Source organism: Paenibacillus sp. 2TAF8 (assembly GCF_052114825.1).
Taxonomy (GTDB): domain Bacteria; phylum Bacillota; class Bacilli; order Paenibacillales; family Paenibacillaceae; genus Paenibacillus.
Genome location: NZ_JBFRFN010000002.1, coordinates 230,686 through 288,356 on the forward strand (window position 1 = coordinate 230,686; position 57,671 = coordinate 288,356).

The window sequence follows — 57,671 nt, forward strand, 5'->3', positions numbered from 1 at the left end:
CCGTGACTCAGTTCTTAGCGCATTGCTGACAGCCCATGCAAGACGATCCTTAAAGGCTAAACGATTAGGAAGACCTGTCAAAGAATCATGTAACGAAAGATGTCTACTGATCTTTTCCGAAACTTTGATTTTGGTATACTCCGTATCCAATTCCTTAATCAGGTTTTTAAGTTTGTACACGCGAGTGCTCGTGTTGGTTGTGTCGCTAATCTGCAACATTGCATAACTGTGATCATTTTCATAAAGGGGTTCGACATGCAGATTCTGCCTGTAAAAGCTTTCATCTCCTCCATCCTTAGGAAGGATAAAAGATTTATGTAGAGCGCTGGAACAGAACCTGCTCTGCCCGTGATACAGCGCATTTTGTATGATGCTCATATACATATTAGCCTTGAATCTGGGGCAAATCTCCAGAAGGTTTTTACCCAGCACGTCTCCAGCGAGCATACCTGTTAAACGTTCCAACCAACCATTCCACACGAGAATTTTCAATTGTTTGTCGACAATCATAATGCCCATTTTGGTTTTGTTCAGCGCTTGTACAATGAGATTATTCATGGTTATCCTCCCAGTAGAGCATTTATCTTATCCAGCAGACTGGAGATGGAATCCATGCTCAATGCAATAACGATAATTCCTTTTACATCTGTATCCGCAAGCAAAAAGGAGGTATGCAGTACCAATATGTAAACTTCATTCTGAAGCAAAATTTGCGGATCAGTTCGTGTAACATGAAGCAGCTCAATATCAGGCAGTACATACTCCAGCTTTATTTCGAGAAAATTCCCGAATTCGCCAATAATGGCATTGAGCAGCACATTGCTGATTTCCTGCAACACATCGAGATCCGTATCCATTAATCGAGAATCGTTTGCATCCACGTTCTCTGTCAATTCTCCGAGACACATATTCGCTAAAACTTTTGCCTGCTCGGCAGGGAACATTAGGAAAGCTTTGCCTTGAAATTGATACCCGAACTGCAACGATGAACGAAAGAGATGGCCTTCCGCAAATAAAATGTTGTACCTTCGATCCTCAGGATCTACTTCCGAAATGGAGATTAGCTCAACCTCGGGGATATTGAGTACAATATGTTTGTCTACAATTTCCGATAACATATTAGCTGCTTGTCCTACGTAAACATTGACAAGTTCAGTAAGCAGATCTTTCTGTAGCTCATTCAGCATAACGTGCCACCTGAATCATTTGGAGCAATGTTCCTGCTCTTTCTGCAGTTAACGGTTTATTCAGGAATCCTGAAATGCCCAGCTCCTCTACTTCCTCACGGGTAGCCTTTTGAATATCGGCAGATAAAATTATTATTTTGACATTCTGATCATTCTCTCGTATCAAACGCAGCATATCCTGACCATTCAGTCCTGGCATCAAAAGATCTGTCGTTATCAAATCAGGTTTGTAATCCTGATAAAGTTGGTAACCTTCTTCTCCGTTGGTGGCCGTTCGAATTTCGCAATCCGGAATATGATCGCTAATCAACTTGCTCATCAATTTCTGCACAAAAATCGAGTCTTCCACAATTAATACTTTCATGATTCTACTCAGTCTCCTTGAATAAGTTTTAAGGGCGCAAGATATCAGGCGCTGTAGACAGTTCTTGAGAAGGAGCTTCGCGCACAGGTGGAACCCCTTAAAAATGACTGACAGATGAACAGGCAAAATAATATAAATTTATAGTAACTCAAAAAATAGAATGTCAACAATACTTAAAAATAAATTAGAATGTATTCATTTGTCAATGGAAGGGAAATCCCAACGATTTATAAAGTAAAAAGGACGAGCAGAGAATCTCTGCTTCGTCACTTCTTGGACTATATTACTGATAATTGTGTTACATCCGGATAAATCTCCATTAACAATCGTTCCTCAGTTTTTACAGTAACGTTTTATTGAGTTTTACCCATATTAATCAGACTGACATCAGACAATGTAATCGTGGTGTTTGCTACTTCATCACCATTGATCTTACCCATGTCAAACACAATTCGGCTGTTCGCATAACTCGCCTCGGTCGCCTGGAACGTAAATGTGAATTCTTGTTCTTCCGTGGTCAAATCCATTCGATCACCGTAGAATCCAGTCCATTTATAATTTGCATCAACATCCACCCAGCCAATACCGACGCCCAGCTTGCGTGCATGATCCGCTTTAGCTTTGAATGTAAGCTTATACGTGTAGCCCTGTTGCATCGCAAACCCTTCCTGGATCAATTGCCGATCCCACGGGTTCTCTCCGACTTGACCAACCCGTGCCAGTAACTGCTGATTTACCGCGCTGAGGGTCAAATCCTCCGGTTTATTACTTGCCGCATATGGGAACCAGCCGTTCGTTCCTTGCGTAAAGTCACCATTTTTGATCAGATTGACATGTACAGGCTGACCTCCCTCATCTGCGCCGGGGTTGACCTCAAACAACATTACATTTTGAATAGATACAACAGGATCTCCCGTTGGCACTGCAGGATTTCCTAAACCGAAGTTTAACATTACTGCATCATCCGCAGTATCTCCCATAGTAAAGGTATAGGCATAGGGCTGTTTCGTTGTTGTCAGTTCAGCGGTCTGTTCCATATACTTCACATCATCACTGCCTGTTTTGGATACAACCACCTGCATCGATTTTGGTGCCGATGCCGAAGCATCAAAGCTCAAACGATACGACTTACCTGCTTCAAGCGAGAGCTGTCCTTGTTGTAATATAGCGTCCCACCAATTTTGGGTTTCATTAGGCACAGTCAAGCTAACGCCATGCTCAGTGCTATATGTCGCATGGGGAGGATTGGTGTTGGGTGCAAGGATCCAATCCGATGTTTCTCTACTCAGCTCGCCGTTCTTTACTTTACTTTGTGAAATGTCCAGCCAGCGTGTGTTGTATTCGTTCCCTTCCAAATTCACGTAATACGTTGTTCCTGCTTTTAAAGGTACGGAAGGAAAATATACTGTTTTGTACGTTTGCCAGCCGCCTGTATCTCCTAACGTCAGATTAGAACTTGCCACGGTATGTCCTTCTTCATCTTTGACTGTAAAACGTACCTTTGCATCGGATTTTGCGCTTGCCATCCGTGTTGAGAAGGCATATGCACCTTCATTCGCTGCAGTAATTTTGAATTGAAGTAGATCCCCTTCATCCATGTAGCTAACATGCTCGCCGCCTTCATCGGAATTCTCAAGCTGTAATCCCTGCATCACGTAAGCATCTGCGGCAGGAATATGAGTATAATTCTGAATTGCTACCGGTTTGCCGCGTTTCGTCAGCCGCACATTATCGACATAAACCTTGCCAGTAGCCCCGCCAAATAAAAGTTTTAATGCTGATGTTGCTGTCGCTTCTCCCTCTCCGATCACAATTTCACCAGTGTATGTTTTCATCTCAGACCCGATCTGAAGCTGCTGTCCTTGATTAATTTGAACGTTATGGCCCTCCTCGGTAGATAAACCGATATCCATAACGCCTGTCGTATCTGCCTTGGCATCAAACGAGAACCCGTAGCTCGTGTTACCTTCCAGCTTCACACCAGGCTGAACGACGGCAACCTGTTCCGGTTGACCATTTGTTTTCTTCACATCAACAACAAGCTGTCTCTCCATGATCGGGAATTTCAAGAAGTTATTGACGGATACCTGTGCTTCAGCACCCGACTGAATGTCAGTGTTCCAGAAGCCGAGCCGTTGTTTCCCTTGATCAAATGTGCCATTGAATACGTAATTGCCATCCGGGAGTGCTTTTCGTTCCACTGGGAGTGGATCTGCATCAGCAATTTCCTTTAGCCTTACATTGGTTACCCATACATCGCCTTCGTTCAATCCTAGATTAAATTCGAAGCGTGCATTGTTGTCTGAACCATTGCGCATGTTGAATTCGTATTCATATGGTTGCCAATCCGTAGTGACTGAAAATGATTTTTCTTCAGAATAGTTCGTCCAGCTTTTCTCATACTGAGTTACTTTGGAGCGGATAACCCGATTTGCAGAAGCTTTTGCCTCAAACTGAACTTTATACTTTTTGTCTTTCTTGATATACATCGGCATTTGAGTCAGTTGAACCGAATACGTTTCAGTCCCTGCTTTGGCAATCGTTACTTTGGCTGCTTTGCCTTTCGCTTCATCCTCTACGACTTCAACCTTGCCCTCTCCGTCAGCATTTGTAATGAACTTCCAATCGACAGGAACACCATTGGCATCTGCACCTTTAGTGAAGCGTTCATTATAAATCTGGTTATCATCCGCTTGCGGTGCGCGCTGCTGCTCAGGCTCAATCGGACTGGAAGTTACGTCAGGCCATTGATCCATATTTTTATACGAATACACTCGCACAAAATCGACATTCATCTTCTCGGAAACAAAATCATTTTCCGGTGATCCCGGCCAGTCTCCCCCAACCGCAAGGTTGAGAATGAGATAGAACGGACGATCAAATGGTGCAGGGAATGTGTAGCTTTCCGGCTGTCCAGCCGCCGTTGTCTGCCAGTTGTTAACCTGATGATGCAGTTTGCCATCCACATAGAATCGAATCATGCCAGGCAACCATTCTACCTGGAAATCATGATATTCATCGGCAAAAGATTCACCTTGTTGCAACGTGAACTTGCCTTGATCATGTCCGTGAGAGCCATCGGCTTTCTTGGAATCATAATGAATGGTGCTGTAAATCTCGTGATCTTTGTTTTTACCGCCGATCAGCTCCATGATGTCAATCTCACCGGAAGCAGGCCATCCTCCATAATGGGCTTCATCCGTAGGCATCATCCAGATTGCCGGCCACATGCCCTGTTGGATGGGAAGTTTCGCTCTCACTACCACTTTTCCGTACGTCCAGTCGCCCTTCTCTTTCGTAATCAGTTTGCCTGAAGTATAATTTTTGCTACCCTTCTGCTCCCGCTTTGCTTCTATCTGTAAAACATTGCGGTTGCCGTCCTTCACAATGCGTGTGTTATCCGGGCTGTAATATTGTAACTCATTGTTATACACAAGCTCCGTATCCTGCACGGTCCATTTGGATGCATCCACGGAAGGCGCATTGAATTCATCATTCCAGACCATTTCCCAATGCTCATCCGGAATCGTTGTTGCAGGAATCGGTTTTTCACCTGAAGGATTACCCGGTAAGGATGGTGTCGTTCCTCCTGAATTGGAAGAGCCGCCCCCACCTGTACTAGAATTATTGCCACCGTTAGAAGTACTTGGTGTAGCAGCATTTGGTTGCTCGGACTGTCCTGTCCCAGGCGTAGTGCCATCCTTGTATTGTCCTAGTGCAACCGTTTTCCCATTAAGCGATACGCTCGCGGCATCAACTTCTAGAAGCTTGATATGACCTTTACTATCAATAGCCGTATTACGGGCTTTACGGTTTACTTTTAATGAATTAATGGTACCCTCGGCAGACAAATCAACTGTAGCCTTGTTTGCGACATATAACTCTTCAACCTGTGTTGTTCCTGTGATCTTCACATGTACTGAACTTGTGTTTTTGTCTACCACAACTCGATTCAATTTGGAGTTATGAATATCGATAGAATGGCTTCCTCCGCCTTTCACGATTACACTTCCAGTGACCGTTACTCCGTCGAGCGCCACGGTACCTTCTCCAATGGCTTCTGTAAGGAGCAAGTTTCCGTTAACTGTTGTATTTTTCAGCGTCACATCGGTTGAGCGAACGATCAGATTTCCATCTACATTGGATTCATAGGTGCCGGGTTTGCTATGAATATCTGCTATCAACGTAGACATGATCGTAGCAGCTTCTGCTCTCGTAATATTGGATTCAGGTGCCAGATTTCCATTGTATCCGTTTACAATTTTGTTATTCACGAAGTAGTTCATCGCATTTCTTGCATAGTCAGCTAAATCTTTGTCGTCTTTAAATGCAGAACCGAGCGGTTGATTCTCGCTGCCTGTCGATAGTTGAAAAGCACGATCTGCCATCACGACAGCATCTTGCCTAGTAATCGGAAGCTGGGGAGACAGATGTGTTGCATCGATACCCTGAATAATGCCAGATCCACTTGCTCGTGTGATTGCATCATAATACCAGTCTTTTTCACTAACATCTGTGTATGATGCCGCTCCGGGGCCTCCTGCGAATCCGAACACCCGGTCGAGCATCACAACAAATTCGGCACGGCTAATACGTTCACTCGGTCTGAATGTGCCGTCCGCATAACCTTTAGTCAGCGCCATATCCTGCATACGCATCACTGCTTTTTCAGCCCAATGCCCTTGCAAATCTTTGTACGGCGCCCGAAGCAGGCTTGACGCCTGCTCCTGCTCCGTTACCGTTTGCTGCTTCATCTGTTCTGCACCGACTACAGCCGGAGCTGCCAGTGAAACGATCATGCTTCCTGCTACGAGACAAGCCAACCCTTTTTTCACTCATATTCCTCCCTAGAATGTGTGGTCACTTGCAGGGCAGTACTACTCTTTTACTGCCCCAATGACGATACCTTTAACGAAAAAGCGTTGTAAGAATGGATATATGACCAAAATCGGCAATGCCCCGATGAAAATCTGTGCTGCGCGAACCGTACGCTGGGAAACATTCTCCAGCATGGATGGGTCCACGTTGATTTTACTGAGGTCTTGCTGCACGATAATGGTTTGTAGCAAGGAAGCCAGTGGGTAATTTTTGACATCGGACATATAGATCATGCCGTCGAACCAAGAGTTCCACTGACCTACCATGGTAAACAAGGATAAGGTTGCTATCGCTGGCATGGACAGCGGTATATATACTAGCGCCAGCGTTTTAATGTGACCTGCTCCATCCAGATAAGCCGCTTCCTCCAGCTCTTTAGGCAGACCGCGGAAGAAGTTCATCATCAGAATGACATTCCACACGGACAGTGCACCTGGCAATACCAGCGCCCAGATCGTATCCATCAGACCCAGTTTTTGAATCAGAATATAACTCGGGATCAAACCTCCGCTGAACAAAATCGTAAATACAAAGAACCAGGTGTAGATCGAGCGGCCTTTGAAATTGAGATCTTCCTTCGACAGCGGGAATGCGGTAAGTAACATAATTACCATACCGATCACGGTAGCAATGACTGTTCGTTTAACCGAAACTAGCAAGGAATTAATGAAATTTGAATTGCCGAACGTTTTGACATATGCATCTGTCGTAAAGCCAATTGGCCAGAAGCCGACAAGATTGGCTGATGCTGGTGCCATGCTGCTGAACGAAACGGCCAAAATATGAATGATAGGCAGAATGCAAAGCAGTGATAATACGCCAAGGAAAATATAGTTAGCAACGCTGAATATTCGATAGCCTTTTGTTTTGTAATACAAGCCCTTTTCTCCTCTCTACTAGAACACGCGGTAATTCGCCAATTTGTAAGCCATGCGATATGAGATAACGATCAGAATCGTTGCCACGACCGATTTGAAAAGTCCTACAGCCGTTGCAAAGCTCATTTTGCCGTTCAGGATACCAAGACGGTATACGAAGGTATCGATGATATCACCTTTGTCATAAACTAGCGGGTTGTACAGGTTGAACACCTGATCGAAACCTGCATTCAAAATGTTTCCGATGGAAAGTGTCATAAGTACGATTGTAATTGGCATCAGGGCCGGAATTGTAATGAACAGCGTTTGTTTGAACCGGTTTGCGCCGTCCACTTCCGCAGCTTCGTACAGTGCCGGGTTAATACCGGACAGAGAAGCCAGAAATACAATCGTGCCGAAGCCAAATTCTTTCCAAACATCACTAACAATCAGTGTTATCCGAAACCATGTTCCATCCCCGAGGAAAAAGATCGGATCTCCACCGAGTGCAACCACCAGTTTGTTCACCATGCCGCCCTGCGGCGAAAGAATATCAAGCAATATTCCACCCAGGATTACCCATGATAGAAAATGCGGAAGATACACCAGTGTTTGACTTACCCTTTTAAAGGCATTTAAACGAACTTCGTTTAACAAAATCGCGAACAGGAATGGAGCAATTAAACCTGCGATTATTTTGAAAAATGCAATGACCAGTGTATTCCAGATGACCTGGCCTACATCCGGGTATAAAAATAAATACTTGAAATTATCCCAACCTACCCATTTGGATTCGGTAAATCCGAGGTATGGTTTAAAATCCTGGAAAGCAATCACAATCCCGCCCATTGGTATGTACTGAAATACAATTGCCAGCAAAACCGCTGGTACGAGCATCAAATGCAAGGACCAATTCCGTTGCATGTTCCAGCGTTGTCTTGCCTTGATGGCACGCCCCTTGCGAGGCGTTTCTAACGTATGTTCCTTCACCCCTACATCCCCCATGTTCTAAAATTTGTATTTTACAAGTGGATATGAACTTGTATATTAAAATTATAGCAACGGTTATTAGCAATCTATATCCTAATATTGCAACAACGATAACAATATTTTAATGAGTTGAGGAGGCCACGCATTGTTCGCTCGTCTAAATGTCTTTACCAAAATTACACTGTTGTTTGTAGCATTGCTTGTCCTGGTTTTGTTTCTTTACACCTATTCAAACCGGGAAAGTGTACGGGTGATCGAACACGAAATTCAGAACAATACCATGAATCATTTGTCCACTTTTGCCGACTCTGTAGAATCCAACATTTACCAACTGTCTCTATATGGAATGTCCATTGGGCAAGATTCGAGCATACAGGAATATCAGCGGCCGGATTACAAAGATGTGCCTTATGAACGTGTCAAAGTTGGAAGTGCTATTCTTGAAAAAATGAATCTGTACAATGCAGCCAGTAAATGGCATTCCACCATCACCCTTTATTTTCCGAGGTTGCAAAAAGTCATTTCCACGGATTATTATGCTTATATCCCGTATGAAGAAGATGAATTTTCCAAGCCACTTTCGAAATCATGGGCATATAAGCATAATCAATTTGAGTGGTACACGACCGATCCAACGACAGCGATCGACACTCCTGGGAAATCGAGACTGATTACCAAAATCAGCTTTCCAGTACATCATTTGATCAGTATGCTGGATCAGAACAAATTGAATAACAACGGTGATCCCTTTATGTTCCATCCCGAGTTTGGCTTAATTAGCAACACGAGTGGAAATGGCACATTGACTGCGATTCAGTCGAAGCTGAAAGAGATGCCGTTGCAGGGAAAAGGCGGATTCACTACGACGCTTGACCGCACAGAATACTATGTTTCGTACATACAGTCAGGCAGTCTGGGATGGTACTATGTAGACTACGTGCCTATGCAGCAAATTCTAGGGCCGATTACAAATAGTCGTAATCTATTCTACGCTTCCATAGCCGTTCTAATTGCCATGAGTGTTGTGGTGTTGTATGTGCTGTATCGTAGCGTGCAGCTCCCATTGCTTCAACTGGTGAAGGGAACGAACCGTTTGTCGACTGGAGATTTCTCTGTTCGATTACATCATTCTTCACGTAATGAATTCAGTTTATTGTTTGCACGATTTAACATCATGGCACAGCGAATTCAGGAGTTGATTGAGAACGTGTACGAAGAACAACTCCGAAGACGTGAGGCCACACTGAAGCAGTTACAATCACAGATTAATCCGCATTTTCTTTACAATTGCCTCTTCTACATCAAAAATATGGCGAGGATGAAAAATGAGAAAGCCGTTGTGGCGATGGCGCTTAATTTAGGTGAGTATTATCGGTACATCACAAGGTCCGAAAATGATCAGGCCACCATCAAAGAAGAGTTGACTATGGTGAAAAATTACCTGGAAATTCAGGCACTTCGGCTGGAACGCATGCATTTCACCATCAATGTGCCGGACGATATGCTGCATAAAACGTTACCCCGTTTAAGCTTACAACCTATCGTTGAGAACGCTATCATTCATGGCATTGAGCCCCGTACTGAAGACGGTCATATCAACATAACAGGTCATCATACGGAGGAATTCTGTACGATCACCGTCGAGGACAGCGGGCTGGGTATGACCGAGAATCAGATGCAAGAGTTGGTTGATAATCTTAACAAACCGCTCGATGGCAACATGGGATGCGGAACTTGGAATGTTCATCAGCGTTTGTCTTTTTTGTATGGTGAAGATGCGGGTCTAAGCTATGAACATACGCCTGGCGGAGGCGTCAAAGTAAGCATTACATGGTACAACAATATCAATGAGTAGGTGAAGTACATGTTACAAATTTTGTTGGTTGATGATGAACGTTCGGTTGTAGAAACGCTAGCGGAAACCATTCCGTGGGAGAGTTGCGGAATCGGTACTGTACACGAAGCGTTGTCAGGTGCCGTAGCACTGGAAATTATGGAGAATCATGATATTGATATCGTCATCACTGATATTCGCATGCCGGAGATGTCCGGTATTGAGTTGATCACGGCAATTCACGAAAAATGGTCACATGTGYAGACCATTTTACTCTCGGGGTTTGCCGACTTCGAATACGCGAAACAAGCGATGGCTCAGGAAAGCTTTGATTATTTGCTCAAGCCTGTAAGTGATGAGGACCTAATCGAAACCGTACAGCGGCTTGTTGACCGGATCAAACAAAAATGGGAAGCGGCTGCCTCTTATCAACGTGCCTTACATGCATTCCAGGATAACTTACCATTATTGCAATCTACGATGCTTCATGAATTGCTGACAGGCAAAACCTATTCTCCCTCAACGCTCGCAGACAAGCTGGAATTGCTAAATCTGCCTTATTCGGTTGGTGAGGAGCTGGGCATGCTAGTCATTCGAATGGAAGAACATCTATCCGAGATGGCTGACAATGATCTTTCACTAATGCAGTATGCCATTAGCAACATTATCAGCGAGGTGACGCAGCAGCATTTTCATATGTGGCATACACGGGATGTCCATGATTATTTGGTTGTACTGGTTAGTGTCAAAAAAGGCGGCACACAAAGTGTGAGCAAAGAGGAAAAACCTCAAGCGCTGCTGGAACATTACGCTGCCCAAATTCAGACAAACGTTCAGTTATATTTAAAAGGGGCTATTTCAATCGCAGTCTCTCACTGGGGCAAGTTCCCTAATGAAATTGGAGAAATTTATGAGGGTGCTGTCAGATCCATGCGGAAACGTATGGGACATGCACAGGGCTTGTTCATTACGGCTTCAGATGATAAGGATGTACACCCCCTCCCTGCCATCCGCTCTCTGTACAAGCCTCCAACCCTAATCAGTCTTTTGGAAGCTGGTCGCTTTGACGATGTGGAAAAGAAGATTGAGGTTATTTTCGAAGAATTGCTCGAATCGGCGCAGCATCATGATATCGCAGAAACGACGATTGAGGTTTATCATGCCTTGGCAGGAGCTTTTGCTTATATCATCCATAAGAACGGAAAACAAATTTCTTCTGTCCTGCCTGCCGAAACGTATAAATACTTTCAAGCTCCAAGCTATGCTACCGCCCAGCAGTTGAAAGACTGGTCGATCCGCACACTGCATTCCATCAGTGAAGACGCAGAACAAGAGCTTAAGGACAATCACAGTACCATCGTTCGCAGTGTCAAAAGCTTTGTGGACCTGCATCTGGCTTCCGATGTTTCCTTACCGGCTATTGCCGAACATGTCCACCTGCACCCTGTGTATCTTTCCAAAGTGTATAAGGCGGAGACTGGAGAAGCGTTGACAGCTTATGTCTATCGTTTACGGATGGAAAAAGCTGCTTACTATTTGCGCTCGTCAAGCGCCAAGGTATTCGAAATTGCGGAGCTTGTGGGTTACAACAACACGGCATATTTTATTCGGGTATTTAAAAAGTTTTACGATCTGACACCGCAGGAATATAGAGAGAATCTGCCGGTTTGAAGCAAAAAGGCCTCGCTGGAATGATTTCCAGCAAGGCCTTTTCTTTGTACTTTCCTACCTGCTTCAGCAGCTTGGTTAGAACGAAATAGCGGATAAGATTTAGTTGCTTAACTCGTACTTACTTTCCGCTAGTAACAGATTGGTACCACTCATTAACTTCCTTCGTATTTTGATCACCACCGGAAGAGTTCCACTTCTCTACAAACGTATCAAAAGCATCGATCGGAGCTTTACCATAGATGATTTGCGAGAACAGATCCTTCTCCATTTTGGTTAAGATGTCGTTGTTCATTTGCATTGACATCGTTGGTGCACCTGTGAACATCTGTTTTAAAGAGATATCTTTTTGATCCTGAACAATCTTGGCTGCTTCCACCATTGGTGCCGGCACGCCAGACTTGAGTTTTTTCTCGAATGGTGTTGTTGCTTCTTCACCGTTAGCAAACTTCGCAAGCGTAGTCATGTTCAGACTCGGGATACGTGCACCATCAAACGTTAAGGTGTATTTCTCAGGAGCATAACCGCCTGTCACACTAGCATCCGTTGTTGGTTTGCCGTCTTTCATTGCCCAGTCATAACCTTCAGCGAAGCCATGTTCGAATTCATCACCTGCTTTTGGATTTGCATAATGATCAAACAGGTAGTTTTGATATGTGAAAAAGACTTCTGGGTTCTTCATATCTTTGTTAATCAGAACTACACCGTTGTCGTTCGCGGTACCGCGTCTGCCAGCCTTGCCATCAGGTCCAGATGGAATCGGGTAAGCTTTGTACTCCGCTTCCGGATTGTTTTTCTTCACATCTTCGAGCGGCCATGATGGCATCCAGTGAGGTCCGACAACAATGCCTGCTTTACCTGCCGTAAACTCTTCTGCTGCTTTGGTTTCATCGTATACCCCGGCTTCTTCTGGAATGTATCCTTTTTTCATCCAGTCAGCCAGTGTTGCCAAAGCTTGTTTTGCTCCTGGATTTACAGAACCGTATTCCAGTTTACCTTCTGCGTTCAGATTCCACTGATTTGGCATCGTGCCGTAGGCTCCGAAGACCCAACCTGCATCAGACATCCATGTGCTGAGCCAGTTTTTGAAGCCGATGGTCAGACCGTAGGTGTCTTTTTTACCATTCCCATCCGGGTCTTTATTCGTAAACGTTTCCATAATCACTTCAAGATCAGCCAGCGTTTCAGGTGCTTTCAAATTAAACTTCTTCATCCAATCTTCGCGAATCCACATCACTGGATCACTATTGTAGGAGTAATCCAGAATCGGAATACCAATCCGTTTACCATCCTGCATGTAAGGATACCATACGGAAGGATCTTCATTCACGGCAGCTTTCCAAGTTTCACTTGCATATTGATCAAACAATTCACCAGCATCAACGAACTTGCCCGTTTCAATCAACTCACGTGCCAGATTGAAGTCACCGCGATACGAGATGATGTCCGGCATTTCTGCATTGGAAGCCAGCGACAAGCGCAGCTTCGTTTCAAACGCGTTGTTGGTCGATGGTGACACCCATTGATTTTTCAATTCAATACCGAGCTTGTCTTTTGCCCATTTTGTGTGCACGTTATTGTCCTGATCTTCACCAGATTTGAATTTGATTTCGGGTCCCCAAGGACGCAAATAAGTAAGTTTGACGGGTGGATCATACTTCCCGTCCTTCAATTCCAGTGCAGCACTCGGTGTGCTTGGTGCAGCCTCTTTACTTGCTCCACTGTTACATCCGCTTAGAACTGCTGTAAGCGCCAACATTCCTGCCAAAGCCAAACCGCCAATCTTTCTTTTCTTGATTGTTCTCAACTTGTGTGTCCCCCTGTATGTAGTGATGTTGTCTACAGAGTCCATCATAATGAATGAACCATATGAATGCCCATACTAATATTGCAACATTTATTGTATTTATTTAGGATATTAAAAAGTGAATACAGATGTTGTATTAGTACAACGTCTTACTTCTGTCTTTCTAGTTATTAGGGAGCAAACACTTTCGGGTAATCACTCGTCCAGGCGCCCATGCAACCAATTAAGCAATACTTAACACATGTGATTACACTGCTGTCCTCTTCCGTTTCATATTCGACTGAAATATTGATGTCAGATTTACGCCATGCCAGATAAGGACCACTGCCGCCATGCCAGTCACCTTGCTCACAGATATCCGGTTGACCATATGCTTTAATCCATTCGTCAGGTGTTGCAGTCATCGTTATCCCTTTGGGCAATTGTCCGGCAAACGGTTTTTGAATTCGATCGTCCGAACCCGGTGCAAGAAAATGAATAGCTCCAATGATCCAATCATCCGCTGGAAGATCATCACGTCCGGTTAATGTATTGATCTTGGGGGATCGATACACATCAATACGCACCGATGCTTTAACAGACCAGATGATGTCATCCTGAAAAGGACCATCAGGCTTCGCAATTCTTTTTACACCGAAGGGTTCAAGAAAGGATTGTACCTGTTTGGCATCATATGGTTGACCTAACAGCTCGATAAACTGCTCAGATGATTGGTTGTTATTGGTATCGTTGTTGTTATTCATACTCATGGTTTCCATCCTCTCGAAGTGAAATCGACTTCACCCTTTTCCTTCATCATCTTACGTTTCGTTTGTTCTGTAAAGGTTGAAAATGATCATAAAAAAACAGAGGAATTCGGAAGTAATCCGCTCCTCTGTTTCATGCAGTTTATTGCGCTGGTTGTATGTGATCGTGATCTCCTGTTAATTACTCGTATATTTCACCCAATCATATTCGGCATGCAATGGATTAGCACCATTATATGACCCAAGCCAGCTGTCGACACCAGTTCCATTCCAGATATTCATCATAATTTTACCTGGTGTTTTCGGAATATTGGTTGTAGCAGTATGTTTAAGCACACCGTCGACGTACCACTTAATGTGACCTGGCTGCCAATCAAACGCATACGTGTGGAATCCCTGGGACGCATCGAAGCCCAGATTTACGATTTTCTCATGATTTCCAACGCCGTTTGTATAATAATTGAATTGGACTTTCGTTGTGTCTTTCCCTAGGAACTCGATATCAATCTCATCCCATTGTGTACCATGAGCAGGACCGGTATAGGTGAAAAAGGAGGATACAATCCCTGTATTTTTAGCAGGTTTCATGCTTACTTCATACAGACCATACCCGTAAGTATTCGTTGACCGATATTCTCCACAATCAAACTTGTTGYTTGAAGGGCTTGTCAGACTCAACCGCAGCTTGCCGTCATTCGTAAAATTAGCATTATTCGCCCGCCACGTACAGTTGAACATGGAACCGTTGGAATACCCATCAGCCTTCTGCCAAGTGCTTGCATTGTGATACGTCAGTGGTTCCCAAAACACCCACCCTGCGAAAGCACTTACCGAAATAAATAGTGAAACCACACCCGATACCATTAATGTGAACCATGTCTTCCTCTTCATCAATACACCTCCACCTTTGATTCCAACCATGTAAACAAATCAATGCAACTCCCTTTCGCTCTTAGATTTAACAGCATGTGAGCGATTTCATCATCTTATAAAGCGCTTACATTGGTTGGTGTTTCCATTTTATATCCAGTACGAAGAATGAACTATAGCAAAGTTTAAAGAAAGCATATTCATTTTTAAAGATTGGTCTGCCTTTCCGTGACGAAATGCCAAAAGGCCCATTTTAAATGAACGGGCCTCGTTATTTATTACGCACGACTCGTAATCCCTGATCGGGACCAAGGCCATTCGCATCGAATTTTCCTGGATATGAAATCTCTGCTGTATTTACACTACTGACCCAGCCGCCTCCCTTGCTGACTCTCCAGGTGTTGTCCGGGGTTTCCGGATGGCTGTGCCATTCCCAGCACCATTCTCTAACATTACCAGACATATCATAAATGCCTAGTTCATTGGCCTTTTGCTGACCGACTGGCTTCGTTTGATTTCGATTGTTTTCGATGGCAGGCCAATTCCAGTCTCCTGTTAACGGTTTTTCACCGGCATTCATCCAGTACCATGCCACTTCATCTGGATTGTTGCTTCCGCTATAGGTATAATTCTGGCTTTTCTGGCCTCCACTCGCCGCGTATTCCCACTCTGCTGCAGTTGGCAGGCGATACCCGTTTGCTTCTTCATTTATGGTTACTGTCCATTTTATATTATCATTTCCATTTTTATTCTCGGGGTCCATAGTTTCTTTATCGACGGTGTAATACGGCTTCAGATCTTCCTTAACGCTCCGTGCGTTGCAATATTCTATTGCATCATACCAGGTCACTCGTTCAACGGGCCGCTCTTCACCTTTAAAACCAGAGGGATTGTCCCCCATAACTTCCATCCACTGCTTCTGTGTCACCTCGTATTTGCCAATATAAAAGTCAGACAGTGTAATGTCCTTATCAGTATAGCTTGATTTGCTAGTCTTGAATTTACCTCCTTCAACCAGTACAAGATCATCGCTTACAGTGGTATTACTGCTCGTTGAACAAGCACTTAGACCGGCAACTGCTGCTATGAGCAGCAATATAAACCACTTTCTCATCGATATGTCTCCTTTGACTTTGATACTGAAATAGAGAGCAAGACAGATCACAGACCTGCCTTGCCTGTGTTGTAGACTAGTCGTTTGAAAGGAGAGCGCTTACCAAACAGTCACGTTTGAGCTACCGCTGCTTTGATATCCTTCAGTTGCCATAACTTGATACGACCAGCTGTTACCCAAGTACATTCCTTTGCTCGCCCACGCATTTACGTGATTCTGGAACGTAATTTGGGAGTTTACACCGATTGGACGTTTAGATTGTCTTACACTCCAATATTGAGGGAATGTTGAATACCCGTCAATCGATGGCTGATTGTATCTCATGGTAGTATAAATGTCATACGTACCACCGTCACTAGTCATCGTGCCTTTGTAAGTTCCTGTCGGGCGGTATGTGCCCCAGTTATCTACCACATAGTACTCAATAAGCGCATTACGGGTCCAGCCATAGAACGTCAGATAACCATTGCCGGAAGGTGAAAATACACCAGCATTATAGTTAACTACTCGATTAGGCGTGCCGTAAGTCCAACCTTTACCAACGACGAAATTCCCGGTATTTTGCCAAGTTACGCTGTAATTTCCACCAGAACCGTTCACAGCATTAACGTTACCCCCGCCATCTGTCCAGTTCTGCCAGTAATCTGTAGCACCTGTCGTAGCGGCGAATACACCAAAACTCATGGAAGCTGCAAGAACAACCGTCAACAATTTTTTGCCGAATTTGAACATAGGGAAAACCCTCCTGATATTTTTATTTTTTGTAGTTTACTTATCTGAAGAGGCGCTGGGAAAAAAGAAACAGATCATTTTTCCACACGGGCCAGTCGTGCCCTCCGCTTTCTTCATACCAAATATGAGGTACGCCATACTGCTTCATATACTCATGAACATCAACACTAATCTGAATCAGATTATCCTGATCACCACAAGACACCCAGAGTAATGACAGAAGTGATGTCGCTTTAGCAGGGTCTGGAACAAGAACTTCCGGTGCTTTGGTGTTCGGCGCTGCTGAAAAGGCACCGACCCATGCAAAATGATCCAGATTACGTAGTCCAATGTTTAAAGACTGTCCTCCACCCATGGACAAGCCTGCAATGGCTCTTTTGTCCCTCGTTTGAGCTACCGGGTAACGGGACTCCATATACGGGATAAGATCCTGAATGAGATCCGATTCAAAGTGTTCAAATGCCCGAATTTTCTCAGGATCAAAGAGGTCACCTTCTGCAAGGTCATTAGACATTGCGCGCCCATTAGGACAAACAACAATCATTGGCTGGATGAGTTGATCGGCATAGAGGTTGTCCAGGATGATTGCTGGAGAGCCATAGGTATGCCACTCCTTCTCATCCCCTCCAATTCCGTGCAACAGATATAGTACAGGATAGGTAAGCTCCGAAGAAAAGCCAGGCGGCGTATATACCATCGCTTTACGCACGTTGCCAACCGTCTTGGAATCATACTCTATCGTTTCAACTACGCCGCGTGTTATGTTATCACGATACTGGTCAAAACCAGCAGATGCTGAAGCTATCATTCGTCTCACTCCCTTCACGGTTAGCAAAGTCCTCTAAACCTCAAATCAAGTTCCCGCTAATCAACGTAACCAAAACCTAAAATCGTGAACTGCTTGTCCTTCTGTCCAGGTGCCATGTCAATCTCGATAACATGTTTTCCCACTTCTTTGTTACTGAATAGAAGCATGGCATGGCAGTGGGTCCAGTTTACTTGGTGCGGATCCGCCTCTTTGACAAGTTCCCCATCCACTTTAATGTGGGCCGTTCCGAACTTATCACTGTCCGAGTCTTTAAAGATCAGGATGAGCCGGCTGCACCGCAAATGCAGCTCGAAACCTTTGTCACCTGCTGTTTCACCAGGAACATACATCCAGTTATTCGGAAAAAGCGGTGTACCATAATCATGATCGTCCATCTCGGTCATCTGTAGCTCACTATCTATGAGACAGAAGCTGCCTGGTTCAATCTGGGCGATCTGTTCTCCGTTTTTCCGATCCAACAGTTTGACATTCACATAATCATTTCCAATAATCGGTAACTCCGTTAATTCATCTTCTTTCTGATCGAGATTTGTACGATCTGTAACACGAAATAAATTCCCCAGTGCGTCCGCCATGATCCGATGTCCCACATTGGTAGGATGATAAATATCATGGAAGTACTGTTCTTTAGATATAACGCCACCTTCATCTTTCGTTTTCTGAAATTGCTCTACAAGAGCATCCTTCATGCTCACCATAGGCAGATCATAATGAAAGCCCACAGGAGCGAGACGGTCCTGAAGATTCCAATCATTTTTGAACACACTGAAAAGCAGGATGACCGCTGGCTCGTTATCTGAAGCAAGCGCTTTCAACACTAAGCTTTCGTAACAGTTTCCACGCGTCTCATCGTCAGCATCGTTTACCGCAAACTCGATAATGACAATGTCCGGCTGCACGCTGCCATCCCGGAGCACATCCCGCTCATAACGAATGACGCCAAGTTGCGAAGGCGTCCCGCCTACACCCGCCTTGATCAGCTGCACTGCATCGCTGTCCACAGGAGCGAACATTTTTTTGAAGTGTTCATAGGAGTGGTAGGCATAACTTTGGAGATGAATCGGTGTCGCACCAGCACCATGAGTAATCGATCCCCCAATAAAAGCAATGACAACAGGTTCACCACGTCTAGCTTTTTCGATAGCTCTCTTTAATCTGACGTTGTTCCCTAAATTCAGGAGTGATCTGTCGATCATGTCAAGATAAGTCGGAGAGTTATAATCAAATTCAGCCTCAAATGATGAAACAGTAACTCCTACGGGGTCACGTGGTGCATGGGTCCCTTGATTCTCATCTACATCTCCTGAATCGCCAAGCATGTTACATCCTCACCAACCTTCCAGCGAAAATTTGCACTCTGAGTATTACTATGTGAAGAAACCTGGACTTGATTGATGTCGATATCAGGCGGTTCCTTCTCTCCGAGTGTAGCGCTTACATAATTTAACAACAACCTGATAAATTATAGGACTTGACTAAATATATCATCCATATCACAAAATGGAAATAGATGGAATAACACACCTATAATTTTCCATGTAAACGCTTTAATTTGAGTAGTATTACGAATGATATACTTGCATATAGAAGCAATTTTGAAGGAGGAACTCATGAATATCACAGGAAAAGGCGCTTATGAGACCGGTACATATGTCAATCTTTTTCACAATTTAGGGTATAGCGAAGAAGAAATCAACGCAAGACTGGAACAGACTTGGAATGATCTGTTCTATGGAGACGAACATACACGAATTTACTATCCTGTTGGCGAAGACAAAGCTTATATGCTGGATACGGGTAACGACGATGTTCGTTCCGAAGGCATGTCGTACGGCATGATGATGGCTGTACAGATGGATAAGAAAGAGGAATTTGACCGTTTGTGGAATTATGCAGTGACGTACATGCAGCATACAGAAGGACGGTACAAGGATTATTTTGCGTGGCACTGCAAGCCTGACGGGACTAGTCTATCTCCAGGGCCTGCTCCTGATGGCGAAGAGTTTTTTGCTATGGCTTTGTTCTTTGCATCCAATCGCTGGGGAGATGGACCCGCTCCTTATGATTATAAATCTCAAGCCCGAAAGATCCTTCATGCCTGTGTGCATAAGGGCGAAGAAGGCGAAGGAGATCCCATGTGGGAGCCGAGCAACAAGTTGATCAAGTTCATTCCCGAGACTCCTTTTAGTGATCCTTCCTATCATCTCCCCCATTTCTACGAACTGTTTGCCCAGTACGCAAATGAAGCAGATCAGACATTCTGGAAAGAAGCTGCCGAAGCAAGCCGGGCTTACTTGCGTACAGCCTGTCATCCAATAACCGGACTTTCTCCGGAATATGCCAATTATGATGGTACCCCTGCTCCGATTCAGCCGCATGGGGATTTCAGGCACTTCTATAGTGATGCCTACCGTGTCGCTGCGAATATCGCACTGGACTGGGAATGGTTCCGTAAAGATCCGTGGCAAGTGAAGCAATCCAGTCGGATTCAAGCCTTTTTTAGTAATATCGACGTAGCAGATTATCGCCGCTACACGATTGAAGGTAAGCCTTTTGACGAACCCGCACTACATCCTATAGGTTTGCTGGCCACCAACGCAATGGCTTCACTGGCAGCAGATGGTCTACATGCCGATGCTTTTGTCCGGCTATTCTGGAGCACCCCTCTCCGCCAGGGTAAAAGTCGCTATTATGATAACTGTCTTTATTTCTTCACGATGCTTGCATTAAGCGGAAGATATCGGATTTACTAAGAAATGAACTCTGGCGCTATCTCTGCATCTCTAACCCTTCATTGGCTTTAGATTAATGACGATTAAAAAGACGAGCAGACCTCATATTCGTGGTCTGGCTCGTCTTTTATTCGTTTCTCTTTACTTGGATGATACGGATGAAGCATCATAAGCGGACTGCATAATCTCCAGATAACGATTCATATTCAGTCCTTCCAGTCCTTTCACATACGCATCCCAGTCTTTATCCAAGCTCTTTGCGCCTGTAACAAATTGTAACGCATTCTGGTCAATATAATCCTTGATGTTGGTTTGCATCATGCTCGTTTCATCCGCAAGGGACGGATCAACCCATAATGCCCAATGCGGGAATACCTCTTTTGGTTCCTTGCCTTCCATCAGCAATGTAGCTTCGTACAGGCGACGTTCATACCCATCATTAGCATAGATGTCTGTTCCCTGTACTTCTGCATCACGATATGCCCGGTGATGATTGTACTGGCTCAGCGCAGACCAGCTGTCATTCCGAGGCTCTTCCCCGGATGGAAGCGGAATGGCTTTATAGAGTGGTTGCACCTGATCGTTCAGGGCTACTTCCCCCTCTTCCGGTTTGCGCCAGCTTGTGCCCTCTTCGCCCAGATATGAAGCCATAGCTCCTTCTTGCGTATAGAAGTAATCCAGCATTTTTATGGCTGTAATCTGCGTTTGCTCACTGGCTTTGTTCGTTAAAACAAATGTTGCACCAGGATCAACCGGATAGTTGTATGATGCATATTCAGCGTTAGGCCCTTTTAATGGTGGAATCGGATTATAATCATTGCCGTACGGTGACCCTTCAGCTGTAGTCACGAACAAGGAAGGATGCATAGCCGCTCCTGCACCCAGAAGCTGCGCATCGGCATTATCTCCAATTTTCTTAAAGGCACCGACATTCTGTGTAAAAGCACCCGGATCAATTAAGCCCTCGTCATATAAAGATTTGATGTACGTAAGACCCTCTTTCCACTCCGGTTTATTCGCTACCGTTTCCACTTTGCCTTGATTCAGAATGAGGTAATTCCGGTCATCGTCATAGATGAAACCATTCATCAGGTATGGAATAATGTGTACACCAAAGTTCTCTGTTGAACCACTCAGTGGTACTTCATCTGCCTTGCCATTTCCGTTCGGATCTTTTGTTTTAAACGCTTTCAGCATTTCCCGGAACTCTTCTGTCGTTGTTGGTTCTTTGATATTCAGCTGCTCCATCCATTTGGTATTGACCCACATCTTGTTAGGATACGAACAGTGGAAACATTCATTCAGCCCGGTCAGTCCATATATTTTACCGTCAGGCGCGGTATTCATCGCTTTGTAATACTCATTGCTATCCAGCACCTTCTTGATGTTAGGCGCATGCTGATCAATCAGATCGTTCAGCGGCAGAATTACACCCTGTTGCCCGAACTTCAACAAGTCTGTCTGTGAGAAACGATCCACCCAAGGGATAAGCAGGTACAGATCTGGATAATCCCCGGAAGCAAGGGAAATCTGTCTTTTTTCTGCTGCTCCGTCAAAAGGAACTGTCGTCCAATTAAATTTGATGTTGAACTTTTCCTCCATCTTCTTAGTGAATTTATTCGTAGCCAGGTTCATATCCGATCCTTGGTGCACAAATACATTCATTGGGACTTTTCCGTTTGCATCTACTTCCCCACTGCCTTTTTCCGAAGACGAGCAACCTGCAAGTACCAACGTAAGAAGCAACACACAAGCGAGCATCCATGCACTTGTTTTCCTCAATAAAATCCTCTCCCTCATGAAAGTTGTGATTGAACTTATCCTTTAACTGAGCCGATTAACATGCCTTGCACGAAATAACGCTGTACAAAAGGATAGATGATCAGAACAGGCAAGCTAGCCATGACAATCAAGGAGTACTTCATCAGTTCAGCCATTTGCTGTTGTTTAATCATTTCGGAAGCGTCCATATTGCCTGAGCTACCAAGAATAAGAATACTTCGTAAAATCAGCTGTAGCGGGTAGAGCGACTGCGATTTCAGATAAATCAGTGCATCGAAATAGGCGTTCCATTGACCAACCGCGTACATCAACGACAGCACGGCCACAATGGGCTTGGCAAGTGGTAATATGACACTGAAGATAAACCGAATATCACTGCACCCATCGATATCAGCCGCTTCTGACAGCTCATCCGGTATGGAATTTTGAAAGAAGGTTCGCGCAATAATGACTTGCCACACCCAGATCGCATTTGGAATCAGAAGTGCCCAGCGTGTATCGATGAGTCCCAGGGATTTAACAACCAGATACGTTGGAATCAAACCACCAGCAAAGAGCATCGTGAACGTAATGAAAATCATCAGCGTGCTGCGTCCGACAAAAGTCTTTTTGGACAATGGATAAGCAATCATAATCGTTAACGCTACGCTGATAAACGTACCGCAAATTGTATAAAACAATGAGTTTGCATATCCCATAAGCACTTGTTCATTTCGCAATACAGCTTTGTACCCTTCGAATGACAGATCAACCGGCCAGAGCCATACTTTGCCTGAAGAAACGGCTGACGGACTGCTGAGTGATGAACTTACGATGTAGATCAATGGATACAGCACAGCAACCAGCACGAGTGACAGAATGATGTAGATTGCCGTAATAAACAGACGATCCCCAAGCGATTCTCTAATAACAGGGTTTTTGTTCGCTCGTGAACGACCTGCCTGTGATTGTAAATTAGACATCCTTCAAGTCTCCTCCCCTCCGTGTGGTTACCATAGGCTTGTATTGGACAGCCGTTTTGCGGCTGCATTGACAGTTAACAATAAGATGAGATTAATGACTGAGTTGAACAAACCAACTGCTGTAGCGAAGCTATAGTTCGCATTGAGTAGTCCCATTTTGTACACATACGTTGAGATAATCTCGGAAGCCGACAAGTTTAGAGGATTTTGCAGAAGATATATTTTCTCAAATCCCACCGCCATGATATTTCCGACACTTAGTATCAAAATAATGACGGCTGCCGGCAACAAGCCGGGCAAATCCACGTTAATAATCTTCTGTAGCCGATTGGCCCCATCCACTTTGGCGGCCTCATACAATGAAGGGTCAATACCGGCAAGCGCAGCCAGATAGATGACTGCTGAATATCCCATACTCTGCCACACATCAGAAAAGACATAGATCGACCGGAACATGTCTGGATTACCAAGGAAATTCACCGATTCAAAGCCAAGTGCGCCTGCTATAGTATTGACAATACCAAGCCTCGGTGAGAGGAATAACATGATAATCGATACCATAACCACCGTGGATATGAAATAAGGTGCGTAGGTTACCATCTGCACGGTTTTCTTGAACTTCATGTTTTTGATTTCATTCAATGCCAGTGCGAGCAAAATCGGGATCGGGAATCCGACGATGAGACTGTAAAATGAGATGAGAAGCGTATTTTTGATTAACATCATAAAAGCGGGATTCTGGAAAAGCAGGTCGAAATACTTGGTGCCAGCCCAAGGGCTCCCCCATATTCCTTTGATGACGTTATAATCCTTAAATGCGAGGACCGTATTCACCATCGGTACATATTTGAAAACGATAAAATACACCACCGGAGGCAAAATAAGCAGATATAACTGCCAATGCCTCCTGAAACTTCTGGCTAGCGCATGCTGTAACGTTGATCGCTTGCGCTCCTTCACACCGGACTTGCTTTCACTTGTAATTGTTGTTCTCAGAATCATCCCCCCAGTCTGTGAACCCTATGGTTGAAGTGAGCGTCACCTTTATTTGGTAGCGCTTTCTTTGTGCCCATATCATAAGTTCGAGCTGAGGGAATCGTAAAGGTACATCTCGGAAATCAGCGTACATTATACGTATAGATACTATATTTTCAGCGTACATTTACCGACCTAATTATCCATCTTCCGAAATACACTTGGTGAAATGCCGCGTACACGCTTAAATGCTCTGCGGAATGAATGCGCACTGTTATATCCGGTGGAAAGTGCAATTTCATCGATGGTCTGATCACTTTCCCGAAGCAGTTCAGATGCTGCATTGATTCTCACCCGCTCCACATAATCGGAAAGATTCTCTCCGGTGTGTTCTTTGAATAGTTGGGAGATGAATTTTTCGGATTTCCCCATATGTTCGGAAATCCGGCAGATCGTCAAATTCGCATCGCCATAATGATTTTCAATGTAACACGTAATTTCTTGTACGGTATCCGCATGTGTAGATGATCTCTTCCGAAGCACTTCTTTGCACATGTCTTCGGTTAAGCGCTTGAATTTACCCCGCAAGGCGGCAATGGAATCCGTAATCTGAATACTGGTGACACCGTTTTTGTATTCTTCTGCAAAGGAATCATCGTGTTTGATTTTGGGTTCATCCAGTTTGAGGTATGTTCCCTTTAACTCCATAATAAATTGCTGTGCCATCTCATAGGAAAGTTCGCGTTCTTCGAAATTGCGTCCAAACAGCTGATCCAAAATACGAAGAGACTCTTCCAGTTCTCCTGCCTTGATCGTATTCAGCAAGCGCTGTTCTGACTCAATGGGATAATAGTACATTTCATTTTCTTTCAATGTATCTTCGAATCGGACGAGTTCATCCACTCCCATATGAATCGCATATTCCATGGCCTGTTTGGCTTCATCAAATGAACGGCCTACGTCGTTCCAAACTTCGTATGCAGCTCCGGTGCCGATTGTTGTTGATATCCGGTATTCCGTATAAATAAGTTCGGTTAATCTGCTGAGTTCAGACTCACAATGAAGGATCACTTTATCCAGCCGCATGTCAGTTACAGGACATATAAAAGCAATCTGATCTGTGCCCCAGTCTGTTATCAGCACATCGGCATTCCATTCTGTCATCGTCTGTCGGATAATCAATTTCGCCACACCAAGCTCCTGAATCATTTCTTCACTATCCAGACTCGCATAACCGTTCACCTTGAGCAGACCAGTGATTCCCTGGCTGTTCTCAATGGAAAGTTGTGTCTGAGAAGAAATGGCTTCCAGCTCACGAGTAGTATAGAACTCACCTGTAAGCAAACGTTTGATGAATCCGTCTCGCAAGAGAGGAATTTGTTCATTCAGCGCGTTTTCCAACGATTGATTATTAGCGATCAAATGATGAATATGGCTTGCCAGAAAATCATACTCATTACGCCTTTTATCTGAAGGCTCACTGACTTGTTCTCGGAAGGCAGACAACAGTTTATAGATGGGTGCACTGTTTCGATAGGCCAGAATCAGTCCAAAACCTAAGCCAAGCGTCAATGTTGCAAGTGTGAAGACCAATGTCACTTTTTTGATCTGATCTGCATTGGTCATAAGTGCTTTCTCGGGAATACCCGCCATATAACTCCAGCCGTTTCGATCGGAATGAATGGATATGAGCAGTCGCCCATCTTCAATTGGTTGTACCTCATTCGAATCGTCACTAACATGTTGAGCTAGGCGCTGGGCTTCTCCTTCATCAATGCCGCGAGAGAAAATAATTTCACCGTTCGCATCTCTAACCAAAGTCCAGCCGCCATACTGATCAACGATATGTTGCGTCAGGCTTGCCATCTCATCTTCATCAATTAATACACCAATGGTAGCCTGTGGTTTATTGAAACTATTCAGTGGTAAGGATTGCAGAAAGGTGATTGCCGGTGCCGTGGTGCGCAAGTTGCTGCTTATTTCACGTTTGTAGTTTTGAAGTGGAATAATCTCATTAAAGTGTGGCTTTTTCAAAATATGTTCGCTCCACTGTTCGAAGGTCATACCCTCCATCGCGTTGGCTGCGTAATAATGTTCTGGCCTGTAATAGACCGTATTGGGTGTAATAATGACGTTATAGTTTGGAATGTAAATAAAAAAATGAGATAAGTATTCGTTTGTACTGCTGTACATCGATAAACTTCGCTGCATTTTACCTATACCGTAAACATTGTAGGTATCCAGTGGTTTGGGATCGGCAATTAAACGGTACAGATCCTGATTGATGGCTAGTTGCCTTGTAAACGCCTCGACTAGTAGCAGATTTCGTTCAATGATTTCTTTTCCCAAATTCAGAGACTTCAGACTATTTTCGATTGAGCTGGCCCTCGCCGCTTCTATGGATGCGCGGTAAGACGCGTATCCGGCGATCTGTGGAATCATTAAAATGATTACATACGAAATTAAAAAACGACGGAACATCGGTGAAAATTTGGACCATAGGAGCTTCAATGTACTCCCCCCTTTTTCTAATCAAGCGCTTACATTTATAAGTTATTGATCATCATTTCATGATACAACGGGCATTTCTGAACAGTGAAGGTACAACTTCTTCCCTATGGTACATTTACACCTGTAGCTATACAATACTTGATTTCTACAGAGTAATGTGCAACTTCACGAGACAAAGGCAATGAATAACAACCTTTCTGTTCATCCAATTTGGTTGCAACCATACTTAAATACAATACAAATAACCTTCTCAGGTCATCAGATGACTTGAAAAGGTTATTTGTTTCCACTAATTAAGTGATGTAAATATTGATGTTAATTAATTACTAACGGCTACAAATTTCCACTGTTGGTTCGTTGCACCCGTGTAAGTGTTCTGTTGCAGTTTGGCTCCATCCAATGTGGAAGCGTTCTCAACTTCAATGGCTTTATTACTGTTGACGTTGATAATGCTGTAGTAGCCATTGCCGAGATCATTCACTTTAAAATGCTGTGCAGTTGTATTCAGATTAGCCATGAGCTGCACAGCTTCACCATTAGTCTGTGTACCGTTACGAATGTCGATTACTTTATCGGTTGAGTTCACACTCGTCAGCGTGTAGTTTCCTCCACCAATGGAAGTCAGCACCCACTTCTGAGGATTGCCGCCAAGATCACTCCATTGTTGTAATTGGAGGTTGTTCTGATCTTGACCACCAGGAACATCAATTACTTTATTGGAATGACGCGCTACAATTTTGTACGTTGCACCAGACACCAGACCAGTAGACGGATTCGTTGGATTGGTTGGTGTACCACTACCATAATTCTGGGAGCGCTCATTGTACCAAGTGAACAAGAATCGTCCCATCGCACTGCGTGAAGCATCCCCATCCCACTTCAGTCCGGCGGTTGGATCAGCGAATGAACTGCGTGCGCCCGGTTCTAGGATAAAACCATTCATATGAGCCGCGATGCTGACATTACCTGCCGCATTGAAAATTCTTTTGGTATTCGTTCCGAAACCTTCATTACTACCGTTGAACAGATTCCAATAAGCTGAGTCACCTGGCTTGTTTTTGAACCATGTCACTTCTGTGATGTTAATTGGATATTTATCCGCAGCCGCCTTCACATTGGTGTTCCATTGATCTTGCAGAATGTTGAAGTTGTCATAGGCTCCGTAACCTGGATACCAGTGAACCGCATAACCGTAGTTGTTCAGAGGGTCCGTCAGCGGATGGCTTGCTGTCAGGCTGTAGAACTGATTGTAACCCAGACCCGCGGCCCAGATGACGTTATCTGCACCTTGATTACGAATGGTGGAGATCATGGAGTTTTGGAAGTTACGCAGGTCATTCCAATGATCTACGAAATCATTTTCCCCGTTGTATCCACCCCAGTGTCCGTTGGCATACGATTTCACCGGCTCATTAATCAATTCGAAGTGAACGTTGTCTGCACTTTTAATCTCTGGACGGGAAGCAAGGTAACCCCAGATTTGATTAAACTTCTGCAGGTTGGCAGCTGTCGTAGCCTGATCATCCTTCAAGGTGAAGTCCAATCCCAGAACGACATATACACCTTTGGTTTTTGCATACTGAATATAAGGAATGATGACGTTCTGTGTCACAGTCTGCACACCTGCAAAGTTGTATGTACCTGCCGCTACATCCCCCATATCCTGACGATCAATGAACAGACGTACCTGATTCATTTTCCAGCCATGATTGCTGCCATATTTCGGACTGGTATCCGCAAACGTGTCTGTGATGTCTTTCAGATAGGCCAATGTTGCAGCATGACGATTGTTACCATGAAGGTTGAGGTAATAATTACTGTCCTGATACGTCCAGTATGCACCGGAAGGTTGATGCCAACCATTGAGAAGTACAGGTTGATTGTTGCTGTTGACCAAGTTTTTGCCACTCACTTTTAGTTTCCCCATAGGCATACCTACCCAAGCATCTGCTTTGCTGCCTCCCCATGGAGCAATCGTAATCAGTAATGCCAGAACGAGTAAAAGCTTGCAAGACATCATGAATTTTTTCACTGCTATTCCTCCTGTTTGATTAAATTGGCCTACATTACTGCGATAGGAAGCTGCCGTCAAACCTGATTTTTAGCAAAATCAAGATTTAGCCTCATCCAGACTCGGTTGGCGCGCGCTCCCTTAAGCCATTCCATGTCCAATGATTACGCTGGTTGTAACACAACCGATCAGCTTCAAGCCATTCTCTGCCATTCATCTCATCGATGTAAGCTTCCTTGGTATACTTTGTGGAATTACTCATGAGATCTGCCTCCTTTCCTTCTGGGATGCTTAAACTGATAGAGCTGTATAGCTCTTCGCTCTAAGCGTCTATCCTACGATACCTGTACGCTCCACACTTTCCACGAAATATCGTTGCACAAACAAATAAATAATAATTAACGGTAAGATCGCAAGCAGAATACCTGTATCCTGAATCATGCTCAGATAGAACGGATCGGCCTGAGAGGCTGCACCGTCTGTAACCTGTTGAGCGAGATTGTACGGCAACGACGATAGCTGTGTTGACATGACTTTACTCGAAGTCAGATACGTTGTTGTGTAGAAGCTGTCGTTCCATTGCCATACGAAGGAAAACAGCATGACGGTGACCATGGATGGAATGGCATTCGGCAACATGATACGAGTGAATGTGCGACTGATCCCTGCGCCGTCCACGTATGCCGCCTCCTCTACTTCTTTCGGGATGCCTCTGAAGAACTGGCGGAATATAAAGATATACAAACCCGCCTTTAGTGAATTTGCGGTAACGGCTGTCAGAATAAACGGCCAGTACGTATTGAGCAAGTTTACCGGTTTTCCGGAAAACAGCGTCATCAGCCCCATCAGATCAAAGCTTTTAAGGTTCAGATACACCGGAATGAGAATCGTAGTTGGCGGCACAAGAATCGTCAGAATGACTCCGGCAAACAACCAGTTGCTTCCCTTGAATTTCAGTCTGGCGAATCCATAACCTGCAAGTGCGCATGAAGCTGTAGTTAGCAGTGTTGTTGTTGCGGACAGCGCAAACGTGTTGAACAGCGTAGCCCAATAATCCATGACACGAATCGCCTGCTTGAAATTGTCAATCGAGAAGTTCTGAGGAATCCATACCACGACTGCCGAATAGAGATCCCCTTTGGCCTTGATTGAGGTAGAAATTTTTTGAAATATCGGAAACAGAATAACAAATGAAAGTCCGGTAATCAGAACAAATCGGATAACAGACCATAACCAGCTCTTCCATTGCTCAAGCGATAATAATCGTGATGTCGTCACGCGGAATGCCCTCCTTTCTAATCTTGATAGAAGACTCGTTTAGAGAAAATGATGGATACAATCACTAGAATAATAGCAATCGCTACGAAATATACCCATGCCATAGCGGAGCTAAGACCAAAGTCAAATTTGACGAATCCCGTATCACGGATCAATTTGGTCATCGCATTATTCGCAAAGGAGTCAATGATCGTATAGATCGCGTTAACAAAAATAAGCGGGCTGACCATCGGAAACGTGATTTTCCAGAATGCCTCGTATCCTGTCGCCCCTTCCATCTTGGACGCTTCATACAGCTGTGGAGAGATGGTCTGAATACCGGCCAGGAAGATCAGTATTTGTACACCCGATTGACTGACAATCTGGTAGATTCGATCCACTGATCCGCTTAAATACGTAACGATCCATTCACTTACGCCCGCATCGAGCATCAGACCTTCCAGTTCCAATGTGCCAAAAGAACTGCCGCCTGCGCTGTTCTGGTTCACAGCTTCAATCAAACTTGTGCTTTCTAGCGACATAATGACGCCGGATGCCAGAATGACGGGTAGGAAAAATATGGATCTCGCTATGGCACGACCTCTGAATTTTTGATTCAAAATTACGGCCAGGAACAAGCTGAAAATGACAATAAGCGGTACATTAACAAGTACGTCTGTAATTGACTCAATCAGTGCCCGGTTAAAACTGGTATTGACGGTAAGTGCCTGAATATAATTTGCAAAACCCGTAAATTGAATTGCAATTCCCTCTGCATTGGCTTGAATCGCGCTCATGCTGTATCGCAGAGACGCGAGCAACGGAACGAAGAAAAACAAAAGAAATCCGATGAGCCACGGAAGTACGTAGATGACACCCCACATGGCTTTCTGTTGAGCATACGTACGACTTCCCCATTTGAGTTTCAGGAGTGTCTTCAGAGCTGCTCACCACCAGTCACATAGCTTAGGGCTTCTACGGTATGATTCTCCACTTCAACAGGAGAGTCATTGTAATTGACRATCACATATCCTCCGCCTTCATAGGTTGTTCGAAATACACCTTCACTCAGAGCTTCATGAGCAATCATTGGACGTCCAGTAAACGACTGGTTCACTTGGCTAACTTCGTTATAGATGTCTGCTGCCAGATCAATCCACTGCTCGTAATTCGCAGCATAGAGTTGGTTGTAATCCGTTTCTTTCACCACATGGCCCGGGGCATTAAACCAGGCAAAATAAGGGCTGGCTCCATATTCAATCAGCTTCAGCACATACTGCCTTGCATCGGTATACGTGGACAGATTATACGGTGAACCGGTATACGGAATACTGCCATGAACGACCAACTGGAAAAACGGAACTTCCTCATCTTCCAGTTTGAAGCGGCTGCTGCTCATCGGCGCATCCGTAAGCCCTGTAACGTAAGGCAGCGCATATGCGTTCCCGCCTTCAGCCACGATGGAGCCTGCTTGTAGCTTAATCTGATCTAAAGCTTTTCGAACCGCTTCCAGTGCCTGCGTACGATCTAGCAATTTTTTTGGATTCATATCGCTGTTTAACTGCTCTGCCATATCCTTCAGGGAAATGCCTCCCGCCTCAAGCGGTTTCATGTCCTTGAGCATATCTGTTGTTACATCGTCAATCTCATTCGGTGAGAGCACGTAGGAAGCAGATACATCCTTCGCCCGTCGCTCCAAAGCCAGATCCATTGGATACAAGATCGCCGGTTCCTGTGTTAAGGACCGGGAAGCCTCATTCGATGGACTGAATCCTTTCTTCGATTGCACGTTAAGCACAGCAACATCCGGATAAAATCCAATTCCCGCTTCACTCGTAAAAGCACTGAACTCTTTCATTCCTTTTTTTCCTCCGATTACTCCATCCACCTTAATGGAATCAGGCAATCGGTGATGCAGTCCGCCATTGAACCATCCGGCATAACGTACCTGAATATTCGACACGTTTTTCTCCATCAACTTCGAAAGAATCGCTTTACCCTCATCAAATGTCGTCAGAGCCTCCGTGGAATTATACGGTATGCCGAGCATATGTTGTCTCGTTGTCATCCCACCAAACAGTTTGAGATAAAACGGAAAAGTAGATTGCTCCTCAGACGTTTTCAGTTCGGGAAGTCCTTCAGTTTGTACCAGGTACTCCCGGTACAGTGAGGCGAGACCCGAATACGAAGCCTGATCCGCACCTACAAAAGCGTAACGAACCACGAAGTCAGAAGATGTTGGTTTATTCTGGAACTTCGGCAATGTACGAACCATGTCACTGGACTGAAGTGTAATATCACTTTTGTTCACGACATAAAAACTGGGATATACGTTATTGTAGCTGTTCAGTTTACCGCTGATATCCGCATTCACGACCGCCACCGCATCCCCTTCTTCGATGATTCCCAGGAAAGCGCCTTCCGGACGAATCACGCCAAAGACAGGCAATCTCGCTTTGCTTTCGCTCGAACTGGCTTCACGCAGATTCATCGTTAAGTCCGGGCCGTAAATTTCCTGCTGGTAGGAAGGGTACTGTAGTTTGCCGTTGTTAAAATGAATCAGCGCTCCCGAACCGTCTGGAACAAAAATTGATCCATCCTCTTTGGATCCTCCAGCTCCGAAATACTCCAGCACAGACAGGGTGTTGATGGGATACTCTTCTGGAAAATGAATGCCTGAAGCGGGCACTCGCACCTTCAACTGCTCTCCGTCCAGTTCATACTCCATCGTGAGCATGAACAGACGTGGACCGCTTCGTTCCTGCTCAATTCCATGCTCGGCATGATCTTTGGCAAGGTCTTCTTCTGTGTATCCAGCGTCTTCAAAAGCTTTCAATGCACGGGTAAGTTGCAGACCTTGCATAGCCTTGTCAATCCGATTGTATACGCCTTCATCTTTATCTTCCGCATATCCGACTTTCAAGGCCCGTTCGCCGGATTTATCGAGCTTAGCCAGCACATATTGTTCAAAACGTTCCTTGCTGATCTTCACTGGCAGATCTTCAATAGATCTCTCCGTGTTGCCAAATTGATRGTGAACTCGTACCCCGTTCGGTAATGCTTCATAACTCACTTGTTTATGCCGAACACTGTCCGTGAATGAATTCACCATGCTGCTCTGGCCTGAACTGTTGAAAAAGCTCAGTCTGGATTGGGAGGAAAGAAGATCCTTGTTGATCCCAGCGGCAATGCTATCCTTCTCGCGTTCTTCCGGATTACTGCGCCAGATTTGTCCGCTCTTGCTATGGATTACAGCAATTTCGGCAGTCTCCTCGTTGATTAGCAGCTGCAAAGCGTTGTTTCGGGCGACGCCGATCATGCCGGGAATGCGTGTATCGCTAAAAGCAGATTTCAGTTTTTCTCCGGGAGGCAGGGAAGGAATCTCCACTTGACTAACATCTGCTGCCATCTCGCGAGCCGCCGTAGATGGCGAGAACTGACAACCGCTTAGAAGTAAGCTACTCACCAGCAGTATTCCGGTTATTTTTTTGGCTGCGGCATATTTCATTGTGATTTCCTCCTTCCTAGCCCCGAAGTACTAATTCCTGATAGATAGTGTAGACAAAAGAGACGATCTGCTGCACAAGGCTGAAGAACAACAAACATAGAAATGCCATAAATGCCATAGCTACAAGCGTGAGCAGCATCGTTAGAATCGTTTTGGCTGGGGTGTACTGATGCACGGTCATGTTCCCCACAAACAGCAGGTACACGGTCCAGCAAACCGCAATCGCGTTAGAAAAGTAATAAAATGCCGTTTCCTGTGCGGAAATAGCCAGACTTAGCCAGATCCAAGGGAAATGCACCAAAAACATCGGAACGAGGGCAAAACACGTCGACATGAAAATTTCAGAGAACTTGCCCTCGCCATCCATCAATGTGGTTAACGACCAGTTGGCCACACACCAGAACAACACCGGAATAACAACGTACACCATCTCAAGCAAGCTGTTCAGATACTTGGGATTGTTAAAATTAATCAGAAAGCCACTGTACTGGGCTTGCAAAATTTTAGTAAATATCAACAACACCATAATCATCAAAGAGATTAGCAGTGTCGTTTTTTGATTCCGCTCATATTTCAATTCCCAATAGCCGTCAAAGGGATGAAAAATGAGATGCAACGGGTACTGGTACAATTGTTTACTTGATGCCTGCATTCGTTGCCCTCCTTTTCTGTCTGCGAACGATGATGACGGTGACGAACGCAGCTACAGCCAAGAATATGCCGGACATCACCCATGAAAAATGCTCACGCATCAGTTCTTTTCGGTAGAGAAGAAAAGCTTTGGAATATCCTTTTCGCTCCATACTCTGTTTGAAGTATTGCGCAGACTCGGCATACTCTTTCTGACGAAGCAAAGCTTTGCCAATGCCGGCATAAGCATACTCCAGATTCGCATTCATCTCGGCAGCCTTCGCAAACAGTTCCGAAGACTGATCTTCTTCTCCGTTATAATAACTGCGTACAGCATCATGTAGTGTGCGACCATACTCTGTCGTTTGGAACACGGTAATCTCACCAAGCGCTTTGTCCAGTACAAGCATCCGGTCTCCTGCTCGCTCCAGCGCGACAGGTGTATTAAACATGCCCATCCGGTTCCCGATGCCGCCAAAAATATGGAGCAGATAACCGTCTCCATTGTAGGTGAAGATGCGCCCCCTGCTGGAATCCAGGACAGAATACATATCGCTGTCACCTACATCGACATCAATCAGCCGAGATGGTCCAGTTTCCGTGGTATACCACAGATCACCTTGAGGTGCTGAGTATCCTTCTCTCCGCAAAATGTCTGTTCCCTGAGCATTCAACTTCTTGATTGGATCTTTGCCGCGATCACCACTTGTTGCATAGATAAAACCTTCTTTGTCCATATCCAGATTGGTGAATTCGGTTGGAGTGAACATGACCATCTGACTGCGTTGCTCCCGAGTAGCGAATCGTTTCCAGAGATATTCAACCGGATCAACCTGAACCCGATTCGCACCAATGAAAGAGGAAAACTCGCCATCTGCGCTGAATTCCATGAATCCGTCAAACACACCTGCAGCCATTACGTAAATTCGCTCCCCCTGATCCATCACAACCCGAATGGGTTTGAATTGAAAGTCCTCATTTAACAAGTCCGACTTCGGTTCAGATACAATCTTCACAAGCTGTCCCTTGTTATCCAAATGCACAACCCGCTGATTATCCGAATCAGCAATCAATAAATCCCCTTTTTCCGTTACAAACAACCCTTGGGGATTTTTAAAATGATCTTCTTTGCCGTCGTTTTTGAACGACTCAATGGTGCGCACAAGCTTAAAATTACGATCCATCTCAACAATTCGTCCATTCCCTGAATCAAGCACGTAGACACGCTCATCTGCGGTAACATGCATATCACTCGGTTCCTTAAAAGGCGTTATATTCAGCTTCTTACCTGTAATAATCGTCGTGGCTTCGTAAGCTGCAGGAGCTGGAACGGTATCTCCGTAATAGGAGTAATGGTAGGCATCTGGCTCACCGTCTGCGCTTGCAGGCAGTGCTACTGAACTGAACAGCAGGAGGCAGACCATGCCCATGATAACCCATTTCCGTTGTTTCCATGTGTTTTTTCCCGTGCTATGCTGCACTTTGCTGCCTCCTTTCTATTCTTTCATGCCCGAAGTAGCCATCGTCTGCATAACACTGCTCTGCGAGATAACAAACAGCGTGATCGGTACGATCATGAGCAGTAGCGCTACCGCAGCACCAACCCCTGCTCTAGCAATCCCGCCTTGTACGATCTGACTGAGCGCATAATGCAGCGTTTTGAGATTTTCACTGTAGATGAAACTGCCACCGTCTGTTCCCCATAGCGCAGGGAATTGCAAAATCATAAGTGTGAGCCATGCTGGCTTTACATTAGGCATCACAATGCTCCAAAAAATCCGATATTCATTCGCGCCATCAATCTTCGCTGCTTCAAGCAATGCATCCGGAATCTGTTCCATGAACTGTTTCATCAGGAACAGTCCGAGTGAGAACGCCAGTGAAGGCACTATGATGGAAGCGTGTGTGTTGATCCAACCAAGCCAGGACATCACCATGTAGTTCGGAATGGCAGTGACATGCGGCGAGAACATCAGTGAAAGAATGACAATGGTAAATAAAATTTTGGAACCCGGAAAACGATATTTTGCCAAAGGGTAAGCCGCTGCAGAAGCAAGAAGAATGTGCCCAGCCGTGCCTACCAGTGTAATAAGAAGTGTATTGGCAATATATCGAGACAAGGGTACCCAGGAATTGCCCATCAGATTAATCAAATCTGCGAAATTTTCGGTCGTCGGATTGTTCACCCAGAAGCGCGGCGGGAAGATAAACAGTTCATCCAGCGGCTTAAAGGCATTGTTGACCGCATATATCAGCGGAAGCACCATAAATGATCCGAACACAGCCAGTAGCGCAAACAACATGAAACTGACGGTAAATGACCGGTTGAGTCTCTTCGGCATGCCGAAGATCGCACGTACTTTGCTGGTCATCGTCATTCACCTATCTTTCTCAGCATTTTTTGCGTGAAGATGTTCGTTCCAAGCATCAGTGCAAACAGAACGGTCGCGATCGCTGAAGCGTATCCCATCTCAAAGCGAATCGTACCAAAGTCCATTAAATGGGTGACTACCGTATGCGCTGCATAGTTGACACTTGGGAAACCAGCCAGCGCAATCGAAATTTCGGCTACTGCGAACGAGGCTGTAATCTGCATGACTGCGCCAAACATCAACTGAGGTCTCATGGATGGCAGCGTAATGTACCAGAGCTCCTGCCAGCGGTTTTTGATACCGTCCACCGTTCCAGCTTCCACGAGCGAGCGGTCAATTGTCTGCAACCCTGCGATAAAAGCCAAGAAGCTGGTTCCTAGACTAAGCCATAGCTGCACCAATATAACGATGCCCAGTACATACTTCTCGTTAGAAAGCCACTGAATTGGCTCCAGAATCACGCCAAGGCGCATGAGGAAACCATTCATATAACCGTAGCTGTCGCCAGAGAAAATGATCAGCCAGATGAAAAATACATTACCTGAGATAGATGGTGCATAGAAAACCAAGGTCATAACTGCCCGGACTTTAGGAGACAGCTCATTGATGATCCAAGCAAACAAAAAACAGGCAATATAACTGACTGGACCCGTGATCACTGCAAACAGCAACGTGTTTTTGAGTGCAATTAGAAATACGTCGTCGTTCAGGAACAACCGGGAATAGTTTTGCCAACCGACAAAACGTGGAAATTCCAGCATATTAAAGTGAAAAAAGCTAAGACCGAGCGATATGCCGACCGGAATAACCGTAAACATGAAAAAGATCAGCATAAATGGTGCCATTAATACGTAATAATGCCTGCTGAGATACAGTTTCCTTTTCAATAAGGACCACCAGCCGACCTGGCGTGCATGCATAACAGGAGCGGCGGCTGTCTTGGATGTTTTAGCTTGCAACCGTTACCCTCCCTTTCCTTTATTTCAGATTAAATTCCTTACGTTTCAGTTCAATCTCATCGTCAATATAAAGTACATAGTCTGATAAAGCTTCACGAGGATTTTCATTCGCGTTAACTACTTTGCGGAAGGCATTATCCAAGTGTCGGCCTGTAAAATAACCCCCCGGCATCTGCGGGATTCCTTGTACCCACTCCCATTGTTTCTCCAGGTTCTGGTAATCCTTCACGGGCCAAGGTAATTGTTCTAAAGCTTCAATATTCGCTGTAGGATAACGAGCAGCCGCTCCCATCAGACCTTCCATTTCTCGTCCATACTCAATTTGTGTTGACTCATCCGTCCACCACTTCATGAATTTCCATGCCGCTTCTTTGTTGCTGGCATTTTCGAGCATCATGACCGCACTACTCGCGCTAGCTACCTCATGCCTTATAGAACCATCCGGAAGCTGTGTGCCAGGCACAATCGTGAAGTCCCACAGGTTACGGATCTCCGGTGCTAATACCGTCAGCATGTTATAGGTCGTGTAGTCGGCAATACCGATCGGCATTTCACCTGTACGGAAACGGTTCGGAAAATCGGCTTTCAGTGGGAATTTGTAATTCGTATAAAATTGCGTCCAGCGTTTGAATGCTTCCATCGAAATTTCCGAATCGAGTGCACTCTTTTTCCCGTCTTCGGTGTAGAAATTCCCGTCATTTTGATACAACAGCATCGCAAAGGTTGCGTTAGGAACCATGTTGGCATTGTTCAGCGTATCTTCAATCGGTAGATAGAACTCCATATTGTGCTTCTGCAATACAGCGATCGCATTATACACGTCCTGCCAAGTTTTTGGAGGCTCCAGACCCAGCTCATTCAATATATCCTTGCGGTAAAAAAGCATTGGGAAATGCTGCTGCTCCGGTAGTGCGTACACTCCACTGTCATACTCATAAGGTGTTATTCCGCTTGCCCGGAATCTGCTGGCCACCTCTTTGAAATCAGGGAACTTGCTCAGATCCGCTGCCGCATTTCTCATCGCATAGTTCACAGGAATATCTTCACCCATCTGCATCGCTACATCAGGGCCTTCTCCGGCCAGCGTTGCGGGCAACAAAATATTCGGCGGCACAAGCCGTAATTGTACAGACACATCGGTATCCGGTGTAAACGTGTCGTCAATCATGCCCTTAAGCACTTGAGCCTGATCCCGTCCGGTGGTGATCCATACGGTGATTGAGTCCTTCTTTTTCTCTACGTTACCGATGCTGTCATAGTCTTCCGTGTAGGAAGCAACATAAGCGCCAAGTTCGTGCTTCACCTGTTGGAACGCAGACGCTTCGGCCTTTGGCATTTCTTGTCCTTGAGGAGCGACAACTAGATAATCCATCGTAATCGGTTGCTCACGTACGGTTAGAATCCACGTGCCCAGACCGCCGACGTTAATTTTGAACGTATCCAACCGTTTCGGAACGGTTTCCGGCCTTGCCGCCATATCCTTGAGCTGTACAACCATGGCATTCAGAATAGCTACTTTATCACTCTGTTCTCCGGTTGCTTTTTCGAGATACTCAGCGACAGATGTGAGTACCACARCTTGTTTTTCAAAAACCTCTGTCATCTCTGGAATACGCTTCTCCAACTGATAATCCCGAAGTGGATCAGGTTTGTTGGAAGTAATCATCAAAATTTTGCGGTACATCTCATTTAATTCAAGTACACTTGATTCTACGGTTCGGAGTAACGGGGCAATATCACCGAGCGTGACGGTCATCCGTAAGCGGTGTTTTCCTTTTTCCAGATGGAACTGATAGGGTTCTTCTCCCCCATTTCCAAGCACTTGTGTCTGCCAGGAAGGACTATAATTGAAGCGAATTCGCTTCATTTCTTCAAACGGAACTTTGCCGTTAATGGTAAGACTGCGTGTGGCATAAATGCCCCGAAGCTGATCCTGCTTCACTTTTAACGCAATTAAGTACAGTCCATCCTCAGGTACATCAATCTCCCATTCAACCCATTCCCCTGGAAGTTTCCAGTTCACCCCGCCAATCGCATTGATCCGAATTTTGGATACGTCGTAGGGTTCAAGTGATGGACTGGATCGATCCGAGATGGGCGCAAGTGTAGGTGAAGATTTGGTGATCGCTTCTTCGCCTTGCACTTTCAGCATGGTGGGACTGGCTGCCTTTAAACCTAACGAATCATACGTCTTCTGGATTTCGGCATACGTAGGAACAGCCTCTTCCTGATACAGTTCGATGTAATCAATCGCCATACTCTCTCTAAGAGAAGTCAAAGCTAATTGTTGGTTGCCTTTTTCAAAATAAAACTGGAATGGTTCCTCAAAATATCCGCCACTGTCTCGAAACGAAGCGAGCTGCCATTCCGGCTTCTCCACCTGTCTTGGTCTGAGATCGTTGCCTCGATCATCTTGACGGACGTGATCTTCGCGATTGCCCCATACCCTGTCGAACAGAAGTACTTCTGCTTCCCGAAAAGGCACTTCCCCGTTCAGCTCCAGCTTGCGCTCGATTCCCGAGCTTTTGCCTTCGACAGGATAATAGTGAATGCGAACCTGATATAAACCACTCACTTGAACGGGAACATCCCAGCGTATGGTTCCGGATTCGGGTGTAATGACAGCACTGCCATCCAGCCCTTCATATCCTTGCACCACCTTAAACTCTCCGTTATCCGCCTCCGTATAAGCTTCACCTTGAATCCTTACGGTAGTGTCCGGTCTGGCAGTGCTCGCATACGTTTCCTGATAATGTTCATAACTTCGTGAATCCCTGGTACCCGCTACAGCTTCAAAATCCTCAAGTGCATGGACTGTCCCGGGGCTGTGATTCTTGGATGGATAGATCACGATGATCGAGAACACCAAAGCCAGAACAAGTGCCAGAATCAGTACCTTTTTCTTACGTGACCGCATGTTTGCATGTATCCCCTTTCCTGTAAGCGTATCAGCAAAAGAACGATTGACTAACCCGGGCAGACCGCACTTCTTACTCGCGCGTTCTGCCCGTATTTAGCAGTGCTTATTTGTATACCTCATCAATTGCGGCCTGGAAAGGAGCCTTGTATTTCTCAATCAACGTAGATACGGATACGCCTTCTTTCAGTTCTCCGTCAAAATCCCAATAAGGAAGGGACGGGAACGTATTGTGGTCAAGAACAAGCATGCCAGATGCCACTTCTCTAGCGTTGTTAATATCTGCTTCATCGGTCAGATGTCTTTCGAGCGTGGATTGTTCCGGATAATCATAAATGGAATCAATCTCATTGATTTTTTCCCAGATATACATCAGTTGCTCTGGATTTTCTACCGCTTTAGGGATGGTGATCGCTTGATAACGAGATTCACCAGAGTGGTATGCAGAAGCGCTTGGTCCTTTTGGATACGGCAGGAAGCCGATATCATAGTCAGGCATATCTGTTTTAATACCTTCAATCTCGTACATTGCTCCAGAATACATGAGTGTATTTCCTTGACGGAAGAAAGTAGCTGGTTCAGTCCAGTCACCGCCTTCTGTTGGTCTGCCCACTTTCTCTGTAGCCAGTTTATTCAAGAAATTAAGTGCTTCTTTTGTTTTTGGATCTTCAAGGTTTTGTTTATCTTCTTTGGTTAGTGAGGCTTCATTGGAATACAGGATTGGTTCAAGCAAACCCGTTTGAGCGAGGCCCCACGTATCCAGCTTGCCATCATTATTCCGGTCTTTGTTGGCTTGCTTGGCTACAGCCAGGAAATTATCCCAATTCCATTCGTCCGCATCAACATATTCTTGCAGCGGCTTCAGGCCTAGCTCTTGCATCAGAGTACGGTTGTAGAAAATACCGTTGATGAAGGAAGACTTATCTTCCGTAAATCCGTAACCTTTACCTTCATATTGCATATATTCCTTGGTTGTTTTTTGATTGAATACCTTGTCGTTCTTGATATAATCATCCACCGGCCACAACAGATCCTGTTTGGTCAGTGCTGGAATTGCATAGTTTTTACCGAGTCTAACAAAGTCGCCGAGCGGCTCGCCAGCCATTAAGGAGGCTACAACTTTCTCCTGATATTCACCAAAATCAATGGATACATATTCGATATTGAAATTATGTTTTTTCTTCAAAGCTTCGAGGTTCTCGAGTCGTTTGATATTGTCTGGATTGTTATCTGTAATTTGCATATCCCACCACGCCACAACCTTGATCGTTCTACCACCCATGTCAAAATCCATCTCAGGTGTAGAATTTTCATTTTTCGGCTCTGTTTCGGCTGGTGCTTGCTCCTCTTGTGGTGCCGGTTTTTCGGGTGCCGGCTCAGCAGCAGGTGCAGAACTACAAGCATTGATCATCAACATGACCGCAAACAAAAGACTCAGTAGCATAAACTTGTTTTTCTTCATTGTCTTCCCCCCTGATTGTCGTGTGCTACCAAAGTGTAGCTCTCAAATGTAAGCGCAAACAACCTGCTAAAATGCAGGTGTTTACCCGGGCAGATTATAGGTCGGGTTCATTTGAGGAGTAATTTAGAGTATTTGACCTGTAATTGGTAAAGAAATGCACTCTCTGCAAAATAATGCACATTGTATGCGCTTTCTTTCCTTCCCATAATGAAACTAAGCCTTATTTCAGTTGAACAGTGGATCGAATATCAGGAGAAGGTGAGGTCATGCTTCATGTACAGTGTTTTACTTGTTGATTATAGTCGTCGGATGTGTAGAGAGCTGGAACAGCTTCTGGATAATAACAGATTACCTTTTACAATTACAGATTCGGTTTCCTCTTCAAACGCTGCTCTTACCGCGTTATCTCAGCGGGACTTCAGTATTGTAGTCGTGCACACAGATCAGTACGATACGGCGGGATTATGGTTGTGTCACCACATTCGAAAAAAATGTGATATACCCATTCTCCTGCTGGGAGGAAGGGATCAATTCAGACTGGTTCGCAAAGCAATGACCTATCAAGTGAATGATTATTTGCCTTCTCCGGTTAGACCTGCTGCACTGCTTCAAAGCCTGCGTGGACTGCAGAACAGAATCGAACCTGTCTCTATGAAAAAAAGCCCTACCATCAAGCCTACAATTCAGCTTAATGGCAAAGCCATGGATTCCAGCCATGTAATCCGGATTGTGAAAGCTTATGTAAGGGATCACTTAAATGAAGAGATTACGTTAAAGAAAATTGCCGACATGCTTCATTTTAATTGTGCCTATCTCGGACAAAAATTCAAAACGGAAGAAAAGACTTCCTTTAATGACTATATGCTGAAGGAGCGAATGAAAAAAGCCAAACAGCTTCTCCTGTCCACCGATCTGCGAATTTACGAAATCGCTCTGGAGGTAGGGTATCGCGATATCGATTGGTTTTACAAAAAATTCAAAGCCTTCGCCGGCTCAAGTCCCAATGCCTACCGCAGGCAAAAGGCCCACACGGCTTAAATAAAAAGATAAACGGAATGATTGCTTTCAGAAAACACCTGGCCATTTTGTCTTAGCTCACAGTATCACCATGCAGCGGCTACATTCTAGAAAAATCTAACAAAAAAAACACGCTGGGAGTATCTGCACCTGCGTGTTTTTTCTTATTACCGACTTATCGGTGTACTGAACGAGTTAGTAAGGATTCTCGATACTCCTGCGGTGTCATGCCCGTCTGCTTTTTGAACAGCCGGGTAAACGAATGAGCCGATTCGTACCCAACCTGAAGAGCGACTTCCCGCACCATAAGCTCATGATTCATAAGCAACTCTTTCGCCTTGCGGATTCGGCTATCATCTATAAATTCGGACAAATTAATGCCCATCTCCTGTTTGAAAAATCTGGACAGATAAGAAGGATTAAAATGATGCAGTTCCGCCAAGCGCACTAACGTAAGATCTTTTTCCAGATTACCTTTGATATAATTACATAAACTCTTAACAACCATATTGGCACGTTCCTCTTCGTTCGAACGTTTGAAGTTGACCAATTCATCGGCAGCCAGATAGAGATATTGAACGGCATCTTTCATGTTTGGAAAATGGTTCAAATGCAGCAAACTTCGCTGATCCGGGGTTTTCTGCTTCAACCCCCAGCGGTTAAATGCAGCGTAGAAGGTCAATGCCAGATGATAATATGTCTCCATTGCCCGCTCCATCGTCATGTCCTGTTGAAGAAGCTCTCCCACAAGCTCTTCGAAGATATCATAGAAGGATTGAAAGCGCCCTGTCTCCAGAAAACCAGACATAGCCTCTACCCGGCTTGAGATCCGCAGCGAGTCCTTCGGTGTACCCGCCTGAGGTTCCTCGTAAATGTCCGTCAGCACCATGGACATGCCATCTCCGACTTTCATCCACTGTAGCATGCGCAGACGCTCGTATTGCTGGGGAATCTGGAACCAATCACATCCTTGTCCACTAAGTGTAAATGCAATCGATACCCCAAGTGAAGCCAGACACGATTCCTGTACAAGCTCTAAAGTACCTTCCATGTATCTGGCGAAGTGTTGATCTGCATCTTTCTGTCCATCTTTGGGTTGTAGCAGCCACACCGCATCACCATAGTGATCCGTAGTACTGAAACATTCCGTATATTCCCTCATCAATGATGTTCCAATAATACGAATAGATGTTTGAGTACACCCTTGCTCAGCTTCTGCCGATTCATGTAGCTTATTCAATCGTCCGAGTACCAGATACACCGGAGATTTAGCTTTCAGATGAATTTCCCTCTCCAGTAGTTCTCCCTGAAGTTCAGCCAATGAAGCAGCAGTTGAACCTTCCTGAAGAAGCTTCCGGATATATTCATCCTGCCTAAATGCAGTTAGCCGGGTTGTAATCTCATGTTGCTGTTTCAGAAGATTATGCATATCATGACTCTCCCTGATCTCTTCCATAACTAGCTCCACCATGTGCATCACTTTATCGTACCCTTCTGTCTTAAGGAGGTAACGTACATTGTTCATCTGAAAGGCTTTGTATGCATATTCAAAATCACTATGTCCCGTCAGGAAAATAACACGGCACTGCGGCCACCGTTTCTGAATTTCTTCGGTTAGCTCCAGCCCGCTTATACCCGGCATGCGAATGTCTGTCAGCACGATATCAATTCTGGATCGACGCATCCAGGAAAGTGCCTCTGAGGCAGAGTATGCTTTGCATACATCTAGCCGATCAGGCATATGCCTCGCAAATGTTTCAAACAAACTGTCCGTAATGATCTCCTCGTCATCTACAATCAGAAGTCGATACATTCGTGTTCCCCTTCTTTCCACTGGATTCGAATGACAACCTTTAACCCTTGCAGCTCACTTCGTGAAAGAAATAGTCCACTACCTTCGCCAAATGTCAGCACCAATCGTCTATGGATATTCATTAATCCCGTTATGTCATCTGTAGTTGATTCACTGTACAGGTGTTGTTGAAGCTTTTCTATATCTTCCGTCTGAAGATCTTGCCCGTTATCTTCCACGATAATCTCAGCATAGGATGACTTCATGTGAAATTGAATGCGTAACAGGCCTGCGTCCGTATTCTTTTCAAGACTATGCTCATATGCATTTTCAATAATAGGCTGGATTACAAGTCTGGGAACCTGAATCTGTTGCATCTCGAGTGGAACTTCTCCGAAATCAACTTTGATTCGTCTGGAGAATCGCAACTGCTGGATATCCGTATAGATACGGGAGTGATGCACCTCTTCCTTCAGCGGCACATGATCTGTTCCATTACGAGTAATGAACCGAAAATATTCTCCAAGCATATTGGTAAATTGCTCAATCCGATCCGTCTCTCCTGTTCTCGCAAGAGAGTTCAGAATGAAAAAACTGTTGTACAGGAAGTGCGGATTAATCTGCGACTGGAGCTGCTTTAATTCAGCTCGCTGCATCATCATCGTTTTTTTGAAATCACGGTCGATCAGCAATTGCAAATTTTCAATCATATGGTTAAAACGAGAGTACAAAAATCCGAACTCGTCTTTGCGGTGGTGCACGATCGGGATATCCAGCACCCCGCCCTCCATCTTTTTGAACCTCTTGACCAGCAATAGTAAAGGAATGTGAATCAACTTGTACGTAGAGTAGAGATAAGCTGAAATCGCAATAAACGATGTAATAGCAAAAATCCATGCCCATTTATAAAACTTGCTTAAAGGTTTGGTGACCATCTTTTCAGGAAGGTACGTAGCGATCGACAAACCAAGCTGCTCCATATGATGTTGATTCACATGGTACACCGTATCCTCAACGCTTACTTGGTAGCTCTCTAATGAACTCTTCTTACTATATTCACGGTAATTGGCAAGAATGATTTCGCGTTCTTGCCGATCCAAAATAGCAAAACCTGTCTTGTCCTCGATGAGAAGAGAGGCACTTTCAGGATATAGATTAAGCTGTGATAGTTCATTCTGAAATGCCGCATTATCCAGCTCCACCTGAACCACAAAAAGTGGCGCTTCTCCCATCTTACCTGTTAGACGTAAAGCACTTAGATTCAATGCATCATCTTTTACTGTAAATCGAATGCTTTCTTCCTGCGTGGATGAACTGAAATAATCGTATGAGGCTTGATTGTATTCATCAATGCCCTGCACTGCAGAAATACTCTTGTTGACTGTAGGAATATGTACATGAACGTTTTTGATATAAGCACTACTATTTTTGAAAGAAGCAAGCCGCTCGGATAAATAATTTAGTATTTCACGTTTCTCAATTTGGTCCATGTTGTTCCAGAGGATCGCCAGCCGATTCAGCTTGCGGTCCTCTGCAATGTCAAACTGTTGCAATTCCATCCACTCGATCTCCCGGCTAAGTTCGGTTGCGTATTGACTTAACCTTCTCTCTGTCGACAAGGAAATTTCCTGACTTGCCGTATCATAGCTCCAGTGATACAAATATACGCCTAGAAGAATCAAGGGTATGACAAAAACCAGGTAGGTCATAATCAGTCGCGCAAATATACTGTTTAACCACGACTGTGCCGGTATCTTGAACAACGCACTCCCCTCCTGCTTTCAGATCAAAGACACCTGCTTTAATAGGATAAAGCAAAATCATGGTGATTCCTCGCGGCATCAGTTCTATACCATTCGTTCACCTCCGATGTAATCTCTTTTCCACCCAATTCAAGCCAATCTTCTACAAATTGATCGAATTCTTCAATAGGAGATCCATAAATAATATTCATAAATACTTCGAGTTGCAGATCTCGAAGGATAATCTGCCGATCTACCATCGTTTCCGTAATACCGCCTGTGAATTGATCATAAAGTAGCTGTCCATTCATCTCGTAATCATCTGCGATGCTAAACGCACCTGTTGGCCCATATGTCTGCTTCCATCCCCAGCCACTCTTTAAACCTTCTGATTCATAGGCAGCAATTCGTTTGTGGATAGCGAGCGCTTCGTTCTCTAGGACAGAGAAGTCGCCTGTCTCACGTGCATCGCGAATATCTCTATATGCATCTAAATTTTTGGTTCCCGGAAATGGAGTTACCGGAGACAGCATCCACACAGCACGAGAATCATCATTATAGTACGTTTCATATTCCGCATTCTGTCCCCAGTTTTTGTCCAAGTGCAGATTCATCAGCTTAACGACAACTTCAGGATGAGCAAAGCCTTTTCTAACGGCAAAGTAATTCCCTGTATTCGAACGAAGCGGCACAACCTTGTTTCGACCTGTTTCGGCCACAATCGGATAAGCCTGCCAATCCGCTTTCGGATCTTCTTCACGGGTAGACTGGACAACAAAAGGAGTCCACTGCTCACCGTAAAGCATTCCAATTTTCCCTTGTTGAATGAGACGGTAAGCCTTGTTTCCATTTTTATAAGCAAATTCTGGATCAAGTTGACCATCCCGATACATCGTTTGTAAAACTTTTAACGCTTTACGAACCTCTGGCTGTATGCCTCCATAGGTGAGACTACCCTCTTGATCTTTAATCCATATATTTGGGTAAGCACCATAACCGGCCATAAACCCCGAAACTCCCATAACCGGGTCCCAAAGATAACTCGTGAGTGCGAGCCCGTAGGTATCCTGTTTACCATTTCCGTCAGGATCGCGTAATGTAAACGCTTCCGATATTTCTAACACATCTTCTATCGTTTCAGGTGCATGTAGGCCTAATTTATCCAGCCAATCCGTTCTAATCCACAAGTACTGTGCGGTTTCAATCGAAGAAGAAGACTCAGGAATCGCCATCAGCTTGCCGTTAATCGTAGCTGCATCGAATGCTCCTTTACCTTCGGCCTCTAAAATCTCTTTAGTAAGTGGCGAAGCAAAATCACGATATACTTCCGTCAAATCTTCAATTAAATTGGCATTGCTAAGTTGCCTTAGCTGGTATGGGTTAACTCTGACGACATCCGGGAAACGCCCGGCTGCAAGGGAAACCCCTAACTTTTGATTATACACATCGCCCGTTGCAATCCAGTCATACCGAATCTGAATGCCAAGCTCCTGTTCATACAAACGAGTCCAGCGGTTATCAACCAGTGTCTCACCGGGCAGTTGCTCAATCATGCGCTGCAGATCTTCTCCAGTTTCTCTGACAAAAGAAACTTGAATGGGCGGGGAATAGGCCGCCAAAGATGAGGCCTGCTGATCCTTAGATAAGTTGTTGATGTGACCCGAGTCTCCCTGCGTATGTCCAGCAGGTATACATACGGTTAGAAAGATAATAATCGTCCATCTTGTTTTGTACATCCATCGCTTATGCATGGTGACATGCCCCCATTTTGATTGAATGAACGTATCTTTTTCTTTTTTTCCAGAATTGTTATCATTGTACAACATTTGATCTGTCATGAGTACGAAAAAGCCGCCGTTTGGCGACTTTTATTTACAACTCTGAGCACGGACGGATTTACGGAGCGATATGATATTCAAAATCCGAAAAGTCGGCCAAGCCTCCAATCTCTTGTGTGGAGAACAGAAACAATCCAATTCTACAGCCCATGAAATGATCCAGCTTGTAGACCATTTTGTGCGGCGTCCCGAGGCTCTTCCATTCTGACCCATCCAGATAGGCAAAGCGACATTCATCTTGATTATCTACAAAATTGGCTGAGGCTTGCAGCTTCACTACAGGTCCTGTTACAGGTATACGGGCATACTCTGTGGCAGGCGCCTGGTCAATCATACTGCCAAATATGCTGTTATCCTGACTCACTCTGGCCTGCATAACGAGATAGTACCTGCCTTCATTTTTGGTCATTGCAACCAAACCATACGTGCCAATCAGAAAACATAAACCCGCATAATCACCATCGTTCAGGCCACTGCCATCTAATGTTACCGAAGCCACACAAGCAGGACCCATGGCACGCTGAGTGAGTGTATTGACTGCAAATGTCAGATTAGGGCTAAGTTGACCCGTTCGAATTCGGTACACTCCCGGTACTTCTGTAACAGACCACAGATCATCATGCGGTGTATGATTCCACTGCCAAACGTCCCGAAGCCGAACCTTACCCTGATCATCCAGCGTATATTCGAAACGATCATTTGCAACCAGCGGTTGGTAACGGTAGCCCGGCCTTGTGGTAGCTAGATCGATTTCTTTCGGAGCCTCTTTTGCAAAAACGGGTACACCTTCCTGGAAATGCATCGGTACCAGAACCGGAATTCGTCCTACGGCCCCATGGTCTTGAAAAAGCACAGCGTACCATTCACCATCCGGTGTATCCACGATTCCGCCTTGAGCGACCCCTGAATTAAAGTATCCCATATCATCATTGAACACTTCTCCGCCAACAAATGTACCATCCAGCGTATCCGCCCTGTAACAAGCTTGCGTTCTTCGCCCTGCTTCCTTCGTCATATGGATCAGGAAGACATAATAGATGCCTTCAATTTTGTAAAAATGTGCACCTTCATACCCCAAGTAGTGCGGCTGATGGTCTGTCACTATGATGCGATGCATCCCTTCCGGCTTGGGAGCGGAGAGATCGGTTTTTAATTCGGTTAAGTGAATCTCTCGATTACCATGCACCAGATACACCCGTTCATCATCATCAAAAAATAGCGAGCAGTCATGATAGAATCCTTCGATAATCTGTTTAGTCCAAGGCCCTGTTATCGTTTCAGAAGTATACAGATATGTTTTACGTGTGTCATTGGCTACAAAAATGACATAGAACTTGCCTTGATGATAACGAAGTGAAGCCGCCCACATCCCTTTGCCATAGATCTGCTGTCCGTTCTCCAACCGTTGCGCCGGTGTGTTATCCAGTCTGTCAAACACATACGTAGCTGTTTCCCATTGGATCAGGTCATACGAGCGCAGGATAACACATCCAGGCATCATATGCATGGTCGTACTTACCATATAATACGTATCTTCAACCCGAATGACGTCCACATCCGGATAATCGGCCCATATAATGGGATTTGAATACATCGTTTAAATCACCTCTTTTTGGGGAGTTCTGCATTAGGTCTATCTTAGTATGGCTCCAGCTCTCCAAGCAACGGGATAAACTCCTTCATGCGGCTAGGCTTCTTTAAACATCCAGTGACTTAAAAGGATGCACGGGTTTTGTTCTGAAGGCTTCAGTACAAGATACAGGTCTTGTTCATGGTGAGCGCCGGTTATTGAGGTCGATGCCTCAATCCATTCTTGACCTTCCGCTGATGCAGGAATAAGCACCTTTCCTATTAAATCGCCGTCTTCACGTCCTAGTCGAAGTTCAAGAGTACACGGCTCGCCTTGACTGCATACGGTTGCAGTGAAGCTTGCTGCCCCTTTTTGACCAAAGTCCACACGCGAGATGGCGATCCAGCTTCCCCCATGCATCACACTGACAACTTCATCTGGTTTTGAAGACATGCCTTGTTCTACTTGCTCGGACCCCGAGCCACTTAATTGACGTGTGTTCACGCCTGCATTCCAGCCCATCGTTGAGCCGTTGATTCTTTGATATGGGTTAAAAGATTTCAACTGTTCTACACCTACGTAGTCCGCTTGAATCGCTTTGATTCTTCCACTTGTCTCTTCATACTGCACTTTGTTCAGATGTGTGGAACGATATCCTTCCGGAATATCCATCGCCTGGCACAGAGTCTGCGCATGATAAGCAATATACCACTGATCCCCCAGCGGGAAGATGGCATGATGATTGTTACCGCCGATCCCAAAGAAGTGACCCGGATTTTTAAGGATTGTTCCCTGATACGTCCATGGACCCATTGGTTGCGCACTTGTCATGTATGCAATTTCTCCCGGCGGCGGGCTATCCTCGTCACGTTCCACTTGGAAAAAGTTAGAGCAATAGGTGTAATAGTAGATGTTATCATACTTATGTATCCCCGAATTTTCAAACATAAAGGGAGCAGGTATGACTTTAGCCTTGCCCTCAACACTGACCATATCCTCACCCAGTCTCATCACTCGCGCCGTATCGGGTCTTTCCGGTCTGCCTTCAGGCACGCCTCCACCAAAATAGAGATAAGCCTGATGGTCGTCATCCACAAAAACTGCCGGATCAAATAACCACGTCACATCTTCTACACCCGGTGTTTCTCTTGTCACCAGTGCTTTTCCAATAGGATCTGTCCAAGGGCCTGTCGGTGTTGGAGCGCTCAACACACCAATGCCGCTAGCATTATTGGCAAAATACAAGTAGAAACGATCCTCACCATCGATGCTGCGATGTGCAGCTGCTGGAGCCCAAGATTGAGAAGCCCATTTAGCTGCACCTTCGGGACCTGCTACCTTGATCTCTCCATGATCGGTCCAATTGATCAAATCATCAGAAGAGATTACCGTGATTTTGTTGATCGACTGATAACTATTTTTTTGAGGTACTTCATTTTCATCATACTCCAGTTTATCACTGGTCATATACAGATAAACCCGGTTATTGAAAACCAAAGCGTAAGGATCAGCTCCAAATTTGTGAGTCATTAAGGGATTCGCGTTGGGACGTAGCTTTCCGATCTCCTGTTGGATGTGCTCCAATTGAAGACTTGAATTATTTTTATCCCTTTGATTTTCAACCTGTGGCATTGTTTCTTTATTCATCTCATTTCCTCCCGCAAATAAAGTTGATCTTTCCGTTATCTTCAAATATAAAGTGATATCAGAGCAATTTGGGCACACCAAATAGAAAGCGTTTGCAAAACAAACGTTTTCATGATAGGATGATTACATTTTAAGTGAAACTGAGTCCAATTTCATTGCGTTATTTGTTTGATTTATTGCGCCAAATGACAGGAGGTACCTCTACGTGATGTCCTTAGATTATTTTTATGATCCGATCCAGCCAGAGCTTTTGTACCGCCATCCCCTGACAACCTACAGATATGAATCCAGTTATCACCGCCACAATGCGTATGAAATCTACCTATTTCTGAAGGGAAATGTACATTTCTATGTCGATCATCGTTGTTATCCCATGCAGCGTGGCGATTTGCTTGTCATTTCTCCTGAAGAGATGCATCGGACACTTATTCTGGACGAGACAGAATATGAGCGGATAACGATTAATGTTAAGAAAACATATGTGTGCCAGTTATCCACGGTTTTGACGAATTTATTATCCTGTTTCGACCATCGACCTGAAGGAAATGGCAACATCATTCATCTGGATGACAATCAATTAAAACAGCTGCTATATTGGACCCAACAGATTGAAGAATCTGCGGATTCTAACATGTACGGTGCTGACGTACAAACGAATGCAGCCATGGCACAATTGCTCGTTCTGATCAACCAATGGTTTCAGCATAATTCTTTTGTACCACAAGATATCATGCCTGAACTGGTACGCAAGACGATGGAATATATCGAAGAACATATCACACAACATATAACTCTCGGCCAATTGGCCGAACAATTCTATATGAACAGCACCTCCATCAGCCGCCAATTTAAAAAGCATACCGGACTTACGCTTCGCTCCTATATACTAGGCAGACGTATCGAACTTGCCAAAACACTTCTGACAGATGGAATGAGCATCACAGATGTATGCTTCCAGTCAGGTTTTAGTGACTACGCCAATTTCATTCGCAGCTTTACCAAAATCGTTGGAACCTCTCCCGGAAAATATACGAGGTATCGGCAAGCTGAGGTTCGAATTGATTTGTTGCCGGAAACCGATTACCATTAAGAGCATTGTTATCATCAAAAGGAGCTCAGAACATGCTTTTAAGAAAATGGTTGTATCCTCTGTTCATTTTGCTTTCCGTTTTGCTAGTGGCAGGTTGTACCTCTCCAATCATTACCAATACCGATAACGGTTCTCCCACTGGTCAAACCTCCAAAGAGATGGGATTTCAGGAAGTCGCTGATTATATTCAAGAGCATCATGAACTTCCGCCCATTTACATTACGAAAAAGGAAGCTCGTAAGCTGGGCTGGGAACCTAGTGAGGGTAATCTGCATAAGGTGGCCCCAGGAAAAAGCATCGGCGGTGACGTATTCAGAAATCGTGAAGGGTTGCTTCCCAATAAAAAAGGCCGGATCTGGTATGAAGCGGATATCCATTATACTGGTGGAAAACGCGGAAGCGACCGAATTCTATATTCCAATGACGGTCTCATCTACCAAACCACCGATCATTATACGACCTTTCAACAGATCAAATAATGGAGGAACACATGAATATCATTGAGATCGACGGTCGTTATCTCCTTAATCGGGAATCACTACATGAGTTATTGCAGGACAAACTTCAATTGGATGAACACTACGGACACAATCTGGATGCCCTATGGGATGCCTTGACAGGCGCAGTCAGTATGCCGCTGATCATTCGCTGGAGTTATTTTGAGTCATGCAGAGAAACGCTCGGAGATTATGCAGATCAGGTGCTTGATTTGATGCGCGAAGCAGAGCAAGAGATTGATGAATTTACATTAGAATTATGGTTATAGTAGAACAGGCTGCCTAAGGGCAGCCTGTTCTATTAACTTCTACTATCTTCTTTACTTCTCTTAACCTCTACTCACTTCTTTTGACTTCTATTAATTTCTATTGACTTCGTTTGATCGTCTTCTATTCTTCTCTCAATACTCGCTCATGTGCCTCTTGCCCTTGTTCTCCTTATTCACATCTGCCCTTACGGTTGCACAACAAATGTTGTTACACTTTGTGCTGGCAGGTCTGCCAAGAATCCGTTGCCGGATATCTGCAGGGCAGAGCCAGCTGCCAGATTACGTGTGCTATCCGTTACCCAGGAGGAAACAGCGGAGGCTGTTCCATTTTGCACAGTGAATCGCTGGTTCACACTTGAAGTGTTTTTGTTAATAGCAACAATAACGATTTTGTTGTTCGCTCCCTTATAGGCAGAGACATACACGCCGTTTGCCGGATTTTTGGTTGCATCCACTCTGACATCTCCCGGACGCACGAACTTGGAATAATGAGCCATACTGTAGCCACGTTTGCTTATCGTTCCGTCTTCTTTGATCGGTCCATAATTTCTACGGATATACCACCATACATACGTTTGAAAATTACCTTCAACCATCGCGTTGTACATATGCTCCGCTACCCCGAGCGCTTCAGGCCAGCGATCTGCTGAATTGGTTTCACTGTTTGGATAATAAACTTCCGTCATCCAAAGCTCTTTCCCTGCTCCCTTTTGTTCGAATAATGGATATGGGAAGTCGCTGTATTGAGTACCGTAGGTATGTGCCCCCAGAATATCCATATTCGCAAGGGCTTGCGGATCATTCAAAATAGGGTCCGACATGTTTTTCACATAAGAGAAGGATTCCGGGGCAATGACCCGATTGTTGATGGAACCCGCGTTTTCTTTCATGAAACGGAGCATTTCCTCTGGAGACCACCACGTCCAGTCATGTGCATAGTCAGGCTCGTTTTGTACTGAAATCGCGTACAAGTTTACGCCGTTATTTTTCATGAATGTATCGAATTCATTCAAATATTGAGCGTAAGCGTCATACTTGTCGTACTTGAGTCGTTTGGCCTGTGTAATCTGTGTATATGCAGTTACATTGATATTATCAATGTTCGGCCCACCCGTTCCTGTCGTCACCAGCTTCAACGTGCTTGTGCCATTCACCATCGGTACTTGAATAGACTTGTCCTTCCACGTGTTTCCACTGCCTGTGTCTTCAAATGGTATGTTACTAAGCGCTAATGTACCGTTCACGTAGACATCCAGATTACTCGTTCCTGATGGGAGTGAATATCGAATTTTAATGTTTTTGGTGCCTGTGCTACCAATCAGAATTGTGTTCCACTGAACAGCCGAGCCACTCGCGTTTTGGAATGCAACATAACCCGATCCCGTGTAACCTGTAAAAGAACTCCCCGCTACTGCACCAGTCAACGTTGTCGAGGATTCGGCTTCATACGTTGAACCACCGCCCGAAGTAGTGCCCAGAGTGACCAGTTCCGTCATGTCAGTGGGTGGATTCCAAGGAGATGCAAATACAATTGCTCCATGTTCAATGGCTTTTTTGGCTGTTTCCACTTCGCGTTGCCAGTTGTTCTTGTTTTCATCGATCGGAATTCTTAGTACAGAAAATCCAAGCTGGTTAGGCCCGTTGCCAAAAGCGGTTTCCCTCTCGGAGGCAGTGAGATCACCAATCCAGCCGGAATGTGTCATACCGCCAAAACCACGAATCACTTGTTTGGGTGAAGTTACGTTAATTACAGCATCGTTTGCCGCCATCACTTTGGAGGAAGCAGGTACATAAAACAGGGGTAGTGCTGTCAACGCTGCAAGCATCGTACAGAGTGATTTTTTGAACATAGAATTCACGATTTCTCATCTCCCAACAATTCAAATTCGAACATAACATTCTTAACCTTAACCTAACTTTTATCCCTTTACGCCCCCGATAGTCATACCCTGGACAAAGTATTTCTGCAGGAAAGGATATACCATCAAGATTGGAACACTGGCTATAATCGTCATCGTTGCCCGAATGGAAGTTGGCGTCACAGCGACACCGGTATTCTCGGCAGCTTGATACACATCACTTGCCGATGAAGTCGCCGCCGTTGTGGAAGTTTGAAGAATCTTCATCAGTTCATATTGGAGTGTGCTTAACTCCTTGTTAGATGAGTTATAAAGAAAAACATCAAACCAGGAGTTCCATTGACCCACAGCCACAAAAAGAGAAACGGTTGCCATGGCCGGAATCGTTAACGGCAATACCACTCGAATAAACGTCGTAAATTCCCCTGCCCCGTCAATACGAGCCGACTCCAGAATGCCCYCAGGCAATCCCTCAATGAAGGAACGAATGACGATCATATTGAACACACCGATGACACCCGGAATGATGTAAACCCAGAAAGAGCCAATCATACCGAGATCACGAATCAACAGATATCCCGGAATCAATCCTCCGCTGAAGTACATGGTGAAGACAAAAAACATCGTTACAAACTTGCGAAGTACAAATTCTTGCCGACTGAGTGTATAAGCAAGCATCGCGGTACAGAAAACGGAGACAATTGTTCCGATAATCGTACGAAGCGCCGAAATCAGTGTAGCATGGTAAATGTCGGATTCTCCAAAGATATATTTGTAGTTATCCAGTGTCCACTCCCGTGGCCACAGATAGATGCCTCCGCGAATCGCATCATTCGCATTATTCAGCGAGACAGCAATCATATTAATAAACGGATAAATCGTAACAATCATCAAACAGATCATGAAAGTGATATTAATGGCATCAAACGCCCGGTCCCCGGCACTGCTGTTCCGCAAGCGGGATGATTTTGCTTTTGGCATGGCCTAGGCCTCCTCTTAGAATAGTCTGCTTTCTCCCATTTTTTTGGCGATATAGTTGGCGGTGAAGAGGAAGATGAAGCTGACCACAGTTTTGAAAATCCCTGCCGCTGTACCCAAAGAGAAGTTCCCCATTCCCAAACCATACTTCAAGACAAAGATATCCAGATTCTCTGAATAATCCATATTCATTCCGTTGCCCAGCAAATATTGAGGTTCAAATCCGGATTCGAGGATGCTTCCCATATTCATAATCAGCAAAATCACGATAACCGGTTTCAAACCTGGCAGTGTAATGTACAACATGCGTTTGAAACGACTGGCTCCGTCAATCTCAGCCGCCTCATACTGAGCAGGATCGATGGCTGTAATTGCCGCCAGATAAATGATCGTGTTCCAGCCGACATCTTTCCATACTTCGGTGGCCCCCAGTATGCCCCAGAAATACTCCCCTTTTCCCATCCACAGCACTGGACTGTCGATCAAGTGCAACTTCATAAGAATGAGATTGATGATACCATCAGGTGAAAGTACAGTAAGCACAATACTTGAAGCAACAACCCAGGAGATAAAGTGAGGCAGGTAACTTACCGTTTGCACAAAACGTTTAAAAACGATATTTTTCAGCTCGTTTAACAGAAGTGCCAGCGTAATCGCTGTAACAAATCCGAGTACTAGCTTAATAGAACTCATCACCAACGTATTTCGTAGCACCCGATAGAACGTATTATCTTCAAACAGGGTTTGGAAATGCTTCATTCCTACCCACTGCTGATCTGCGAAAGCTCTTGCCGGTTTGAAGTTCTGGAACGCCATCGTCCAGCCCCATAACGGCAAATATTTAAATACAAACGCCCATATCACAAAGGGAATACACATAAATGCCAAGCTTCGCTGTTGCAGCAGTCGTTTGTAAAAACTGGTTTCCCGATTCCCCTTGCGACGAGAATTCGGCGGAATGGATTGAAGAGTTACATTAGGTTCCTCCACGATGCAGATACTCCTTTCCCTATCTGTTATTCGTGCGCGAAGAGAGTATATACTCGGAAGGTAATCCTCTATCTCTCCAGCGCACGTAACAGTTTGTTTTATATGGTGTTGTTTAAATTACCATTTACCTGCCACTCGATTTTGAATGACTTCGGTCATCTTTTTCTCGTAGCCTGCTTTATCCAGCTTGCTAAATTCGGCAATATAGGTATTCCAGATATTGTCGAAGTTGGACGGTGCGCTCAGAATCATCTCAGGTAAATATTTCCGCTGTACATCATCCGATTTAGTGGTGAAAATTTGTTCAGGCGAACCCTGTTCGAGTGCAATAGACCACGCTGGGAACCATGGACGCTCTTCCGGCTTGTTGAAAATCTCACTGAAAGTTTTCACACCATAAGCATCGAGGAATTTTTTATCTCCTTCAG

The 57,671-nt window shown here is 44.8% G+C and carries 44 protein-coding genes and 1 pseudogene (2 of these 45 only partly in view); 7 read left to right on the forward strand and 38 right to left on the reverse strand.

Annotation, left to right across the window (positions count from 1 at the left end):
• From AB4Z30_RS03155 to AB4Z30_RS03180, 6 genes are all read right to left on the reverse strand, one after another.
• Nucleotides 1-558, reverse strand: the 5' portion of a protein-coding gene (locus AB4Z30_RS03155; RefSeq protein ID WP_441923223.1) for a diguanylate cyclase domain-containing protein. 417 nt of this gene lie to the left of the window's left edge; only the first 558 of its 975 coding nucleotides appear in the window; it begins with the start codon at nucleotides 556-558; its stop codon lies off the left edge, out of view.
• A 2-nt stretch (nucleotides 559-560) separates the two neighbouring features.
• Nucleotides 561-1,187 (reverse strand): chemotaxis protein CheC, encoded by a 627-nt coding sequence (locus tag AB4Z30_RS03160; RefSeq protein ID WP_441923225.1) that lies wholly within the window; start codon nucleotides 1,185-1,187, stop codon nucleotides 561-563.
• On the reverse strand, nucleotides 1,177-1,551 hold the full coding sequence (locus AB4Z30_RS03165) for a response regulator transcription factor (RefSeq protein ID WP_441923227.1): 375 nt from the start codon (nucleotides 1,549-1,551) through the stop codon (nucleotides 1,177-1,179). Before AB4Z30_RS03165 ends, AB4Z30_RS03160 begins: the two co-directional genes overlap by 11 nt.
• A 353-nt stretch (nucleotides 1,552-1,904) precedes the next feature.
• Nucleotides 1,905-6,386, reverse strand: a complete 4,482-nt coding sequence (locus AB4Z30_RS03170) for a carbohydrate binding domain-containing protein (RefSeq protein ID WP_441923229.1) — start codon at nucleotides 6,384-6,386, stop codon at nucleotides 1,905-1,907.
• 42 nt (nucleotides 6,387-6,428) lie between these two features.
• Nucleotides 6,429-7,307, reverse strand: a complete 879-nt coding sequence (locus tag AB4Z30_RS03175) for a carbohydrate ABC transporter permease (protein ID WP_123063459.1) — start codon at nucleotides 7,305-7,307, stop codon at nucleotides 6,429-6,431.
• 18 nt (nucleotides 7,308-7,325) lie between these two features.
• Entirely contained in the window at nucleotides 7,326-8,276 is a 951-nt protein-coding gene (locus AB4Z30_RS03180) for an ABC transporter permease (RefSeq protein WP_441923231.1), read from the reverse strand.
• A gap of 145 nt (nucleotides 8,277-8,421) precedes the next feature.
• On the opposite strand from AB4Z30_RS03180, the gene AB4Z30_RS03185 reads away from it, so the two are divergent.
• Complete coding sequence (locus AB4Z30_RS03185; RefSeq protein ID WP_441923233.1) at nucleotides 8,422-10,131, forward strand: sensor histidine kinase; 1,710 nt, start codon at nucleotides 8,422-8,424, stop codon at nucleotides 10,129-10,131.
• Nucleotides 10,132-10,140: 9 nt separating this feature from the next.
• Entirely contained in the window at nucleotides 10,141-11,781 is a 1,641-nt protein-coding gene (locus tag AB4Z30_RS03190; protein WP_441923235.1) for a response regulator transcription factor, read from the forward strand.
• Nucleotides 11,782-11,899: 118 nt separating this feature from the next.
• On the opposite strand, the gene AB4Z30_RS03195 is transcribed toward AB4Z30_RS03190, so the two are convergent.
• From AB4Z30_RS03195 to AB4Z30_RS03225, 7 genes are all read right to left on the reverse strand, one after another.
• Nucleotides 11,900-13,537, reverse strand: a complete 1,638-nt coding sequence (locus tag AB4Z30_RS03195; RefSeq protein WP_441924175.1) for an extracellular solute-binding protein — start codon at nucleotides 13,535-13,537, stop codon at nucleotides 11,900-11,902.
• A 218-nt stretch (nucleotides 13,538-13,755) separates the two neighbouring features.
• The gene (locus tag AB4Z30_RS03200; RefSeq protein ID WP_441923237.1) at nucleotides 13,756-14,334 is read right to left on the reverse strand and encodes a hypothetical protein; all 579 of its coding nucleotides are present in this window, start codon (nucleotides 14,332-14,334) and stop codon (nucleotides 13,756-13,758) included.
• Nucleotides 14,335-14,508: 174 nt separating this feature from the next.
• Nucleotides 14,509-15,222 carry a beta-glucanase gene (gene bglS, locus AB4Z30_RS03205; protein WP_441923239.1) on the reverse strand — a complete coding sequence of 238 codons (714 nt, stop codon included), beginning with the start codon at nucleotides 15,220-15,222 and terminating at the stop codon, nucleotides 14,509-14,511.
• Between the two features lie 250 nt (nucleotides 15,223-15,472).
• Nucleotides 15,473-16,315 (reverse strand): SUMF1/EgtB/PvdO family nonheme iron enzyme, encoded by an 843-nt coding sequence (locus AB4Z30_RS03210; protein ID WP_441923241.1) that lies wholly within the window; start codon nucleotides 16,313-16,315, stop codon nucleotides 15,473-15,475.
• 99 nt (nucleotides 16,316-16,414) lie between these two features.
• Complete coding sequence (locus AB4Z30_RS03215) at nucleotides 16,415-17,047, reverse strand: glycoside hydrolase family 11 protein (RefSeq protein ID WP_441923243.1); 633 nt, start codon at nucleotides 17,045-17,047, stop codon at nucleotides 16,415-16,417.
• A 40-nt stretch (nucleotides 17,048-17,087) separates the two neighbouring features.
• On the reverse strand, nucleotides 17,088-17,855 hold the full coding sequence (locus AB4Z30_RS03220; protein WP_441923245.1) for an alpha/beta hydrolase: 768 nt from the start codon (nucleotides 17,853-17,855) through the stop codon (nucleotides 17,088-17,090).
• 56 nt (nucleotides 17,856-17,911) lie between these two features.
• Complete coding sequence (locus tag AB4Z30_RS03225) at nucleotides 17,912-19,195, reverse strand: SGNH/GDSL hydrolase family protein (protein WP_441923247.1); 1,284 nt, start codon at nucleotides 19,193-19,195, stop codon at nucleotides 17,912-17,914.
• Nucleotides 19,196-19,486: 291 nt separating this feature from the next.
• On the opposite strand from AB4Z30_RS03225, the gene AB4Z30_RS03230 reads away from it, so the two are divergent.
• Entirely contained in the window at nucleotides 19,487-20,629 is a 1,143-nt protein-coding gene (locus AB4Z30_RS03230) for a glycosyl hydrolase family 8 (protein ID WP_441923249.1), read from the forward strand.
• A 120-nt stretch (nucleotides 20,630-20,749) separates the two neighbouring features.
• On the opposite strand, the gene AB4Z30_RS03235 is transcribed toward AB4Z30_RS03230, so the two are convergent.
• The 15 genes from AB4Z30_RS03235 to AB4Z30_RS03305 all read right to left on the reverse strand — a co-directional run bounded on the left by AB4Z30_RS03235 (nucleotide 20,750) and on the right by AB4Z30_RS03305 (nucleotide 41,954).
• On the reverse strand, nucleotides 20,750-22,369 hold the full coding sequence (locus AB4Z30_RS03235) for an ABC transporter substrate-binding protein (protein WP_441924177.1): 1,620 nt from the start codon (nucleotides 22,367-22,369) through the stop codon (nucleotides 20,750-20,752).
• A 56-nt stretch (nucleotides 22,370-22,425) separates the two neighbouring features.
• The gene (locus AB4Z30_RS03240) at nucleotides 22,426-23,352 is read right to left on the reverse strand and encodes a carbohydrate ABC transporter permease (RefSeq protein ID WP_251503561.1); all 927 of its coding nucleotides are present in this window, start codon (nucleotides 23,350-23,352) and stop codon (nucleotides 22,426-22,428) included.
• A gap of 27 nt (nucleotides 23,353-23,379) precedes the next feature.
• Nucleotides 23,380-24,234 carry an ABC transporter permease gene (locus AB4Z30_RS03245; RefSeq protein ID WP_123063785.1) on the reverse strand — a complete coding sequence of 285 codons (855 nt, stop codon included), beginning with the start codon at nucleotides 24,232-24,234 and terminating at the stop codon, nucleotides 23,380-23,382.
• A gap of 288 nt (nucleotides 24,235-24,522) precedes the next feature.
• Entirely contained in the window at nucleotides 24,523-26,838 is a 2,316-nt protein-coding gene (locus tag AB4Z30_RS03250; protein WP_441923252.1) for a helix-turn-helix domain-containing protein, read from the reverse strand.
• A 319-nt stretch (nucleotides 26,839-27,157) separates the two neighbouring features.
• Nucleotides 27,158-28,870 (reverse strand): RICIN domain-containing protein, encoded by a 1,713-nt coding sequence (locus AB4Z30_RS03255; RefSeq protein WP_441923254.1) that lies wholly within the window; start codon nucleotides 28,868-28,870, stop codon nucleotides 27,158-27,160.
• A gap of 91 nt (nucleotides 28,871-28,961) precedes the next feature.
• Nucleotides 28,962-29,111 carry a hypothetical protein gene (locus AB4Z30_RS03260; protein WP_441923256.1) on the reverse strand — a complete coding sequence of 50 codons (150 nt, stop codon included), beginning with the start codon at nucleotides 29,109-29,111 and terminating at the stop codon, nucleotides 28,962-28,964.
• Between the two features lie 68 nt (nucleotides 29,112-29,179).
• The gene (locus AB4Z30_RS03265; RefSeq protein WP_434751176.1) at nucleotides 29,180-30,127 is read right to left on the reverse strand and encodes a carbohydrate ABC transporter permease; all 948 of its coding nucleotides are present in this window, start codon (nucleotides 30,125-30,127) and stop codon (nucleotides 29,180-29,182) included.
• A 17-nt stretch (nucleotides 30,128-30,144) separates the two neighbouring features.
• Nucleotides 30,145-30,990, reverse strand: a complete 846-nt coding sequence (locus tag AB4Z30_RS03270; protein WP_441923258.1) for a carbohydrate ABC transporter permease — start codon at nucleotides 30,988-30,990, stop codon at nucleotides 30,145-30,147.
• Nucleotides 30,991-31,043: 53 nt separating this feature from the next.
• Nucleotides 31,044-33,614, reverse strand: coding sequence for a DUF5696 domain-containing protein (locus tag AB4Z30_RS03275; protein ID WP_441923260.1), 2,571 nt, complete (start codon nucleotides 33,612-33,614; stop codon nucleotides 31,044-31,046).
• Nucleotides 33,615-33,630: 16 nt separating this feature from the next.
• Nucleotides 33,631-34,266, reverse strand: coding sequence for a YIP1 family protein (locus AB4Z30_RS03280; RefSeq protein WP_441923262.1), 636 nt, complete (start codon nucleotides 34,264-34,266; stop codon nucleotides 33,631-33,633).
• The gene (locus AB4Z30_RS03285) at nucleotides 34,250-35,674 is read right to left on the reverse strand and encodes a hypothetical protein (RefSeq protein WP_441924179.1); all 1,425 of its coding nucleotides are present in this window, start codon (nucleotides 35,672-35,674) and stop codon (nucleotides 34,250-34,252) included. Before AB4Z30_RS03285 ends, AB4Z30_RS03280 begins: the two co-directional genes overlap by 17 nt.
• A gap of 66 nt (nucleotides 35,675-35,740) precedes the next feature.
• Complete coding sequence (locus tag AB4Z30_RS03290) at nucleotides 35,741-36,622, reverse strand: carbohydrate ABC transporter permease (protein WP_397351719.1); 882 nt, start codon at nucleotides 36,620-36,622, stop codon at nucleotides 35,741-35,743.
• A complete protein-coding gene (locus AB4Z30_RS03295; protein WP_441924181.1) occupies nucleotides 36,619-37,536 on the reverse strand; it encodes a carbohydrate ABC transporter permease in 918 nt (305 codons plus the stop codon). The genes AB4Z30_RS03290 and AB4Z30_RS03295 overlap by 4 nt, the downstream gene beginning before the upstream one ends.
• Before the next feature lie 58 nt (nucleotides 37,537-37,594).
• The gene (locus AB4Z30_RS03300) at nucleotides 37,595-40,492 is read right to left on the reverse strand and encodes an extracellular solute-binding protein (protein ID WP_441923264.1); all 2,898 of its coding nucleotides are present in this window, start codon (nucleotides 40,490-40,492) and stop codon (nucleotides 37,595-37,597) included.
• Between the two features lie 106 nt (nucleotides 40,493-40,598).
• On the reverse strand, nucleotides 40,599-41,954 hold the full coding sequence (locus tag AB4Z30_RS03305) for an extracellular solute-binding protein (RefSeq protein ID WP_441923266.1): 1,356 nt from the start codon (nucleotides 41,952-41,954) through the stop codon (nucleotides 40,599-40,601).
• 273 nt (nucleotides 41,955-42,227) lie between these two features.
• Between AB4Z30_RS03305 and AB4Z30_RS03310 the strand changes: the two genes are divergently transcribed.
• Nucleotides 42,228-42,992 (forward strand): helix-turn-helix domain-containing protein, encoded by a 765-nt coding sequence (locus AB4Z30_RS03310; protein WP_441923268.1) that lies wholly within the window; start codon nucleotides 42,228-42,230, stop codon nucleotides 42,990-42,992.
• 154 nt (nucleotides 42,993-43,146) lie between these two features.
• Here AB4Z30_RS03310 and AB4Z30_RS03315 read toward each other — a convergent pair whose 3' ends face one another.
• The 5 genes from AB4Z30_RS03315 to AB4Z30_RS03335 all read right to left on the reverse strand — a co-directional run bounded on the left by AB4Z30_RS03315 (nucleotide 43,147) and on the right by AB4Z30_RS03335 (nucleotide 51,560).
• The gene (locus tag AB4Z30_RS03315) at nucleotides 43,147-44,784 is read right to left on the reverse strand and encodes a response regulator (protein WP_441923270.1); all 1,638 of its coding nucleotides are present in this window, start codon (nucleotides 44,782-44,784) and stop codon (nucleotides 43,147-43,149) included.
• A complete protein-coding gene (locus tag AB4Z30_RS03320; RefSeq protein WP_441923272.1) occupies nucleotides 44,769-46,526 on the reverse strand; it encodes a sensor histidine kinase in 1,758 nt (585 codons plus the stop codon). The genes AB4Z30_RS03315 and AB4Z30_RS03320 overlap by 16 nt, the downstream gene beginning before the upstream one ends.
• Nucleotides 46,527-46,564: 38 nt before the next feature.
• Nucleotides 46,565-48,256, reverse strand: a complete 1,692-nt coding sequence (locus AB4Z30_RS03325; RefSeq protein WP_441923274.1) for an extracellular solute-binding protein — start codon at nucleotides 48,254-48,256, stop codon at nucleotides 46,565-46,567.
• A 145-nt stretch (nucleotides 48,257-48,401) separates the two neighbouring features.
• Nucleotides 48,402-49,937 (reverse strand): glycoside hydrolase family 43 protein, encoded by a 1,536-nt coding sequence (locus AB4Z30_RS03330; RefSeq protein ID WP_441923276.1) that lies wholly within the window; start codon nucleotides 49,935-49,937, stop codon nucleotides 48,402-48,404.
• 93 nt (nucleotides 49,938-50,030) lie between these two features.
• Nucleotides 50,031-51,560 (reverse strand): glycoside hydrolase family 43 protein, encoded by a 1,530-nt coding sequence (locus tag AB4Z30_RS03335; RefSeq protein WP_441923278.1) that lies wholly within the window; start codon nucleotides 51,558-51,560, stop codon nucleotides 50,031-50,033.
• 208 nt (nucleotides 51,561-51,768) lie between these two features.
• Here AB4Z30_RS03335 and AB4Z30_RS03340 point away from each other — a divergent pair, with 208 nt between their 5' ends.
• The 3 genes from AB4Z30_RS03340 to AB4Z30_RS03350 are packed head-to-tail and all read left to right on the forward strand — an operon-like array spanning nucleotide 51,769 to nucleotide 53,416.
• Entirely contained in the window at nucleotides 51,769-52,650 is an 882-nt protein-coding gene (locus AB4Z30_RS03340) for a helix-turn-helix domain-containing protein (protein ID WP_441924183.1), read from the forward strand.
• 32 nt (nucleotides 52,651-52,682) lie between these two features.
• Nucleotides 52,683-53,129 carry a ribonuclease domain-containing protein gene (locus AB4Z30_RS03345; RefSeq protein WP_441923280.1) on the forward strand — a complete coding sequence of 149 codons (447 nt, stop codon included), beginning with the start codon at nucleotides 52,683-52,685 and terminating at the stop codon, nucleotides 53,127-53,129.
• 11 nt (nucleotides 53,130-53,140) lie between these two features.
• A complete protein-coding gene (locus AB4Z30_RS03350; RefSeq protein ID WP_441923282.1) occupies nucleotides 53,141-53,416 on the forward strand; it encodes a barstar family protein in 276 nt (91 codons plus the stop codon).
• A 185-nt stretch (nucleotides 53,417-53,601) separates the two neighbouring features.
• On the opposite strand, the gene AB4Z30_RS03355 is transcribed toward AB4Z30_RS03350, so the two are convergent.
• The 5 genes and pseudogenes from AB4Z30_RS03355 to AB4Z30_RS03375 form a co-directional block, all read right to left on the reverse strand.
• Nucleotides 53,602-54,912 carry a carbohydrate-binding protein gene (locus AB4Z30_RS03355; RefSeq protein WP_441924185.1) on the reverse strand — a complete coding sequence of 437 codons (1,311 nt, stop codon included), beginning with the start codon at nucleotides 54,910-54,912 and terminating at the stop codon, nucleotides 53,602-53,604.
• Nucleotides 54,904-55,242, reverse strand: a pseudogene (locus AB4Z30_RS03360) (hypothetical protein); the annotation flags it as partial. The gene AB4Z30_RS03355 and the pseudogene AB4Z30_RS03360, both read right to left, overlap by 9 nt.
• 93 nt (nucleotides 55,243-55,335) lie before the next feature.
• Nucleotides 55,336-56,256, reverse strand: coding sequence for a carbohydrate ABC transporter permease (locus AB4Z30_RS03365; protein WP_441923284.1), 921 nt, complete (start codon nucleotides 56,254-56,256; stop codon nucleotides 55,336-55,338).
• A 15-nt stretch (nucleotides 56,257-56,271) separates the two neighbouring features.
• Nucleotides 56,272-57,213 (reverse strand): ABC transporter permease, encoded by a 942-nt coding sequence (locus AB4Z30_RS03370; protein ID WP_441924187.1) that lies wholly within the window; start codon nucleotides 57,211-57,213, stop codon nucleotides 56,272-56,274.
• A gap of 147 nt (nucleotides 57,214-57,360) precedes the next feature.
• Nucleotides 57,361-57,671, reverse strand: partial view of an ABC transporter substrate-binding protein gene (locus AB4Z30_RS03375; protein WP_441923286.1) — the end only. The gene runs 1,369 nt beyond the window's last position; the window shows 311 of its 1,680 coding nt (coding positions 1,370-1,680); its start codon lies off the right edge, out of view — the gene reads right to left on this strand; its stop codon occupies nucleotides 57,361-57,363.

Bases quoted from the DNA above. Each gene is read 5' to 3' on its own strand.
- AB4Z30_RS03310 (WP_441923268.1), top strand. From the start codon at position 42,228: ATGTACAGTGTTTTACTTGTTGATTATAGTCGTCGGATGTGTAGAGAG.
- AB4Z30_RS03295 (WP_441924181.1), bottom strand. From the start codon at position 37,536: ATGCATGCACGCCAGGTCGGCTGGTGGTCCTTATTGAAAAGGAAACTG.
- AB4Z30_RS03335 (WP_441923278.1), bottom strand. From the start codon at position 51,560: ATGAATAAAGAAACAATGCCACAGGTTGAAAATCAAAGGGATAAAAAT.
- AB4Z30_RS03210 (WP_441923241.1), bottom strand. From the start codon at position 16,315: ATGAGAAAGTGGTTTATATTGCTGCTCATAGCAGCAGTTGCCGGTCTA.
- AB4Z30_RS03285 (WP_441924179.1), bottom strand. From the start codon at position 35,674: ATGGGCATGGTCTGCCTCCTGCTGTTCAGTTCAGTAGCACTGCCTGCA.
- AB4Z30_RS03270 (WP_441923258.1), bottom strand. From the start codon at position 30,990: ATGTGGGGTGTCATCTACGTACTTCCGTGGCTCATCGGATTTCTTTTG.
- AB4Z30_RS03230 (WP_441923249.1), top strand. From the start codon at position 19,487: ATGAATATCACAGGAAAAGGCGCTTATGAGACCGGTACATATGTCAAT.
- AB4Z30_RS03325 (WP_441923274.1), bottom strand. From the start codon at position 48,256: ATGCATAAGCGATGGATGTACAAAACAAGATGGACGATTATTATCTTT.
- AB4Z30_RS03340 (WP_441924183.1), top strand. From the start codon at position 51,769: ATGTCCTTAGATTATTTTTATGATCCGATCCAGCCAGAGCTTTTGTAC.
- AB4Z30_RS03235 (WP_441924177.1), bottom strand. From the start codon at position 22,369: ATGCTCGCTTGTGTGTTGCTTCTTACGTTGGTACTTGCAGGTTGCTCG.
- AB4Z30_RS03355 (WP_441924185.1), bottom strand. From the start codon at position 54,912: ATGACGGAACTGGTCACTCTGGGCACTACTTCGGGCGGTGGTTCAACG.
- AB4Z30_RS03225 (WP_441923247.1), bottom strand. From the start codon at position 19,195: ATGCTTGGCGATTCAGGAGATGTAGATGAGAATCAAGGGACCCATGCA.
- AB4Z30_RS03200 (WP_441923237.1), bottom strand. From the start codon at position 14,334: ATGAGTATGAATAACAACAACGATACCAATAACAACCAATCATCTGAG.
- AB4Z30_RS03305 (WP_441923266.1), bottom strand. From the start codon at position 41,954: ATGAAGAAAAACAAGTTTATGCTACTGAGTCTTTTGTTTGCGGTCATG.
- AB4Z30_RS03160 (WP_441923225.1), bottom strand. From the start codon at position 1,187: ATGCTGAATGAGCTACAGAAAGATCTGCTTACTGAACTTGTCAATGTT.
- AB4Z30_RS03350 (WP_441923282.1), top strand. From the start codon at position 53,141: ATGAATATCATTGAGATCGACGGTCGTTATCTCCTTAATCGGGAATCA.
- AB4Z30_RS03345 (WP_441923280.1), top strand. From the start codon at position 52,683: ATGCTTTTAAGAAAATGGTTGTATCCTCTGTTCATTTTGCTTTCCGTT.
- AB4Z30_RS03315 (WP_441923270.1), bottom strand. From the start codon at position 44,784: ATGTATCGACTTCTGATTGTAGATGACGAGGAGATCATTACGGACAGT.
- AB4Z30_RS03215 (WP_441923243.1), bottom strand. From the start codon at position 17,047: ATGTTCAAATTCGGCAAAAAATTGTTGACGGTTGTTCTTGCAGCTTCC.
- AB4Z30_RS03240 (WP_251503561.1), bottom strand. From the start codon at position 23,352: ATGTCTAATTTACAATCACAGGCAGGTCGTTCACGAGCGAACAAAAAC.
- AB4Z30_RS03220 (WP_441923245.1), bottom strand. From the start codon at position 17,855: ATGATAGCTTCAGCATCTGCTGGTTTTGACCAGTATCGTGATAACATA.
- AB4Z30_RS03330 (WP_441923276.1), bottom strand. From the start codon at position 49,937: ATGTATTCAAATCCCATTATATGGGCCGATTATCCGGATGTGGACGTC.
- AB4Z30_RS03165 (WP_441923227.1), bottom strand. From the start codon at position 1,551: ATGAAAGTATTAATTGTGGAAGACTCGATTTTTGTGCAGAAATTGATG.
- AB4Z30_RS03290 (WP_397351719.1), bottom strand. From the start codon at position 36,622: ATGACGATGACCAGCAAAGTACGTGCGATCTTCGGCATGCCGAAGAGA.
- AB4Z30_RS03195 (WP_441924175.1), bottom strand. From the start codon at position 13,537: ATGTTGGCGCTTACAGCAGTTCTAAGCGGATGTAACAGTGGAGCAAGT.
- AB4Z30_RS03280 (WP_441923262.1), bottom strand. From the start codon at position 34,266: ATGCAGGCATCAAGTAAACAATTGTACCAGTACCCGTTGCATCTCATT.
- AB4Z30_RS03260 (WP_441923256.1), bottom strand. From the start codon at position 29,111: ATGAGTAATTCCACAAAGTATACCAAGGAAGCTTACATCGATGAGATG.